At 59.9% G+C, this 57,671-nt stretch carries 50 protein-coding genes (2 of these 50 only partly in view); 24 read left to right on the top strand and 26 right to left on the bottom strand.

Features of this window, described 5'->3' with window-relative positions; genetic code table 11:
- The 4 genes in view from pcaG to pcaD are tightly spaced (at most 7 nt apart) and all read right to left on the bottom strand, a layout consistent with a single transcriptional unit that may run on beyond the window.
- A protein-coding gene (gene pcaG, locus CYG48_RS19425; RefSeq protein WP_118852183.1) for a protocatechuate 3,4-dioxygenase subunit alpha crosses the window boundary here: on the bottom strand, positions 1–334 show its 5' portion. The gene continues 284 nt to the left of window position 1, outside the view; only the first 334 of its 618 coding nucleotides appear in the window; the start codon lies at positions 332–334; the stop codon falls past the left edge of the window.
- Between the two features lie 2 nt (positions 335–336).
- The gene (gene pcaH, locus CYG48_RS19430) at positions 337–1,077 is read right to left on the bottom strand and encodes a protocatechuate 3,4-dioxygenase subunit beta (protein WP_118852184.1); all 741 of its coding nucleotides are present in this window, start codon (positions 1,075–1,077) and stop codon (positions 337–339) included.
- A complete protein-coding gene (gene pcaC, locus CYG48_RS19435; RefSeq protein ID WP_118852185.1) occupies positions 1,074–1,502 on the bottom strand; it encodes a 4-carboxymuconolactone decarboxylase in 429 nt (142 codons plus the stop codon). The genes pcaH and pcaC overlap by 4 nt, the downstream gene beginning before the upstream one ends.
- Positions 1,503–1,509: 7 nt before the next feature.
- The gene (pcaD, locus tag CYG48_RS19440; protein WP_118852186.1) at positions 1,510–2,301 is read right to left on the bottom strand and encodes a 3-oxoadipate enol-lactonase; all 792 of its coding nucleotides are present in this window, start codon (positions 2,299–2,301) and stop codon (positions 1,510–1,512) included.
- 90 nt (positions 2,302–2,391) lie between these two features.
- Between pcaD and pcaQ the strand changes: the two genes are divergently transcribed.
- On the top strand, positions 2,392–3,318 hold the full coding sequence (pcaQ, locus tag CYG48_RS19445) for a pca operon transcription factor PcaQ (protein ID WP_118852187.1): 927 nt from the start codon (positions 2,392–2,394) through the stop codon (positions 3,316–3,318).
- A 65-nt stretch (positions 3,319–3,383) separates the two neighbouring features.
- Positions 3,384–4,640: a glycerate kinase type-2 family protein gene (locus CYG48_RS19450; RefSeq protein WP_118852188.1), complete on the top strand. Its 1,257-nt coding sequence runs from the start codon at positions 3,384–3,386 to the stop codon at positions 4,638–4,640.
- Between the two features lie 17 nt (positions 4,641–4,657).
- Here CYG48_RS19450 and CYG48_RS19455 read toward each other — a convergent pair whose 3' ends face one another.
- From CYG48_RS19455 to CYG48_RS19470, 4 genes are all read right to left on the bottom strand, one after another.
- Entirely contained in the window at positions 4,658–5,563 is a 906-nt protein-coding gene (locus CYG48_RS19455; RefSeq protein ID WP_118852189.1) for a S1C family serine protease, read from the bottom strand.
- Positions 5,564–5,673: 110 nt separating this feature from the next.
- Positions 5,674–5,928, bottom strand: coding sequence for a hypothetical protein (locus CYG48_RS19460; protein WP_118852190.1), 255 nt, complete (start codon positions 5,926–5,928; stop codon positions 5,674–5,676).
- 114 nt (positions 5,929–6,042) lie between these two features.
- A complete protein-coding gene (locus tag CYG48_RS19465; RefSeq protein ID WP_118852191.1) occupies positions 6,043–6,573 on the bottom strand; it encodes a DUF992 domain-containing protein in 531 nt (176 codons plus the stop codon).
- A 170-nt stretch (positions 6,574–6,743) separates the two neighbouring features.
- The gene (locus CYG48_RS19470) at positions 6,744–7,868 is read right to left on the bottom strand and encodes an RHE_PE00001 family protein (RefSeq protein ID WP_118852192.1); all 1,125 of its coding nucleotides are present in this window, start codon (positions 7,866–7,868) and stop codon (positions 6,744–6,746) included.
- A 707-nt stretch (positions 7,869–8,575) separates the two neighbouring features.
- Between CYG48_RS19470 and repA the strand changes: the two genes are divergently transcribed.
- From repA to ligD (CYG48_RS19495), 5 genes are all read left to right on the top strand, one after another.
- The gene (gene repA / locus CYG48_RS19475; RefSeq protein WP_118852193.1) at positions 8,576–9,772 is read left to right on the top strand and encodes a plasmid partitioning protein RepA; all 1,197 of its coding nucleotides are present in this window, start codon (positions 8,576–8,578) and stop codon (positions 9,770–9,772) included.
- Positions 9,773–9,847: 75 nt separating this feature from the next.
- The gene (gene repB, locus CYG48_RS19480; RefSeq protein WP_118852194.1) at positions 9,848–10,825 is read left to right on the top strand and encodes a plasmid partitioning protein RepB; all 978 of its coding nucleotides are present in this window, start codon (positions 9,848–9,850) and stop codon (positions 10,823–10,825) included.
- A gap of 156 nt (positions 10,826–10,981) precedes the next feature.
- Positions 10,982–12,271, top strand: coding sequence for a plasmid replication protein RepC (gene repC, locus CYG48_RS19485; RefSeq protein ID WP_118852195.1), 1,290 nt, complete (start codon positions 10,982–10,984; stop codon positions 12,269–12,271).
- Between the two features lie 259 nt (positions 12,272–12,530).
- Positions 12,531–13,325, top strand: a complete 795-nt coding sequence (locus CYG48_RS19490; RefSeq protein WP_245450546.1) for a DUF2243 domain-containing protein — start codon at positions 12,531–12,533, stop codon at positions 13,323–13,325.
- 57 nt (positions 13,326–13,382) lie between these two features.
- Complete coding sequence (gene ligD / locus CYG48_RS19495; RefSeq protein WP_118852196.1) at positions 13,383–16,019, top strand: DNA ligase D; 2,637 nt, start codon at positions 13,383–13,385, stop codon at positions 16,017–16,019.
- Positions 16,020–16,021: 2 nt separating this feature from the next.
- On the opposite strand, the gene ligD (CYG48_RS19500) is transcribed toward ligD (CYG48_RS19495), so the two are convergent.
- The 3 genes from ligD (CYG48_RS19500) to ku (CYG48_RS19510) are packed head-to-tail and all read right to left on the bottom strand — an operon-like array spanning position 16,022 to position 18,777.
- Positions 16,022–17,059: a non-homologous end-joining DNA ligase gene (ligD, locus tag CYG48_RS19500; protein WP_118852197.1), complete on the bottom strand. Its 1,038-nt coding sequence runs from the start codon at positions 17,057–17,059 to the stop codon at positions 16,022–16,024.
- A 2-nt stretch (positions 17,060–17,061) separates the two neighbouring features.
- Positions 17,062–17,874 (bottom strand): non-homologous end joining protein Ku, encoded by an 813-nt coding sequence (gene ku / locus CYG48_RS19505; RefSeq protein WP_118852198.1) that lies wholly within the window; start codon positions 17,872–17,874, stop codon positions 17,062–17,064.
- Positions 17,875–17,886: 12 nt separating this feature from the next.
- On the bottom strand, positions 17,887–18,777 hold the full coding sequence (ku, locus tag CYG48_RS19510; RefSeq protein WP_118852199.1) for a non-homologous end joining protein Ku: 891 nt from the start codon (positions 18,775–18,777) through the stop codon (positions 17,887–17,889).
- Positions 18,778–19,107: 330 nt separating this feature from the next.
- On the opposite strand from ku (CYG48_RS19510), the gene CYG48_RS19515 reads away from it, so the two are divergent.
- From CYG48_RS19515 to CYG48_RS19545, 7 genes are read left to right on the top strand one after another with little or no spacing between them, the layout of a single operon-like run.
- Positions 19,108–19,875, top strand: coding sequence for a FadR/GntR family transcriptional regulator (locus tag CYG48_RS19515; RefSeq protein ID WP_118852860.1), 768 nt, complete (start codon positions 19,108–19,110; stop codon positions 19,873–19,875).
- A gap of 58 nt (positions 19,876–19,933) precedes the next feature.
- Positions 19,934–21,442: an ABC transporter substrate-binding protein gene (locus tag CYG48_RS19520; RefSeq protein WP_118852200.1), complete on the top strand. Its 1,509-nt coding sequence runs from the start codon at positions 19,934–19,936 to the stop codon at positions 21,440–21,442.
- 58 nt (positions 21,443–21,500) lie between these two features.
- Positions 21,501–22,448, top strand: a complete 948-nt coding sequence (locus tag CYG48_RS19525; RefSeq protein ID WP_118852201.1) for an ABC transporter permease — start codon at positions 21,501–21,503, stop codon at positions 22,446–22,448.
- Positions 22,445–23,317 carry an ABC transporter permease gene (locus CYG48_RS19530; RefSeq protein WP_118852202.1) on the top strand — a complete coding sequence of 291 codons (873 nt, stop codon included), beginning with the start codon at positions 22,445–22,447 and terminating at the stop codon, positions 23,315–23,317. The genes CYG48_RS19525 and CYG48_RS19530 overlap by 4 nt, the downstream gene beginning before the upstream one ends.
- Before the next feature lie 34 nt (positions 23,318–23,351).
- Entirely contained in the window at positions 23,352–25,136 is a 1,785-nt protein-coding gene (locus tag CYG48_RS19535) for a gamma-glutamyltransferase family protein (protein WP_118852861.1), read from the top strand.
- A gap of 3 nt (positions 25,137–25,139) precedes the next feature.
- Complete coding sequence (locus tag CYG48_RS19540) at positions 25,140–25,901, top strand: DUF1028 domain-containing protein (RefSeq protein ID WP_118852203.1); 762 nt, start codon at positions 25,140–25,142, stop codon at positions 25,899–25,901.
- A 14-nt stretch (positions 25,902–25,915) separates the two neighbouring features.
- A complete protein-coding gene (locus CYG48_RS19545; RefSeq protein ID WP_118852204.1) occupies positions 25,916–27,727 on the top strand; it encodes an ABC transporter ATP-binding protein in 1,812 nt (603 codons plus the stop codon).
- A 23-nt stretch (positions 27,728–27,750) separates the two neighbouring features.
- Here CYG48_RS19545 and CYG48_RS19550 read toward each other — a convergent pair whose 3' ends face one another.
- Positions 27,751–29,667 (bottom strand): FAD-binding monooxygenase, encoded by a 1,917-nt coding sequence (locus CYG48_RS19550; RefSeq protein WP_118852205.1) that lies wholly within the window; start codon positions 29,665–29,667, stop codon positions 27,751–27,753.
- Positions 29,668–29,770: 103 nt separating this feature from the next.
- Here CYG48_RS19550 and CYG48_RS19555 point away from each other — a divergent pair, with 103 nt between their 5' ends.
- From CYG48_RS19555 to CYG48_RS19585, 7 genes are all read left to right on the top strand, one after another.
- Positions 29,771–30,220, top strand: coding sequence for a MarR family winged helix-turn-helix transcriptional regulator (locus tag CYG48_RS19555; RefSeq protein ID WP_118852862.1), 450 nt, complete (start codon positions 29,771–29,773; stop codon positions 30,218–30,220).
- A gap of 97 nt (positions 30,221–30,317) precedes the next feature.
- On the top strand, positions 30,318–31,388 hold the full coding sequence (locus CYG48_RS19560) for an ABC transporter ATP-binding protein (protein ID WP_118852206.1): 1,071 nt from the start codon (positions 30,318–30,320) through the stop codon (positions 31,386–31,388).
- Positions 31,389–31,430: 42 nt separating this feature from the next.
- Entirely contained in the window at positions 31,431–32,669 is a 1,239-nt protein-coding gene (locus tag CYG48_RS19565) for an extracellular solute-binding protein (protein WP_118852207.1), read from the top strand.
- A gap of 58 nt (positions 32,670–32,727) precedes the next feature.
- Positions 32,728–33,648, top strand: coding sequence for a carbohydrate ABC transporter permease (locus tag CYG48_RS19570; RefSeq protein ID WP_118852208.1), 921 nt, complete (start codon positions 32,728–32,730; stop codon positions 33,646–33,648).
- Positions 33,645–34,505: a carbohydrate ABC transporter permease gene (locus CYG48_RS19575; RefSeq protein WP_118852209.1), complete on the top strand. Its 861-nt coding sequence runs from the start codon at positions 33,645–33,647 to the stop codon at positions 34,503–34,505. Before CYG48_RS19570 ends, CYG48_RS19575 begins: the two co-directional genes overlap by 4 nt.
- A 148-nt stretch (positions 34,506–34,653) precedes the next feature.
- Positions 34,654–36,048 carry an FAD-binding oxidoreductase gene (locus tag CYG48_RS19580; RefSeq protein ID WP_118852210.1) on the top strand — a complete coding sequence of 465 codons (1,395 nt, stop codon included), beginning with the start codon at positions 34,654–34,656 and terminating at the stop codon, positions 36,046–36,048.
- A 103-nt stretch (positions 36,049–36,151) separates the two neighbouring features.
- Positions 36,152–37,093 (top strand): nucleoside hydrolase, encoded by a 942-nt coding sequence (locus tag CYG48_RS19585; protein ID WP_118852211.1) that lies wholly within the window; start codon positions 36,152–36,154, stop codon positions 37,091–37,093.
- Positions 37,094–37,144: 51 nt separating this feature from the next.
- Here the strand turns inward: CYG48_RS19585 and CYG48_RS19590 are convergent, their stop codons facing one another.
- From CYG48_RS19590 to CYG48_RS19625, 8 genes are all read right to left on the bottom strand, one after another.
- Positions 37,145–38,074 (bottom strand): pseudouridine-5'-phosphate glycosidase, encoded by a 930-nt coding sequence (locus tag CYG48_RS19590; protein ID WP_118852212.1) that lies wholly within the window; start codon positions 38,072–38,074, stop codon positions 37,145–37,147.
- A gap of 31 nt (positions 38,075–38,105) precedes the next feature.
- A complete protein-coding gene (locus CYG48_RS19595) occupies positions 38,106–39,215 on the bottom strand; it encodes a PfkB family carbohydrate kinase (RefSeq protein ID WP_118852213.1) in 1,110 nt (369 codons plus the stop codon).
- 78 nt (positions 39,216–39,293) lie between these two features.
- Positions 39,294–39,614: an L-rhamnose mutarotase gene (rhaM, locus tag CYG48_RS19600; RefSeq protein WP_118852214.1), complete on the bottom strand. Its 321-nt coding sequence runs from the start codon at positions 39,612–39,614 to the stop codon at positions 39,294–39,296.
- Entirely contained in the window at positions 39,614–40,612 is a 999-nt protein-coding gene (locus tag CYG48_RS19605; protein ID WP_118852215.1) for an ABC transporter permease, read from the bottom strand. Before CYG48_RS19605 ends, rhaM begins: the two co-directional genes overlap by 1 nt.
- Positions 40,609–41,598 (bottom strand): ABC transporter permease, encoded by a 990-nt coding sequence (locus CYG48_RS19610; RefSeq protein WP_118852216.1) that lies wholly within the window; start codon positions 41,596–41,598, stop codon positions 40,609–40,611. Before CYG48_RS19610 ends, CYG48_RS19605 begins: the two co-directional genes overlap by 4 nt.
- Before the next feature lie 9 nt (positions 41,599–41,607).
- Entirely contained in the window at positions 41,608–43,077 is a 1,470-nt protein-coding gene (locus tag CYG48_RS19615) for a sugar ABC transporter ATP-binding protein (RefSeq protein WP_245450615.1), read from the bottom strand.
- 189 nt (positions 43,078–43,266) lie between these two features.
- Positions 43,267–44,262 (bottom strand): rhamnose ABC transporter substrate-binding protein, encoded by a 996-nt coding sequence (gene rhaS / locus CYG48_RS19620; protein ID WP_118852217.1) that lies wholly within the window; start codon positions 44,260–44,262, stop codon positions 43,267–43,269.
- Between the two features lie 47 nt (positions 44,263–44,309).
- The gene (locus tag CYG48_RS19625; protein ID WP_118852218.1) at positions 44,310–45,125 is read right to left on the bottom strand and encodes a DeoR/GlpR family DNA-binding transcription regulator; all 816 of its coding nucleotides are present in this window, start codon (positions 45,123–45,125) and stop codon (positions 44,310–44,312) included.
- Between the two features lie 201 nt (positions 45,126–45,326).
- Here CYG48_RS19625 and CYG48_RS19630 point away from each other — a divergent pair, with 201 nt between their 5' ends.
- Together CYG48_RS19630 and rhaI are read left to right on the top strand one after the other, a co-directional pair.
- Positions 45,327–47,423 (top strand): bifunctional rhamnulose-1-phosphate aldolase/short-chain dehydrogenase, encoded by a 2,097-nt coding sequence (locus CYG48_RS19630; RefSeq protein WP_118852219.1) that lies wholly within the window; start codon positions 45,327–45,329, stop codon positions 47,421–47,423.
- Positions 47,424–47,443: 20 nt separating this feature from the next.
- Positions 47,444–48,736: an L-rhamnose catabolism isomerase gene (gene rhaI / locus CYG48_RS19635; RefSeq protein ID WP_118852220.1), complete on the top strand. Its 1,293-nt coding sequence runs from the start codon at positions 47,444–47,446 to the stop codon at positions 48,734–48,736.
- A 55-nt stretch (positions 48,737–48,791) separates the two neighbouring features.
- Here rhaI and malQ read toward each other — a convergent pair whose 3' ends face one another.
- On the bottom strand, positions 48,792–50,672 hold the full coding sequence (malQ, locus tag CYG48_RS19640; protein WP_118852221.1) for a 4-alpha-glucanotransferase: 1,881 nt from the start codon (positions 50,670–50,672) through the stop codon (positions 48,792–48,794).
- Positions 50,673–50,763: 91 nt separating this feature from the next.
- Complete coding sequence (locus CYG48_RS19645; RefSeq protein ID WP_199925307.1) at positions 50,764–51,648, bottom strand: helix-turn-helix domain-containing protein; 885 nt, start codon at positions 51,646–51,648, stop codon at positions 50,764–50,766.
- A 269-nt stretch (positions 51,649–51,917) separates the two neighbouring features.
- On the opposite strand from CYG48_RS19645, the gene CYG48_RS19650 reads away from it, so the two are divergent.
- The gene (locus CYG48_RS19650; protein ID WP_118852223.1) at positions 51,918–53,369 is read left to right on the top strand and encodes an aldehyde dehydrogenase; all 1,452 of its coding nucleotides are present in this window, start codon (positions 51,918–51,920) and stop codon (positions 53,367–53,369) included.
- Positions 53,370–53,416: 47 nt separating this feature from the next.
- Here the strand turns inward: CYG48_RS19650 and CYG48_RS19655 are convergent, their stop codons facing one another.
- From CYG48_RS19655 to CYG48_RS19670, 4 genes are all read right to left on the bottom strand, one after another.
- Complete coding sequence (locus CYG48_RS19655) at positions 53,417–53,965, bottom strand: DUF1003 domain-containing protein (RefSeq protein WP_118852224.1); 549 nt, start codon at positions 53,963–53,965, stop codon at positions 53,417–53,419.
- Between the two features lie 92 nt (positions 53,966–54,057).
- The gene (locus CYG48_RS19660; protein ID WP_118852225.1) at positions 54,058–56,310 is read right to left on the bottom strand and encodes a xanthine dehydrogenase family protein molybdopterin-binding subunit; all 2,253 of its coding nucleotides are present in this window, start codon (positions 56,308–56,310) and stop codon (positions 54,058–54,060) included.
- 12 nt (positions 56,311–56,322) lie between these two features.
- Complete coding sequence (locus CYG48_RS19665; protein ID WP_118852226.1) at positions 56,323–57,339, bottom strand: FAD binding domain-containing protein; 1,017 nt, start codon at positions 57,337–57,339, stop codon at positions 56,323–56,325.
- Positions 57,336–57,671 carry the 3' portion of a (2Fe-2S)-binding protein gene (locus CYG48_RS19670; protein ID WP_118852227.1) on the bottom strand. The gene runs 189 nt beyond the window's last position, so the window shows 336 of its 525 coding nt (coding positions 190–525); its start codon lies beyond the right edge, outside the window; it ends in the stop codon at positions 57,336–57,338. Before CYG48_RS19670 ends, CYG48_RS19665 begins: the two co-directional genes overlap by 4 nt.

Here is a 57,671-nt window from a genome sequence, read left to right on the forward strand (position 1 = left end):
CGCCTGTCGCCATGTCACCCGGGCAGCGAGCCCAGCCAAAGAAGTTCGGATCGGCCTTGCCGCGTGTTTCCGACGGGCTGTTGTAGAAACCATCGGCATCGGCCTGCCAGATCTCGATCAGCGCGTCCTTCAATGGCGTCATGGTGCCATCGTAGACAAAACCGCGGATCGTGATGCGCTCGCCGCGTGTGTTCTCGTTGACCATCGGACCCGAACCCAGATCTTCTGGGTAGACGCCGGTGATGCCCGCAAAGTTGGGGGTGCATCCGATGTGGACATAAGGGCCTGCCGTCTGCGAAGCGGATTCCTTCAGGTAGTTGAGCGGCTGTACCATGATCAGTTCCCCTCCTTGCGGTTCTCGAAGAAGGTCGAGCGTCGACCACGCAAAATGATATCGAATTTGTAGGCGCGCATGTCGTGCGGAATCGTGTTCTGCATGTCGAGAGCCGCGATCAGCCCGTTGATGGCTTCCTGATCCGGAATCGTGTTGACGATCGGGCAGATCTTGATCATCGGATCGCCTTCGAAATACATCTGCGTCACGAGGCGCTGCGCAAATCCATGGCCGAAGACGGAGAAATGGATGTGCGCCGGGCGCCAGTCGTTGACGCCATTAGGCCAAGGATATGCCCCGGGCTTGATCGTCTTGAAGTAATAGCCACCGTTCTCGTCGGTGATGGTGCGGCCGAAGCCCCCGAAGTTCGGATCGAGCGGCGCCAGATACGTTTCCTTCTTGTGCCGATAGCGACCGCCGGCATTGGCCTGCCAGAATTCGACAAGCGCGCCGGGAACGCCGAGACCACGTTCATCCAGCACGCGACCGTGAACCAGAATACGTTCGCCGATCGCGGACTCGCCCGGCTGGGCATAGTTGACGATCAGGTCATTGTCGAACTCGCCCAGAATGTTGTGACCGAAGACCGGTCCGGTGATTTCAGTCTTCGTGCCTTCAAGCGAGATCAGGGCGCGCTGCGGCGACCGGAGAACGGAAGTCTTATATCCCGGCGTATATGCCGGCGGATGCCACAACCGGTCGCGCGCAAAGAAGGGTGTCGTTTCTGGGGGCGTGTTCTTCATTTCATCTCTCCCGCGGCTTGTCCGTCAGATCCTGTTTTGTCCATTTCGGCATATGTTGCCTTGGCAATCTTAAAAGCATGGTTGGCGGCTGGCACACCGGCGTAAATCGCCACATGCATGAGCGCCTCGCGAATGTCCTCGGGCGTCGCACCCGTGTTTGCCGTGGCGCGAATGTGCATGGCAACTTCATCATGATGGCCGAGTGCGGCAAGCAACGCGATCGTCACGATGGAGCGTTCGCGCTTGGTCCAGTTCGTGCGCGACCAAACCGTACCCCATGCGCCTTCAGTGATGAGCTCCTGGAATGGCTGGTCGAATGCCGTCTTGTTTGCCTCTGCACGGTCGACATGCGCATCGCCGAGTACCGAGCGGCGCGTTCTCATACCCTGCAGGAAACGTTCGGATGGAGCCGGATGATCTGCCATGGAAGCCTCAGTCGAGTTGGTCAATGAAGCCGCGGATCAACGCAGCATGAGCGGCGGGCGCTTCAACGCACGGAATATGCGCAGCGTCTTCGAGGATTTCGTATCGTGCGCCGGGAATAAGGTCTGCAAGAGACTTCACGAGCTCCGGGGGGGTGGAGCCGTCCTGCTGCCCAGCAATGCAAAGCACCGGGATGGCGATCTTCTTGGCGTCTTCGGTAAAATCAGCGTCACGTATCGCTGCACATGTCCCGCTGTAGCCGGTGGCTGGCTGGCGAACCAGCATGTTGCAATAGGCGCGATAGGCCGGGTTCTCCGGCTTCCGGAACGGCTCCGTAAACCAGCGCTCCATAATGGCGTCGAGGATGCTGCCGATCCCGTTCTGCTCGACCGCGGCTATACGATTGTTCCACGTCTCCGCATTGCCGATCTTGTGGGCCGTGTTTGAAAGGATCAGCGCCTTCACAAGATCCGGGCGTTTTGCATAAAGCCCCTGCCCAATCAGACCTCCGACGGACAGACCGCAGACGATGACCTGCGAAAGCCCGAGATGATCAAGCAATCCTGCCAGGTCTGCCACATGGTCAGCAATGGAATAGGGCGGATTGGCGAGGTCCGAGAGGCCGTGACCACGCTTGTCATAAGTCAGGACTGTGTAATGATCCGTCAGCTTCGGCAGTTCGTGATGCCAGATGCGGCTGTCCGTCCCGAGCGAGTTCACGAACACCAGAACCGGCCGCTGCTCATCCGCCCGCTGAAGACGATAGTGAATCAAAACGCCGTTGATGTGTACAAACTGCATCTAGCCTCTCCCTTCCTTCTTCATTGCATTCCTATAAAGTTAAGTAAAATGACATTTTAATGCCATTACATAACTCATTGGCTATCTGATATGATCGACACCCGCATCAAGTTTCGCCACCTGCATACATTCCTGGAAGTCGCGCGACAGAAAAGTGTCATGCGCGCGGCTGAGATCCTGAACGTCAGCCAACCTGCGGTGACGAAAACGATCCGCGAACTGGAAGAAGCTCTCGGCGTCACCGTTTTCGAGCGCGACGGACGTGGGATTCGTATTACTCGTTACGGCGAGGTGTTCTTGAAGCATGCGGGGGCGTCGCTTGCTGCGCTTCGCCAAGGCATAGATTCCGTTTCGCATGAGCTCTTCACCACCGCTCCGCCGGTTCAGGTTGGCGCGCTGCCAACCGTCTCAAACCGCATCATGCCACGCGCAATCACGTTGTTCCTAGCCGAAACGACGGGTGCCCGGGTCAAGATTGTCACCGGCGACAATGCGGTGCTGATGGAACAGCTGCGGCTGGGGGAGCTTGATCTTGTTGTTGGGCGGCTCGCGCCACCAGAGAAGATGACCGGCCTCTCGTTTGAACATCTTTATTCCGAGCAGATTGTTTTTGTGACGCGGACCCGCCATCCGCTGCTGGACCCCAGGCAATCCATCTTCGAGAGGCTGAAAGACTTCCCGGTGCTGATGCCGACGCGAAGCTCGATCATCCGACGATCCGTGGAGCAGTTCCTGATCGCCAATGGTGTCGCGAACCTTCCGGTCCAGGTGGAAACGGTGTCGGATGCTTTCGGCCGCGCCTTCGTGAGCTCCAGCGATGCCGTCTGGATCATCTCGGCGGGCGTGGTCGCGGAGGACATCAAGCACGGGCTCCTGGCAACACTGCCGATCGACACCAGCGAGACCAAGGGGCCGGTAGGGCTGACCATCGCGGCTGATGCCGTGCCGTCTGCCCCGCTCTCCATCCTCATGCAGACAATCCGGCAGGCAGCTATGGAAATCATGCCAAACAGCTGAGGCATAGCCGGTTGACGCTTCGCACGTGCCATGGAAGGTACCGCGTGCTGACAGGGGAGAAGCCAATGAAAGACCGGGAACTGCTCGAGGCGATGTTTGCGGAAGCCGTCAAGGCAGCCGAACCCATCAACGGCATCAAGAAGCATCTTCCGACCCCTCCCCCGAATGGACGCACCGTGGTCATTGGTGCCGGTAAGGGAGCCGCGCAAATGGCAGCGGCTCTGGAGCAGGTCTGGCCGGGCGACCTTTCCGGCGTTGTCGTGACCCGTTATGGTTATGGCTGTGCCACCCAATCAATTGAGATCATTGAAGCTGCCCACCCGGTGCCGGATGCCGCCGGTCTTGCTGCGTCGGAACGCTTGTTCGCAACCATCGCTGATCTGAAGGAAGACGATCTGGTGATTGCGCTGATCTGCGGCGGCGGCTCAGCGCTGCTGCCCGCTCCGCCTCAGGGGCTGACGCTCGACGACGAGATCAAGCTCAACGAGATCCTGCTCGCCTCAGGGGCACCGATTTCCGCCATGAATGTCGTGCGGAAACACCTTTCGAGGATCAAGGGCGGACGATTGGGCGCTGCGACGCGGGCCCGTGTCGTGAGCCTCATCGTATCCGACATCCCCGGAGACTACCCTGCATTCGTGGCCTCAGGCCCAACAGTTCCAGATCCCTCGACGCGGCACGATGCACTCGAAATCGTAGAACAGTACAAACTGCAGCTTCCGCCGCCGATGATGGAGTATCTCAAAACACCTGATGCCGATGCTCCCCATCCGGATGACGCCTGTTTCGCAGGTCATGAGCATTTCATCATTGCTTCCGCGGCAGTGTCGCTGGAAGCCGCAGCCGAGGTCGCGCGGCGTCAGGGCGTCACCCCTTATATTCTGTCGGACGCGATTGAAGGCGAAGCGCGCGACGTTGCCATGGTTCACGCGGCGATTGCTCGGGAAGTTTCACAGCGCAAAAGGCCCTTCGCCAAACCCGCGGTGCTGCTTTCTGGTGGAGAAACGACCGTCACCTTGCGCGCCAAGGGTGGCAAGGGAGGCCGAAATGGCGAATTTGCCCTCGCCCTTGCGCTGGCGATAGATGGAGAAACGATTTCAGCGCTTGCCGCCGATACCGATGGAATCGACGGATCAGAGAAAAACGCCGGCGCCTTTGTCGATGGCACGACCGCCCGCCGGCTACGCGCCACCCGGCTGAACGGTCGCCAGCTCCTAGCCGACAACAACAGCTATCACTGCTTTTCGGCCTTGGGAGATCTGTTCGTGACAGGTCCAACGGGAACGAATGTCAATGACTTCCGGGCGATCCTGATCCGCTAGGGCGAACGGCTGCCAAGCTACTGCAACTGCGGCTTGCGGAGGAAATCGTTACGGTCTGCCGACTTGATGCGCAGCCAAGCCTCGCGACCATCGCGCAGCACTCGCATCGGGATCTCGGCACCAGGAGCGCCGCTGTCCCAGATCTTGCGGTAGAAATCGGCCAGTCCATCGACTTCACCATCGCGGATCTCGGAGATCACATCGCCGCGTCGCAGGCCACCGCGCGCGGCGGGGCCGTTCTCGGTCACGCTCATCACGACGACCTCACCGTTCGTTTCAGCCGACATTGCGCCGAGCCACGGCCGAGGCGGACGCTTGAACTCGCCCTCGTGCAGCAAACCGTCGAGGATCGGCTTCACCAGGTTGATCGGGACGATCATGTTGATGTCCGCGATCTCACCGCCCTTGCTCATCTGCAGACGCAAGGACCCGATGCCGACAAGCTGGCCGCCATCATCGATCAGAGCCGCACCGCCCCAGGAGGGATGCGCCGGTGTGGTGAAGATTGCCTCGTCCAGCAGGTATTCCCAGTACCCGGCAAATTCCTGCTTGGCGACGATGTTGCCGCGCACATACTGGCCTTCGCCGTCGGCAACGACGATAGCATCACCGACATCGGCCAGATTGGAATCGCCGATCTCGATCGGCGGCAGGTCGAGCGGCGCCAGCGCCTGCACCAGGCCAAAGCCGCTCTCCTGATCGTAAACCAGGGGATGGGCAGGGACAACTTGTCCGTCGTGGCGGGTGAGCCAGACATCTTCGGCCTCGGTAATCAGGTAACCTATGGTAAGCACCAAGCCATTCTCGCGGATGACAACACCGGAACCCTCGCGACGGGTGCCAAGCGTATCCGCAGTGAAGGCATTGTCTGGAATGGATGCGCGAACGGCCACCAGCGACCGCATAACTTTTTCTAGGTCCATAGAAACATTCCCGAAGCAGTAGCCCCGCATCGGTCAAATGCGGGCTGTTATTAACTACTTAGGTAGGGACCGTTTCCGGCACTGCAAGCTTTGCGGCTCGAGCCGGCTGATCAGATATGCCCACCAGAAAGATGCGTACGGCGCTCAACGAGGCTTTCGCGCCAGTCTCCCGCAAAGCCGAAGGTCGGTGCCGCAATCTGATCAGCAAACCAGAACGAGCTCAAGTGCGAGGTGTTGGGTGCACAGTACCAGTGCGCCTTGCCGTCTTCATCAACGGCCCACCATCGTGCATGTGCAGGTGCCAGATCCCAATCCACCTCTATGGCTGCAACGGCAGCAGGTGTTGGTTTTTGTAAATCTTCCATGGCGGCCGCAACTTAAACCTCCGCCCTGAACATCTTCTGAAAAACCCGGTCATCCCGGGTTCAGGTTGGGCCTCCGCCGCCGGGGGCGGCGGCAAGAGGCCACAATTGTGACCGTCAGCCCGCAGGCGTCAACGTCACGGAGGTGCCGGTCGCTGCGACGTTCAGGCCAAGCTGCCCGGTGACGCTCACCGTCTGCAGGTGGATTGAGCCGGCGGTACCCCCAACGAGGATATTGGCGCCAACGCCTGCACCCACCGTCGCTTCTGCGGTGGCTCCTTGGTAAAGTCCGCCAAGCGAGCCTGGATGGTAACCGGCCGTCGGTGCGAACACTGCCCAGATTAGCCGCGAACGCGTCGTGAAGCCGAGGTCGACGCCCATCTTGCGAACGACGCCCGTGTAATAGTCGAGCGGCTCACTTCCGATCGTGCTCGTGAACACACAATCGGCTTCCTTGGCCGAGCCGATAACATAGCCGACCCCGCCACCGATCGAGCAGTCGAGATAGCCGATGCGGACGCCTCCGCGCGACCCCGACTCCTCATAAACCGGCGCCTGTTCGCGGCGGACGAGATCCGCGGACACGGCGACACCGGCACTCGTTAGCAATGATGACGTAGCAAGTGCTGCGGCAACGATCTTCTTCATCCCTGTACTCCTTGTGGTCATTTATCGCCCCCAAAAGGCACCACCAGATCCGTGGTGGAGCGTCGACAACGTCGCCGGTCCATTTTTGCTCCCTCAGGAGCGATCACGTTTCTTTCGCAGATATTGCGGTTTGTGACTTCAAGCCGGGCGGGTTGTCCCGCGGCAGAGGATCAGATTAGGCCCCAGGCGCGGAACCGGCCCCTTCCCGTCAGCTCACGCAGCCCGAGTTCTTCGATAATTCGCAATGCGGCGCGCGGCGTTACCTTCAGCGTCTCGGCGATCATAGTCGCAGACACCAGCGGTCGCTGGACGACGAGCTCGGCCAGTTCCGGAAGCTTGGAGGTCGATCGTTTGCCGATCAATCTCCGCTGCAGCATCTGACTTGCAAGGCTCAGGCGGTCGTGCTCCTTCAACCCCATCTCGCCTGTCGTCTGCAGCGCGCGTACGACAGCGAGCAGCCTGACGCCGCGATCTTTTGAGCGTCGTCGATCGACCGGGATCGACTTCAAGCCGACATTCAATGCGGCGAGATGCTGTCCAGAGGTCACGTTTTCCCGATGCAGAATGGCGGAGGCAAGAAGACGTCCAAGCCACGGCATGTTTTGGAGAACCTGGATCTCCTCCCAGGCATCCAGGGCGACCGCAGCCTGCAGCACCGGCGGCAGATGTTCGATCTCGCCGACCACCCTTTGCCATTCGTGCATCCGCGCCTCTTCGTCCCAATCCAGATCGTAGAGAAGCGGATCCTTTTCACGTGCCGGGCGCGGAACAGCATTTCCAATGTCGTCGAGCGCTGCAGCGGAGCGTGCGAGTAGGGCGTCGATCTCCGAGTAGTCGATCTCGAGGTCGTCCTGCCCTTGAAGAAAATCCTCTTCCTGGTCCTGCAATCCGGGCGGCGAACCGCCAAAATCCCCCTCAATCGAACCCGAAGGCATTGCTTGCGGTGATGTGCGCTTGGCGCGAAGGACGGAAAGGCCGTCTGAAGACAATGCCCATCCCGGCTTCTGCTGTGCGATCCGCCGGCGAGCCCGAAGCACATCTCGCGCAATGACGAGTTCATGGGTGGGCGAGCGAACATCGTGGCCGGTGTCGTGGAGGACGAGATCCTCGAGGTTGACCAACTCACCATCCACCCAAAGCGATGCGCAGGCATCGGCGAAGTCGAGCCGCTCAACGACACCGTTGGCGAGCGAAGACCGCGCCGTGCGCTCGTCGAAACGAACGAGCGCTATCTCGGCGCTTGAAACCGCCTTTAGCAGCGTCTGGTCAGTCAAATCGGGTATGGCGTAAGTCATTGAAGAATCGATACGCGATTCGTCAAACAGACGCTATCGGGCCGTTACGGTCCGTCACTGCGTATTGCGGTTGAATAGGCTTTAGGGGAGAGGAAGGGCCGCTAGGTCAGTCTTGCCGTGACTGTCGAGTTCTAATCGAGATCCTCTAACATCGCGTTAGCATGGAGGACGCTACAGAGGATTTTTTACCGACGCAAGCCCCCTTCAAGTTAGATCCACCACCTTAGTCGCGGGATCATTGGCGCGCCAAGAACTGTTGAAGACCCCGCCAGCAGCGCGTCAAAGCTAGCTGGGGGTCCGCGTTCAAGATCACGCGTTGAAACCTGCCCGGTGCCACGTTTCCTTATGTTGATTCTCGTAGCTTGCGCTCCGGCAGGCGGCGATTCTTCCGAAACCAGCCGCGGCTGTTTCCTCTGGCGCGCGCCATCTTTTGCAGCGGACGCCTGTACGGCAACGCCGGGGCTTTCCTCGCCCGTTTCCTTTAAGCAACCTAAACCCTCATTTTCATTGGGCAATCCATCATTGTTGACGGCCGTCAACGATCTATCCGCAGCATTGCCACTGGCTCAGCCCGCCGGCTTTTAGCGAGTGTTGGGGGCATTAACCTTCCGTTAACCCTATTCTCCTTGTCAGATAAAGAGAATCGCGGATAATGACGGCATATTGCCATTTAAGGCGCTTCTATCGACAGAATGGTCCAAGAGAGAATGAACGCGTTCAGCAACCTGCCGACGTTTGAGTTTGACGACAAGATCCTGATGCAGGGCGCAGAGATCTCGCGCAAGCTGGACCAACTGCGTCTGGAGAACTTTCCGCCGAATGCCCGCAAGACGCTTCGCCCATTCTCGGTCGCCGAAGTCGCCCACTATCTCGGCGTCACGCCCAGTAACCTAAAGCGTCTGTATCTCGAGGGTAAAGGTCCGATGCCGACAACGATGTCGGGCAATCGCAAATATTATACTGCCGAGCAGATGCAGGAGTTGCGCTTCTTCCTCGACAAAACGGGCAAGAGCGAAGCAAAGAAATATGTTCCACATCGCAAGCCTGGCGACAAACTCCAGGTGATCGCGGTCGTTAACTTCAAGGGTGGTTCGGGCAAGACAACGACGGCCGCGCATCTTGCGCAGCATCTGGCTCTGACAGGTCATCGTGTCCTGGCACTCGATCTCGACCCGCAGGCTTCCTTGTCTGCGCTGCACGGTTTCCAGCCGGAACTGGACCGAAATCCCTCACTCTACGACGCCATTCGTTACGACGGCGAACGCAAGTCGATCGAAGAGATCATTATCCCGACCAATTTCCCGGGGCTGGATATCATCCCAGCTAATCTTGAGCTTCAGGAATACGAATACGACACGCCGCTGGCGATGCAGTCCGGCACCGAAGGCAAGCGCTTCTTTACGCGTCTTGGCAAAGCGTTGGAGACAGTGGATAGCCGCTATGATGTGGTGATCGTTGATTGCCCGCCGCAGCTCGGTTACCTGACGCTGACAGCGCTCACCGCAGCAACGTCCGTACTTATCACGGTTCATCCGCAGATGCTCGACCTCATGTCGATGTCGCAGTTCCTGCTGATGCTTGGCAATATTACCAAGACGATCAAGAAGGCCGGAGCCAATGTCCAGATGGATTGGCTGCGTTACCTGATCACACGCTTTGAGCCGTCGGACGTGCCTCAGGTGCAAATGCTTGGCTTCATGCAGTCAATGCTTGCCGAGGAAATCCTGAAGAGCCCGATGGTGAAGACGACGGCGATTTCCGATGCCGGATTGACAAAGCGCACGCTCTACGAGCTCGACCGCTCCAACTTCACGCGCGAGACCTATGACCGTGCGATCGAGTGCATGGATGCCGTCAATTTCGAGATCCAGGGCCTGATCCACCGTGCATGGGGGCGGCTATGAACATGTTGACGCCCGTCAAAACCGTTGAATTTGCCATGAAGAACAAGCTTTTAGCGTCATTTGGAGGCGACTGAGATGGCTCGCAAGAACCCATTCTTGAGCGTCATGAACAACGAGCAGTCCGCCGCCGATAAACCGGCTTTGGACTATACGATCCGTGGGGCGTCCAAGTCGATCCTCAACTCGATCGGTGAAATCGCGGCGCGCGCCGACAAGCTCCTCGAGGGCGAAACAATCGTTGAACTTGATCCTGAGATTGTCGACGGATCCTTTGTCCGTGATCGCCTTGAAGAGGACGAGCAGGAATTCAACGAACTGGTCGAGGCGATCCGGGAGAGGGGGCAAGACAGCCCTATTCTTGTTCGCCCACATCCTGAAGCCGCTGGTCGCTACATGGTCGTCTTCGGCCATCGTCGTCTTCGTGCTGCTAAACAGCTTGGCCTAAAAGTGCGTGCGGTCGTAAAAGACCTGAAGGATGCCGATCATCTTCTCGCGCAGGGACAGGAGAATTCTGCTCGCGCAAGCCTCTCTTTTATCGAAAAGGCGATATTCGCCCACCAGATCGCACGCCGTCACCCGGATAATGACAACCGTCTCGTCATGTCGGCGCTGTCACTCGACAAGGCAACGCTTTCCAAGATGCTGTCCGTCGCGAGCCTTCCCCCAGAGATCATCAGCGCCGTCGGCGCCGCAAAGGGCGTTGGACGCGATCGCTGGTACGAGCTCAAGTCGCTTCTCGAAAAACCATCGAACCTCGACAAGGCGGCCCAATACATCGCTACGGATGAGTTCACGGTGAAGAGAGGAGACGAGCGCTTCAACAGCCTACTCGCCTGGATAAAAACCTCTTCCAAGGGAAGTAAGGCACCCGCTGCACGGACGCAGAAGTGGACCTCCTACGACAGATCACTGGCGGTCGATTCCAAGACCGACGGTCGTACCTACACGTTTGCTTTGAAGGCCAAGGAGGCGGTCGGTTTTGGAGAATTCCTCTCCGAGCGCCTGCCTGAGCTCTTCGAGGCGTATCGCGAGAAGACCCAACAAGGAGACTAAACCGCAAAAGAAAAAGGCCCCCAAACGACCAAGTCGTGGAAGCCTTCCTCCGATTTGTAGCAAGATCGAGAATCGCATTTCCACGAATCACAGTCAAGAGTCTTGAGCGTCATTTTGGCGGGTGGATTTCTTTTGCCTTTAAAAAGGTGAAGGAAAATGGAGAGTGGAAGTGTAACGACGCCGTTTGGGCGGCGGTCGATGACGCTTGCCATGTTGTCGAGGCAAGTCGCCTCGCAACAGATCGTGGCAAACAAATCAGTCGACAAATGGAAATTGTTTCGTAACCTCTGCATCGCAAAGCCTCGTCTGGGTGTAACAGACCGGGCGCTTGCGGTGTTGAACGCACTGCTGAGCTTTTATCCCAAGAATGAACTGGCGGAAGAGCATGGACTGGTCGTATTCCCGTCCAACGTCCAGCTGTCGATCCGTGCGCACGGCATGGCCGAGCAGACGATCCGGCGTCATCTTGCGGCATTAATCGCTGCTGGTCTGTTGATCCGCAAGGACAGCCCCAACGGAAAGCGTTACGCGCGCAAACGCAGGTCCGGGGAAATCGGCGAAGCCTATGGCTTTTCTCTCGCGCCCCTGCTTGCCCGGTCGGAAGAGTTGGAAAAACTCGCAGCGGATGTCGATGAAGAACGTCTGTGCCTGCAGCGGCTGCGGGAACGCCTCACGCTGTGCAGGCGCGATATCACCAAGTTCGTGACCGCTGCGGTTGATGAAGGCTGCGATGGGGACTGGCTCAACTTTCGCTTCCAGTTGTCAGCGGCTCTGGGACGTCTGCCACGCGTGCCTGACGTCAAACAGCTATCGGAAGCCGTCGCGGAATTGGAGCGCCTTCGCCAGGAAGTTTTCAACCAATTGGAGAGACAGCAAAATTTCGGGAAACAGAGCGGCAATCCCAATCAAACTGAGCGGCACATACAGAATACAGAATCCGAATCTATAAATGAAGAAGCGGTCGTCGTTTGCGCGAATGAAGAGCGAGCTTCGCAAGCCATGCCCAATCGAGATTTGAGCCGCTCATCGGCGTTTTTGTCCGAACGCCAAAGCGAGAGCACTCTTCCACCACTCTCGTTACCGCTCGTCCTGCAAGCCTGCCCTCGAATTACAGACTATGGTCCTCACGGTCGAGTGTCGAACTGGCAGGAGCTACTGTCGGCTTCCCATGTTGTGCAGTCGATGCTGGGGGTAAGCGCCAGTGCCTACAGAGACGCGTGTTCCGTTCTAGGTCTTCAACAGGCGTCAATACTGATCGCTTGCCTGCTGGAGCGTGCTGAGGAACTCATTTCTCCTGGAGGTTACCTGCGTGAACTCACACGCCGAGCCGCGCAGCAAAGGCTTGCGATCGTGCCTATGCTGCTAACTCTCCTGAAGACCAAGAGTCACGAGGCTCACCGGACGCATCAGATTTCAGTCAACAAGCCGATGCCGACGTTATGTTAGTGGTTAAAGATCCTGTTGACATCCACTTGCGACGGACGGGTTCCTCCAGCACTCGGGAGGATTGGAAGCTTGGTGAAACCAGGAGATGTTTCTGAACCAATCAACAGCTCTGCGTTGCTTGGCTGTTCGAGTTGTTCGCGGCGCTCTTGCTGCAATACCGGATGATCGGCGGTTGGGGGCGCGCGGCCCTCGATCAACGACCTCGCGTGAAACTATTTAATCCCTTTCTTGTTCACGCGGGAGAAGAGGGAGGTGAGACGTGCGTAATGCTGTGGAAGGTGGTGCCTATGCTGGTGATGAGAAGTCCACGGCCTGTGCCGGGTACATGCTCGGCTTTGCGTTTGGCGGCTTCTTTGACGGAATCCTATTGCATCAGATCTTGCAATGGCATCATCTGCTGAGTGGGCTTGAGCAGGTAGGGCAGGACATTCGGGCTCTGATCCTTACCGACGGGCTCTTCCATCTGCTGATGTATGTCGTTGCCATCGTCGGGCTTTGGCTCCTCTGGCGATCAAGGTCGAACTCGCATGCTACCACGGTCGGAGGAGGCGCACTCCTTAGCAGCGTGCTCATTGGTTTCGGTGGATGGCATGTCGTGGACGCCGTGTTGTCTCACTGGATCCTCGGCATCCACCGCATCCGCATGGATACGGAAAACCCACTTCTATGGGACCTGCTTTGGTTTGCGATTTTTGGCGTCGTTCCCCTGGTGGCGGGCCTTGCACGGCGCGCATCTAAACCCACGCCCGGCCGATTGTTGGTATCGCCAACTGCTTTGGCCTTCTCAGTCGTAATCGCCGGCCTGATATCGGCCTTTCCTCCGCAGCAGGAAGGACCCGTTACCGTTCTTTTCGCTCCGGGTGTCTCTCCGGTAAGAGCAATGACCGCGATCGGTAGCGTCAATGGCCAGGTCATCTGGACGGATACTTCGTCTCAAGTGTGGACCATCGTGCTGCCGGAAGGCCAGTCATCAAAGGCGCTCTATCGCCACGGAGCCTTGTTGGTCAGCGGTTCACTTCTGCCAGCCGGCTGTCTGGACTGGGTGCGGTTGTAGCAACTGGAACCAACCACCGGCCCATCGCATTCGGATCACAACCGGATCCGGAACACCATGACAAACAACCTCACCTCCTATCGCGCCAAGCGTGATTTCGAGAAGACAAGCGAACCAAGCGGCGAAACTGCGGTCAATCCGTCGAACCGCCGTCGCTTCGTCATTCAGAAGCATGATGCCACCCGGCTTCATTATGACCTCAGGCTGGAGCTCGATGGTGTCTTCAAATCTTGGGCGGTCACCAAAGGTCCTTCGCTCAACCCGCACGACAAGCGCCTCGCCGTGGAGGTAGAGGATCATCCGCTGGATTACGGTGACTTCGAAGGCACTATTCCGAAGGGCCAGTATGGCGGTGGCACCGTGATGTTGTGGGACCGCGGTTACTGGGAACCCGAAAGCCAGAGGTCACCGGAAGAAGCGCTGAAGAAGGGCGACTTCAAGTTCGTGCTAGAAGGCGACCGCCTGCATGGCAGCTTCGTGCTGGTCAGGATGCGCAATGACAGGGAGAGGAGCAAACGCACCAACTGGCTCCTTATCAAGCACCACGATGACTTTTCCGTGGAAGAGCATGGTGAAGCAATCCTTGAGGAGAACATGACGTCCGTCGCGTCCGGCCGCAGCATGGAGCAAATCGCCGGTGGCAAGGGGCGCAAGCCGAAGCCCTTCATGCTGAAGGCGGGTCAAGTGGAGGCGGACGCCGTCTGGGACAGCAAGACCGGGCTCGCGGCCGACCAACGAAAAACGAAGTCGGGTCCAAGTGCCAAAGCCAAGAAAAACAAATCCGTTGTCATTCCGGAGTTCGTCGCACCGCAATTGTGCCAGACTTCCAATCGGCCACCATCGGGCAAGAACTGGCTGCACGAGATCAAGTTCGATGGCTACCGTATCCAGATCCGGGTGGCGGATGGTGAGGTTACGCTGAAGACGCGCAAAAACCTGGACTGGACGAGCCGATATCCCGAAATCGCCGAGGCTGCGAGCGGTCTGCCAGACTGCCTGATTGATGGTGAAATCTGCGCCCTGGATTCAAGTGGCGCGCCTGATTTCGCTGCGTTGCAGGCTGCCCTATCTGAGAAAAAGACGAACGATCTGGTATTTTTCGCCTTCGACATCCTGTTCGATGGTGAGGAGGACCTGCGTCCTCTGCCGCTGACTGACAGAAAGCAACGCCTGCAGGCGATATTGGAGGATGTCGAGAACGCCACGCGTCTGCGATTTGTAGAGCATTTTGAGACCGGTGGTGATGCGGTTCTTCGCTCGGCCTGCAAGCTCTCGCTGGAAGGTATCGTTTCCAAGCAAGCGGACGCGCCTTATGTGTCAGGCCGAACGGAAACCTGGGTCAAGTCCAAATGCCGGGCCGGCCACGAGGTCGTCATCGGCGGTTACGCCACGACCAACGGCAAGTTCCGTTCGCTTCTGGTGGGTGTCTTCCGCGGTGACCACTTTGTTTATCTCGGACGGGTTGGAACCGGTTTTGGTGCGGCGAAGCTCAAAACCCTGGTGCCGAAGTTCGAAGCGATGCGAACGACAAAATCTCCTTTCACCGGGGCGGGGGCGCCAAAGAAGGCGAAGGAGATCGTCTGGGTAAAGCCTGAACTCGTCGCGGAGATCGAGTTCGCCGGCTGGACCGCGGACGGTCTTGTGCGGCAGGCTGCTTTCAAAGGCTTGCGGGAAGACAAACCCGCGATGGATGCCAAAACCGATGAGCCGGCACCGCTTGAAGACAAGGATGCCAAGGCCCCGAAACCGTCGAAACGAGCAGGTCGTCTAAAAAATGCAAAGGCGGAGGTTATGGGCGTCCTGATCTCAAACCCTGACAAGGCATTGTGGCCCGAAGCGGGAGACGGGAAGCCTGTTACCAAAGAAGAATTGGCCCAATATCACGAGGTTGTCGGCGAGTGGTTGATCAATCACATCAAGGGAAGGCCGTGCTCAATCATCCGTGCACCCGACGGAATTGGCGGGGAGCAGTTCTTCCAGCGGCACGCTATGCCGGGCACATCCAACCTGCTCGAACTGGTGAAGGTGTTTGGCGACAAGAAACCTTACCTGCAGGTCGATCGGGTCGAGGGCCTTGCCGCTATCGCTCAGATCGGCGGCGTCGAGCTGCATCCCTGGAATTGTGAACCGGGGCAGCCGGAAGTACCAGGCCGCCTCGTGTTCGACCTTGATCCCGCTCCGGACGTCGCATTCTATGATGTTGTTGCCGCAGCCCGTGAGATGCGGGATCGTCTCGATGAATTGGGGCTCGTCAGTTTCTGCAAGACGACGGGCGGCAAGGGCCTCCATGTCGTGACCCCGCTCAAGGTCAACAAAAGGAAGCCGCTCGCCTGGGCCGACGCAAAAGCCTTTGCGCATGACGTGTGCCAAGCCATGGCGCAGGACAGCCCGGACCGCTACCTCATCAAGATGACCAAGAGCCTGCGGAACGGGCGGATCTTCCTCGACTATCTGCGCAACGATCGTATGGCCACCGCCGTGGCGCCGCTTTCACCAAGAGCGCGTCCGGGAGCAACCGTGTCCATGCCGCTGACTTGGAGCCAGGTGAAAGCCGGACTGGATCCTAAACGGTTCACCATCAGGACAGTGCCGGCGCTGCTGGCCAAGACATCTGCCTGGCAAGACTATTGCGACGGCGAACGGCCTCTCGAGCAGGCGATCAAGAGGCTCGGAAAGGCAAGCAAGGCGGCCTAGTCCTATTCTGGAAGCTCGTAGACCGCCGCATCGTCCTGTGCTTCCCGAAGACCCTTGAACGAGGCATGCCGCAGGCTTCCGTCACCGGTCCAGCCGCGAAATTCGATCTCGGCAACAAGTGTCGGCTTCACGAACACCATGCGCTTGCCCTTCAGCGGAACCACTGGCTTTGTCGTCGCCCTCTCGTCGAGGGCGCTTCGCAAATTCTCGGCAGTCTGACGTGTAAAACCGGTGCCGACAGCACCGACATAGGCCCACTCACCGCCGCGTCTTGCTGCGAGGAGCAGGCTGCCAAGCCCACCGCGCGCAGATGTAGAGCGCTCATAGCCGATGATGGCAAAACTCTCGCTCTCGATGCACTTGATCTTCAGCCAGTCGCCCGTGCGACCGGATCGATAGGGGCGGTCTCGGTGCTTGGCAATGATGCCTTCCAGCCCAACCCTGCAGGCGTGGCTAAGAAGCGTATCAGCCGCGATCTCCATTTCTTGCGACAGCCTGATGTCGCCATCAAGCTCACGTGGAACTACATCCTCCAGCAAATGACGCCGCACCGATAGCTCGGTGTCACAGAGATCGTAACCGTCTAGGTATAGAAGGTCGAAGGCGTAGAAGATCGCTTCCACGGACGTTCTTTTCCCGCCACGGCCCCCGAGTGAACGCTGCAGCGCGGAGAAATCTGACCGACCTTGTTCGTCCAGAACCACCGCCTCGCCATCCAGGATCGCGCTGTTCACCCCAAGTGCCTTCGCTGCCGCAACGATGGTCGGGAAGCGGTGTGTCCAGTCGTGCCCGCCGCGGGTGAGAACGCGCACCGTGTCGCCTTCTATGTGCAGGGCAAGCCGGTAGCCGTCCCACTTCACCTCAAACAGCCAATCCGGCCCCTCAGGCACCGAAGGTTTTAGCAGCGCCAGGCACGGCTCGATGCGTTCCGGCATCGGATCAAAGGGCAGGTCAGGCTGGGCGTGATTGGCCTTACGCAGCGGGCGAGACCGAATGGCTGCTGGTTCTTCGCGAAGCAGGGACTGCTTGCTCCTGGTCACGGTCAGCGTTTCCCTGTGCGGGTTTCGGCCTCGACGGATTTGCGCAACGCATCCATGATATTGATGACATTGCCCGTTGCCGCGTCGGGTTTCGATTTCGAGTTTGTCTTGCCAGCCTTTTTCGCCGCGCGCTTCTTCAACTCGATCAGTTCGTGAAGCTTCTCCTGGATCGGGTCCTCCACCATCTTCGGGCTCCAGTGGACCGTCTGCTTCTTGATCAACTGCTGGATGAGCGGCATCATCGCTGCTTCAGCCGGCGCCTCATCAATGCTGTCAAAATAGACAGTCTCGTCACGCACCTCGTCGCCGTATCGAAGCGTCCACAACACGATGCCCTTGTCCCGCGGTTCAAGCATGATGGCGCGCTCACGCCGGGAAATGACCAGTCGCGATATGCCCACCATGTTCTCTGCGGCCATAGCGTCGCGGATCACCGAGAAAGCCTCTTCGCCGACCGGATCATCCGGGGCGAGGTAATAAGGCGTGTCGAGCCAGATCCATTCAATGTGGTCGCGCGGGGTGAAGACATTGATGTCGATTGTCTTGGTGCTCTCGAGAGCAACATTCTCCAACTCTTCGTCCTCCAGCAGAACGTAGTCGTTTTCGCCGCGCTGATAGCCTTTCACCTCGTCACCGTCATCGACCTCCTCGCCAGTAACGCTGTCGATGTAACGGCTCACCACCCGGTGCTTTGTCTTGCGGTTAAGCGTATGAAATCGAACCTTCTCGCTCTCGGACGTCGCCGGCGTCATCTGCACGGGGCAGGTGACGAGCGACAGCTTGAGGTATCCCTTCCAGTAGGGGCGGAGTGCCATGTCCGCCTCCTATCAACCGGCTCGGCGCTGCTGCGCGCTCGTCGTCTTGCTTCCCTTGGCCACTGCTGCGGTTTTGCCTCGTGCCGCGCCGCGGTTGCGGGTGGCGGGTGCAGGTTTTGGTCGGGCGGCAACAACGCCGGCGCTTTCCCGAAAGGCCTCCAACAGGTCGCTTGTTTTGGGCTTCGGCGCCGCCTTGCGCTTCGGCAGGGTCCGGCCTTCCAGCTTTGCCTTCACCAGTTCTGCAACAGCTTTCTCGTAGCGGTCGTCAAAGGCCCGGGTGTCAAATTCGCCCGCCTTGGTGTTGATGATGTGTTTGGCGAGTTCGAGCATCTCGCCTTCGATCTTCATGTCCGGGATGTCATCGAATGCCTTGGCTGACGAACGCACCTCGTAATCGAAGTTCAGCGTCGTCGCGATCAGTCCCTTGCCATGAGGACGGATCAGCACTGTACGCAACCTGCGAAACAGAACGGTCTTGGCAATTGCCGCCACCTTGGCCCTCTTCATCCCATCGCGGAGAAGCTTGTAGGCATCAGCGCCCATCTTGTCGGGCGCGAGGTAATAGGGTTTGTCGAAATAGACGTCGTCTACCTCGCTGCAGGGGATGAAGGCTTCAATGCTCAGCGTCTTGTCGCTGGAGGGAACTGTCGCGGCCACTTCCTCCGGTTCCAGAATGATGTACTGGCCATTCTCGATCTCATAGCCTTTCACCTGGTCCTCACGGCTGACCGTGCGACCGCTTTCGCTATCAACGAACTCCCGCTGGACACGGTTACCAGTGGTCCGGTTGAGCGTATTGAAGGTGATGCGGTCAGACGAGGAGGCCGCCGTATAGAGAGCTACGGGACATGCGACTTCTCCAAACTTGATGAAGCCCTTCCAATTCGCTCTCGGTGAGACCATTTACTCGCACTCCTGACACAACCAATGCGAGTCAATCGAATCAGTATCGCTATGGTTCCGAGTCGAAATGAATCTTAAATCAAACACTTAGCAGATCGATCCGGACCCGTTTTACGAGTCAGCATCAACATCCTGATTCAGCTAACGAATCAGCTTGGACGCATAATCTGGTGGCTTTTCCCATGTCGACCTGCTGCCTCACGGCGCACATTCAAGGCAGCGCGTAGGCGCTGCGCATTTCTTGAGCAGACGACACTTTTGCATAAGAAGTGACTTGACGAGGGCAAGAAAATGTCGTGACTGGGGACCAATTGGTAATTGGTTCACATAATGGTTCATTCTCCCGCCCTGCCGGAGCCGCCGCACGAGAACTCGTATTATGCCCTTGAGAAGCTGCGCGAGGTCGTCCGCTCGGAGACTTTTGCAGCACAAGGACGGCTTCCGACGGAACGGGCTCTCGCAGAGATGCTCAATGTCGGGCGGCGAGCTATCCGCCGTGCACTTGAGGTACTTGAATCCGAGGGGTTGATCTGGCGCCGGCAGGGTGCGGGGACTTTCTTGGGCGAGCGGCCGGATAGCTGGAGCGACCATGTCGATGCATTGATTGCCGGCACCGATATCATGGAAATCATGGAGGTCCGGCTGCGGATCGAGCCGCAGCTTGCACAGTTGGCGGCCATGCGTGCCAAGCCTGCGGAAGTGGACCGCATGCGAAAGCTTATTGAGAAAGCCGATGCGAGCATCGATGCCGATGCCAAGGAGCTCTGGGATGGTGCGCTCCACCGGCAGATCGCACAAAGTGCAGGCAACCAGCTCTTCCTGTCGATCTTCGACGTCGTCAACCGGATCCGACAGGATGATGCCTGGCAGGCGATCCGTGAACGTGCCCGCGGCGCGGGAACGGGGGCAGGGGAGTATCTTCGCCAACACAATGCTATTGTGGACGCCATCGCCGCAAAAGATCCAGCGAAAGCGGGTGAAGCGATGCGGCAGCATCTGCTGATGCTTCAAGCAAACCTGATCCGGGCAACGTCATCCGCCGATGGGGATCACGTGCACGAATTCAGCCAGGAGACTAGCCTGCGAACGGCATCTTAGGAGCTGTTTACCGGTGTTCAGATTGTAACCTTTACTAACACCAACCAGAGGATTGAACATGAGCAGACTTTCAACTCTAACCGCGGCATTGCTCGCCGGTGCCTTCATGGCATTCCCGGCAATGTCTTCTGAACTGCGCATCGGCATCAACGACGATGCGGACGTTCTGGACCCGGCGCAGTCGCGCTCCTTTGTCGGCCGTATCGTCTACACCGCGATGTGCGACAAGCTCGTCGACATCGACCAGGACATGAAGATCGTGCCGCAGCTCGCCACCGAGTGGGAATGGTCTGAAGGCGCAAAGGTCCTGACGATGAAGATCCGCGAAGGCGTCAAGTTCCACGATGGTGAGGACCTGGACGCTGCCGCCGTCGTTGCGACGATCGAACGCAACATGACGATGCCGGAATCGCGCCGCAAGAGCGAGCTGTCGTCGGTGGAAAAGGTCGAGGCAACCGGCCCGCTGGAAGTCAAGTTCACCCTGAAGTCCCCGGACGTCACGCTGCTCGCGCAGCTTTCTGACCGCGCCGGCATGATTGTCGCCCCGAAGGCCGCCAAGGAGCTCGGCGCCAACTTCGGCTCCAAGCCGGTTTGCGCAGGTCCGTTCAAGTTCGTCGAGCGCATCCAGCAGGACCGCATCGTGCTCGAGAAGTTCGCTGACTATTGGGACAAGGACAAGGTCCTTGTGGACAAGGTAACCTACCTGCCGATCCCGGACACCACGGTAAAGCTCGCCAACCTGCGTTCCGGTGATCTCGACATCGCCGAGCGTATTGCTGCATCCGATGCCGAGTCCGTCAAGAACGATCCGAGCCTCACCTATGCTGACGTCATCGGCCCGGGCAATATGGGCGTCTATGTCAACATCGGCAACGGTCCGCGTGCTGACAACCCGCTCGGCAAGGACAAGCGCCTGCGCCAGGCATTCTCGCTCGCGATCGACCGTGAAGCGATCAGCCAGATCGTCTTCGAAGGCACCGCTATGGCCGGCAACCAGCCCTATCCGCCGACCAGCCCATGGTACAACAAGGAAATCCCGGTTCCGGCACGCGACATCGAGAAAGCCAAGCAACTGATGAAGGAAGCTGGCTACGAGACGCTCGATGTTGAGCTGCAGCACGCTAACAACACCATGCAGACGCAGATGATGCAGGTCGTCCAGTCGATGGTTGCCGAGGCAGGCTTCAACGTCACGCTGAAGGCGACTGAGTTTGCAACGCTGCTTTCCGAGCAGACCGCTGGCAACTACCAGATGAGCCGTTCCGACTGGTCGGGCCGTGTCGATCCGGATGGCAACATCCACCAGTTCATGACCTGCAAGGCAGGCCTGAACGACATGAAGTATTGCAACCCGGAAGTCGACAAGCTTCTTGATGAAGCCCGCGCTTCGACCGACGACAAGGTCCGCAAGGAAAAGTACGACGCAGCAAGCGTCATCCTCGACGACGAGCTGCCGATCATTTACCTCGGCCACCAGCCTTACGCATACGGCGTCTCGAACAAGGTCGAAGGCTGGAAGCCTTCGCCGGATGGCATGATCCGCCTGCTCGGCGTTTCGAAGAAGTAAGCGTACCAGAGGCCGCGCGGCAGGTTCTGCGCGGCCTCACCAACAAGGGGGCGATGTCATGCCTGTCTACATCGGCAAGCGGCTGCTGGTCGCGATTCCGACTTTGCTGATCATCTCGATCTTCGTCTTTTCGCTGCAGAAGCTCCTGCCGGGCGATCCTGTTCTCGCCATGGCCGGTGAGGATCGTGATCCGGCAACCATCGAGATGTTGCGCGAAAAGTACCATCTGAACGAACCGGTGGTGACACAATATGTCCGCTGGGTCGGCGGCATCCTCGTCGGTGACTTTGGCGTATCGCTCCGAACCAACCAGCCGGTGCTGGAACTCATCGGGCAGAAGCTGCCGGTCACAGTCCAGCTCGCTGTAATGGCGATGATCTTTGCGCTCCTGATTGGTATCCCGACAGGCATCCTGGCGGCGGTCTACAAGAACCGGACGCTCGACTACATCTCCAACCTGATCGCCCTGTCAGGCTTGTCCGTACCGAACTTCTGGCTGGGCATCATGTTGATCCTGCTGGTGTCGGTGAACCTCGGCTGGCTGCCTGCATCCGGATATGAATCCATTTTCGTGGATCCGGTCCGGTCGATCAAGACCATGATCATGCCGGCCTTCGTCCTGTCGACGGCACTGGCTGCCCAGCTGATGCGTCACACCCGCTCAGCGATGCTCGGAGTATTGAGCTCCGACTATATCCGTACAGCGCGGGCCAAGGGTCTGTCGCCGCGACAGGTCATTCTCAGCCATAGCTTCCGTAACGCGCTGCTGCCGATCGTCACGCTCTCGGCGCTGCTGTTTGGCGAACTGCTCGCCGGCGCCGTATTGACCGAGCAGATCTTCACCATCCCAGGTTTTGGCAAGCTCACCGTCGATGCCGTCTTTACTCGCGACTACGCAGTCGTGCAGGGCATCGTCATGTGCACGGCAATCGGCTTCATCCTGATGAACCTGATTGCTGACGTGCTTTACGCACTCCTCAACCCGCGCCTGAGGGCAAGCCTATGACCGTCATCGAACAGACAGCCCCGATCCCTGAACCGCGGCAGAAGAGCCGCGCATGGCGCAAGATGCGCGCAAACCGCGGCTCGATGGCCGGATTGTTCATCATCGCTTTCTTTGCGGTGCTCGCCGTTGCCGCGCCGCTTCTGCCTATTCCCGATCCGGTCGCGACAAGCTGGTCGGCACTGCGCAAGGCGCCATCGGCAGCACACTGGCTTGGCACGGACGATCTCGGACGGGATATCATGTCGCGGATGATTTGGGGCGCTCGTGCATCTTTGATGGCTGGCGTCATTTCGGTCGCAATTGCCGTGGCGATCGGCGTCCCCTTCGGCCTTCTGTCCGGCTATTTCGGTGGTTGGATCGACCAGGCAATCCAGCGCATCACCGAGGCTCTTCTGGCGATGCCGTTCCTGATCACCGCCATTGCGCTCGCGGCCTTCCTCGGCCCAAGCCTGATGAATGCGATGATCGCGATCGGTCTTTCCGCCATGCCGATTTTCGTGCGGCTCACCCGCGGTCAGGTGCTGGCGGTGAAGACGGAAGACTATGTCGAAGGAGCGCGCTCCATCGGTCTCGGCCATTTCGACATCATGGCCCGCTACATCCTGCCGAACGTCTTCGCCCCGATCATCGTCCAGGCGACGCTGACTGTCGCGACGGCAATTATCGCGGAGGCCAGCCTTTCATTCCTGGGCCTCGGACAGCAGGCTCCTGCTCCAAGCTGGGGTTCAATGCTGAACGTCGCGAAAAACTTCCTCAGCCAAGCGCCCTGGATGGCCATGTGGCCGGGCCTCGCCATCTTCCTCGTCGTGATCGGATTTAACCTGCTCGGTGACGGGCTGCGGGATGCGCTCGACCCGCGCGAAGCCTGATTGCGAAACACTCTTTTACAAGGACTTTATCAGAATGACCGATTTCACCACGCGGCCTGAGATACTGGGCACCTTTGGCGTCGTTACGTCCACCCACTGGATTGCGTCCGCCGTCGGCATGGCCATCCTTGAAAAGGGTGGCAACGCTTTCGATGCCGCCGTTGCCACGGGTTTCGTGCTGCAGATCGTCGAGCCTCATCTTTGCGGCCCGGGCGGCGACATGCCGGCCGTGTTCTATTCGAAGAAGAAGGACAAGGTCGAAGTCATTTGCGCTCAGGGTCCGGCCCCGGCAGGTGCGACCATCGAACATTACACGGGGGAAGGCCTGAAGCTCATCCCGGGCGACGGTCTCCTCGCAACGGTCATTCCCGGCGCATTTGACGGTTGGATGCTTATGCTGCGCGACTACGGCACCATGAGCGTGCGCGAAGTTTTGGAGCCCGCCATTTACTACGCGGAGCAGGGGCATCCGGCGCTGCCGCGTGTCTCGGCAACCATCAAGGATCTCGCGGACTTTTTCCAGAAGGAATGGCCGACCTCCTATGAGACTTGGCTGCCGGGCGGTGTTGCGCCTGAACCTCACGGCAATTTCAAGAACCCGGTGCTGGCCGAAACTTGGAAGCGAATTGTTTCTGAGTCCGAAGCAAAGGCATCGCGCGAGGATCAGATCGAAGCCGCACGCGACGCTTTCTACAGGGGGTTCGTCGCAGAAGCGATCGACCGCTATTTGAAAACCGCTGAAGTCATGGATGCGAGCGGGACCAAGCACAAAGGCGTGCTGACGGCCGACGACATGGCGAATTGGCGCGCGACCGTAGAAGCTCCGCAAACTTACGACTACCTCGACTGGACGGTGGCGAAGACGCCGGCCTGGGGGCAGGGGCCAGTTCTCTTGCAATCGCTTGCCCTGCTGAAGGGTATCGACCTGAGCTCCATGGACCCGTCAGGTCCGGACTTCGTCCATGCCGTCGTGGAGGCCATGAAACTCGCCTACGCCGACCGCGAGGTCTATTACGGCGATCCGGAATTCGGGCAGATCCCAACGGAATACCTGCTATCGGATGCCTACAACAACGAGCGCCGCAAGCTGATCAGTGAAAACGCTTCGCTCGACCTGCGGCCGGGCGTGGTTCCCGGTTACGAGCGTCAGGTCGATGCAACGATGGCGATGCTTGCCGAAATGAGCGGCACGGGCGCGGTTTATGAACCGACGATGGCCCACCTGACGGAAAAGAAGGGCGATACGGTCCATATCGATGTCATCGACCGCTGGGGCAATATGGTGTCGACCACGCCGTCCGGCGGCTGGCTGCAGTCCTCGCCGATCGTGCCGGGACTAGGTTTCGCGCTGAACTCGCGCGCTCAGATGTTTTGGTTGAAAGAAGGCCTGCCGACCTCGCTGGCACCGGGCAAGCGTCCGCGCACGACGCTCACGCCGTCGCTCGCCCTGCATCAGGGCAAGCCGTCGATGGTGTTCGGCACGCCGGGCGGCGACCAGCAGGACCAGTGGCAACTGCCTTTCTTCCTGCGATATGTCCACCACGGCAAGAACCTTCAGGCCACGATCGACATGCCGCTGTTCCACACCTCGCACTTCCCGGGTTCGTTCTACCCGCGAACCAGCTCGCCGGGCGAGATCATGGTGGAAAGCAACATCGGAGAGGCATCGCTTGCCGAGCTGCGACGTCGCGGACACAAGGTCACCGTTGCCGACCCGTGGACGGTAGGTCGCCTGACGGCTGCAAAACGCGATGCCGATGGCTTGCTTCGTGCTGCTGCAACGCCACGGCTCATGCAAGCCTACGCGATCGGACGTTGATCCATGACTTGGTCGATTGTCGCGCGGGATCCTGAAACAGGGTACTTGGGTGTAGCGGTCGCCAGCCGGTTCTTTGCCGTCGGCTGCGCGGTGCCGCATATCAAGGGAAGGGTAGGGGCTGTTGCAACGCAGGCCTTCGTGAGCCCTCTTTATGGAACAGACGGTTTGAAGATGCTCGAAGAAGGGCTTGCCCCTGAAGAGGTCATCAGGACGTTGACCTTGCGCGATGACGGCCACCGTCAGCGCCAGATGCATCTCATCGATGCTTCTGGCCGAAACGCCGCCTTTACCGGCGAAATCTGCGTGCCGTGGGCCGGACACCTCGTCGACAACAATGTTTCGGTTGCCGGCAACATGCTCGTTGGGCCGCAGGTGATCGCGGAAACCCTGAAGGTTTACAATGAACGGGCTGCGTCTGGAGCCCCGCTCGCGGAACGGTTACTGGATGCGATGGATGCCGGCGAAGCCGCCGGTGGCGACAAGCGTGGACGCCAGTCCGCAGCGATTGTCATCTACCGAGACCAGGATTATCCGTGGCTGCGTATCCATGCGGACGATCACTCAGAACCGCTTGTCGAGCTGCGACGACTTTACGCCGTTGCGCAGGAACGTTTCCTACATGTGGCCGAGACCATGCCGACTCGGGAGAACCCCCACGGCATGACGGATCGGCGCGTCATCGATGAGCGGATCGCAGCTCTGGAAGCCGCCCGCCAAGAGCAGGGGCGTCCATCGGCGTCCTTTGCCACCCCGCCTAAGGCATGATGAGAGATGCTCCTATGAGTGATGCACCCATTCTTTCGGTAAAGAACCTGACCACGTCCTTCCTCGTTGACGGGCGTTGGAAAAGCGTCGTTCGTGGCGTCTCTTTCGATGTTCGTCAGGGGGAGACGGTCGCGATCGTCGGTGAATCGGGTTCGGGAAAAAGCGTAACCTCGCTGTCGATCATGCGGCTTCTTGCGCCTATGTCGAGCCGAATTGAAGGCGAGATCATCCTCAACGGGCGTGACCTGACCAAGCTCACCGACAAGCAGATGCGCGAGATCCGGGGCAACGAAGCCTCGATGATCTTCCAGGAGCCCATGACGTCGCTGAACCCGATCTTCACGATCGGGCGGCAGATCTCCGAGGTGCTGACGCGCCACAAGGGCATGTCCAAGACCGACGCCCGCGCGGAAACGGTCCGGCTTCTCGAAAAGGTGCGCATCCCGAACGCTTCGTCGCGCTTTGACGAATACCCGCATCAGTTCTCCGGCGGCATGCGCCAGCGCGTGATGATCGCGATGGCCCTGGCGTCGAAGCCGAAGTTGCTCATCGCCGACGAACCGACCACCGCGCTCGATGTGACGATCCAGGGGCAGATTCTCGATCTCATCAAGATTCTTCAGGAAGAGGAGGGGATGTCGGTCCTGTTCATTACCCATGACATGGGCGTGGTGGCCGAGATTGCTGATCGCACGATCGTCATGTTCCGTGGCGAGCAGGTGGAGACCGGCCCGACCGAAGACATCTTCAACCGGGGCCAACATCCGTATACGCGCGCGCTGCTTTCGGCCGTACCAAAGCTGGGTTCGATGCAGAACCACAAATGGCCGACCCGTTTCCCGATCGTCGACATGAAGACCGGCACGGCGGAAGAGCCGATCGAGATTTCCGGAACTGTGGTGGCGGAGAAGGCGCCGGTGCTCAAGGTCAAGAACCTGGTCACCCGCTTCCCGATCCATTCAGGGCTCTTGTCGCGCCAGACCGGTGCGGTTCATGCCGTGGAAGACATCTCCTTCGACCTGTTTCAGGGAGAGACCCTGTCGCTCGTCGGGGAGTCGGGCTGTGGCAAATCCACGACGGGCCGTTCGATCATGCGCCTTGTGCAGCCTACCAGCGGCGAAATCCTGCTGGACGGCCATGATGTACTGAAGCTGCAGCCCGCCGAACTGCGCAGCATGCGCAAGTCCGTGCAGATGATCTTCCAGGACCCGTTCTCCTCGCTCAATCCGCGCATGTCGGTGGGCACTGCGATCTCCGAGCCATTCATCAAGCATAAGCTTGGTACGGCGAAACAGGCCAAGGAAAAGACCGCCGACCTTCTCGAGAAGGTCGGGCTTTCCGCCGATATGGCAAGCCGCTACCCGCATGAGTTTTCCGGCGGTCAGCGTCAGCGCATTGCCATTGCTCGCGCTCTTGCGCTCGATCCCAAGGTGATCGTGGCCGATGAGAGCGTCTCGGCACTTGATGTGTCGATCAAGGCGCAGGTCTGCAACCTGCTTCTCGACCTGCAGCAGAGCCTCAACCTCGCCTTCCTGTTCATCTCGCACGACATGGCCGTCGTGGAACGTGTCAGCCACCGCGTTGCGGTGATGTACCTTGGCGAAATTGTCGAGATCGGGCCGCGGGCTGCCGTCTTCGAGAACCCGCAGCATCCCTATACAAAGAAGCTGATGTCAGCCGTCCCTGTGCCTGATCCAGCACGTCGCGGCATTCGCCGCGGGATCACCAACGACGAACTTAGGAGCCCGGTTCGTAAACTGGACTACCGGCCGCCCGTCCGGCAGTACCGGCAGGTTTCTGAAGGACATCTGGTCCAGGTCGCTTGAGCTTTAGCTCCATTTGAGATCGGTCAGGCGACCGATCTAATGAAGCCGCCGAAGAAGGCGCTTAGCCGCTGATGGGCGTCCATCGGCAATACAGTCGCGACATACTGGTCCGGTCGGACAACCACGATGCACCCGGCAGCGCGATCGATACCGCGCATCGCAAAGATGTCCTTGCCGCCCTTGTAGTCCGGGCAGAAGACCTTTTCGTAGTCGCGCAAGCCGTAGCGGCCCTTCGGCGGAAGCAGGAGAGGCGGTACATCCTCGACCTTCAGGTCGCGGTGGGGTTGCTGCAGGACGGCCCGCACATCGACGACTGAATCTGGGTCGTTGCCGTCTTTGGTGAACTTCTTAAGCGGCGACGAGGGGTCGCCGGAGAGAAAAGCGATCGTCGCTTGAAGCGCAGAGCCGGCCACGAAAGGTCCTTCCGCCCCCGCAAACAGGAAGAGGCGCCAGCGTCCGTCTGCCTTTATGGTATGGCCAAGCTGCATTGGCTTGCCATCCGATAACCTGATCACGGGCGCCGAGTGGAAGCGCATCCCGATCGAAAAACCTAGCGCCAGATACTGATATTCTCCGTCCTCCGTCAGAACGGAGGGTTGGTAACGGGTCGCGGTGCCGGCGGTATAACGGCCATGGCGCACGAAATAATCCTGTGTCTTTGCGGGGTCGACGGACCCTGCGGATGAGGCGCTGAGCATGCGTGCCCATTCGCGGTCGAATTCGATCAACTCCTTGGCGATAGCCTGGCGCTCAGTCGAATAGGTCGCCAGAAGCGAAGGCTCGCTCTGCCCCTTGAGGACCGATGCCAGTTTCCAGCCGAGATTGAAACTGTCCTGCATGGAAACGTTCATGCCCTGCCCAGCCTTCGGGCTATGCGTGTGGCAGGCGTCGCCGGCAATAAAGACACGCGGGATTAGGGTCTCGGCCTGATCTTGTGGCACATCATCAAATCGGTCGCACAACCGCTGGCCGATCTCGTAGACCGACCACCAGGCAACCTCCTTCACATCAAGGCTATAGGGCTTGAGAATACGCTGCGCGGCGGCGATCAGGTAGTCGGCATTGATGTCCAGGTTACCAGCGCGTTGCCCTTCGCTCAGCTTGTCCAGTTCGACATAGATGCGAACCAGATATCCGCCTTCCCGCGGGATGAGTACGATGCTGCCTTCGCCAGCAGACTGGATCAGCGCCTTCAGCCGGATATCCGGGAAATCAGTGACCGCCAGCACGTCCATGACGCCCCAGGCATGGTTGGCGGAATCGCCATGCAACGTCTGACCGATCGACTTGCGCACCTTGCTGCGGGCACCATCGCAACCAACGACATACCGGGCTCGCACGATTTCCGTTTCGCTGCCGGCCTCGCCGCACCGCTGGAGGGTCACCGTGACCGGATGGCTGCCCGCGCTCTCCGATCTGTCGATCGTCAGGTCATGGAGCTGCCGATTGTAGTGTGGCTCAAGCTGGGTTTTCGACTTGCGCATCACGTCGAGGAAGAAGTCGTGCACTCGCGCCTGGTTGAGGATGACGTGAGGGAATTCGGACAAACCATCTTCGGTGTCGTAGATCCGGCCGCTTCGCGTGATCGTGCCCGGCACGGCTTCGTTCGGTCTCCAGAAGGAGGTCTCATTGACCCAGTAGGACTCCTTGAGCACCCGTTCTGCAAAGCCGAAGGCCTCGAACATCTCCATCGTCCGGCAGGCGATACCGTCCGCCTGGCCGCGCAGAAGCGGGCCGGGTTTCTGGTCAACGATGCAGGTTTTGATGTCCGGGAAAGCGGAAAGCTGCGCCGCGAGTGTCAGGCCTGCCGGTCCGCACCCGACGATCAGCACATCGACCTCCGTCGGAAGCGGGCCTTGCGTTCCCGTCGATACCGTGCGGGCGTTCGGGTCCAGGATTTCCGGGTCCCCCGGCTGGTACCCATCAAGATGAAACTGCATATGACCTTCTCCTCTAGATTGATCAGCATACTGAAGATCATTATACTGTCAATTCGCAGCGTGCCGGACGGAGGTTCAGGTGAAGGTGAAGTCGAATGATGAGATGCCGGGACACCTGGCGCGCCGCTTCCAGCAGATCGCGACGGCGGTCTTCCTGTCAGAAACAACAGCGGCCGGTTACGATCTGACGCCGGTTCAATACGCTGCACTGTCGGCGATCAAGCTTCACCCCGAAATCGACCAGATCACACTCGCCGGGCTCATCGCATACGACCGCACGACAATCACCGGCGTCGTTGACCGTTTGGTGGAGAAGGGATTGATCATCCGCACTGCGAGCAGCCGCGACCGGCGTTCGCGCGAACTTACGCTGACCGCTCGGGGTGAGGAGGTGCTTGCAGGTGTCACGCCCGCCGTGGAAGCTGCGCAACAGATGATGTTGCGTGGGCTGAGTCAGACTGAAGCCGCGCAACTCATGCGACTGCTGCGCAAGGTCATTGACGACGCGAACGACCTAAGCCGCGCCCCCTACAAGCCTCTCCCTTCGCGATAGAATAGAAAATTCCGCCGCGAATTGACAGCTTGGAATAATCGAATAGGGTCTCTGTAGACACCCCTCATGCAGACTGGGGCCGATCAGGGATTTGCACATGGCTCAGTTGACTTTGAGCGGGATCAAGAAGGGGTTCGGCCCGGTCGAGGTGCTTCATGGCATAGATCTCGAAATCAAGGACAAGGAATTCATCGTATTCGTCGGCCCCTCGGGGTGCGGAAAGTCCACGCTGCTGAGGCTGATCGCGGGTCTCGATACGATCAGCGCCGGCGAGTTCCGCATGAACGGTCGGCGCATGAACGAGATCGCACCGTCGCGCCGCGGCATCGCCATGGTGTTCCAGTCCTACGCGCTTTACCCGCACATGGACGTCTACGAAAACATGGCTTTCGGCGTTCGCCTGATGGGTCTGGACAAGGCCGAAATCGAACGACGTATCGCAGACGCCGCGCAGATGTTGAGGCTGGGGGAGTTGCTGAAGCGCAAGCCGCGCGAGCTTTCAGGCGGACAGCGCCAGCGCGTGGCGATCGGGCGGGCGCTTGTGCGCAAGCCGCAGTTGCTCCTGCTGGATGAACCGCTTTCCAACCTTGATGCGGCACTACGCTCGGATGTTCGGCTCGAGATCGCCAAGCTGCACCGCGACATCCAGGGGACAACGATCTACGTGACCCATGACCAGGTCGAGGCGATGACGCTCGCCGATCGGATCGTGGTCATGAACAACGGCCGTGTGGAGCAGTTCGGCAGCCCCCGGGAGCTGTACGAGCGTCCTGCCAACACCTTCGTGGCCGCCTTCATTGGCTCGCCCCGCATGGCTCTCCTGGACGTCGAGCGCCAGGGGAACAGGCTCGGTCTTCCGGGCTCAGGGTCACTGTCGTTGACGCGGCTTCCGCAGATTGACGAACGGGAGCTCGTCCTGGGCGTTCGCCCGGACTCGCTGACCATCACGACGGATCTGGCTGCCGAAGGCTTCAAGGGAAGCGTGATCTACACCGAGTATCTCGGCGACAACACCTTTATCTATGTGCGCCTGGGCAACGGCACCCTGGTCAGCATACGCACCGCAGACGCTGTCGAGCTCGCGCCCGATACGCCCGTCGTCGTGCAGGTTTTGCCGGATGCCGCGCATTATTTCAGCCGGTCGACCAGGGAGAGGTTGGCGGCCTGAACGGGAATTGTCTCCCGATAAAATGAGAGAGGAAGGAACACGATGAAGAAGTTGATTTTGAGCGGCATCGTGGCGCTCAGCGCGCTGGGAGTGAGCATGCCGGCCTGGGCCCAGGAGCTCAGCTTCTGGAGCTGGCGCCAGGAAGACAAGGCCCAGTACGAAAAGTTCATCAAGGCGTTCGAAGAAAAGAACCCTGGCGTCACGGTGAAATTCGAAACTTTCGAAGCCACCAACTACAACACCATCCTCTCAACGGCACTTGCCGGTGGATCGGGGCCAGATGTCCTGTTTGCCCGCGCCTATGGCGGCCTGGAAAACGTCGCCAATGCTGGTTACCTGCTGCCGCTCGACAAGTCCAACGTGCCGGCGCTTGAGAACTTCGCTCCCGCCGCGATTGCCGCCGAGACCATGCGCTCCACCAAGGTAACCTATGCGGTGCCCTTTGCCAGCCAGACGATGCTTGTCATCTACAACAAGGACATCTTCGACGCGAACGGCCTGAAGGAGCCTGAAACATGGGATGAACTCGTGCAGGCGTCGGAGAAGCTGAAGGGCGCGGGCATCATGCCATTCGGCAACGGTACGGCGACCGCTTGGCAGAACGAGGTGATGGTCGGCGGCATCGCATCGACGCTGATGGGCCGCGGCTTCTACGACGACCTGATGGCCGGAAAGGCTGATTTCACCGATAAGCGTTATGTCGAAGCGCTGACCAAGCTCAAGGAGATCACCAAGTATTTCCCGGATGGCTTCATCGGCCTCGATTATGCATCGTCGCAGCAGCTCTTTGCATCCGGCATGGCCGGCATGTTCGTCGGCGGTTCCTATGAACTGGCGAACTTCAAGAAGCAGAACCCGGACATCAAGATGGGCATCTTCGCCATGCCCGGCATGAAGGCGGACGATGAGAAGCTGGTCGCGCAGTATTTCGATGGTGGTTATGCGGTCAACGCCAAGACGCCACACAAGGAAGCCGCGCTGAAGTTCGTCAACTTCCTGGCGAGCCAGGAGTTCGGCCAGATGTTCGCCGACGAGCTGAACAACATCTCGGCTGTTCCCGGCGTAAGCTTCAAGGATCCGCTGTTGGCGGAGGTTGCCGAACTCAACAAGAACTCGATCCCCTACATCATGCTGGTGCACTTCCGCTTCGGCGAACCGTCGGGCTCGGTTCTGTTGCAGGGCGAGATCCAGAAGCTCCTGAGCGAGAAGGCGACGCCGGAAGAAGTCGGCAAGAACCTGACGACCGGTCTTGCTGCCTGGTACGAACCCTTCAAGAAATGACGCAGGCGGTGGCGGTCGGAACGCGATCGCCACCCTTCCCAAACCCGAAGAGTTCTTGATGCACGGATCACCCCTGCTGGCGCGGCGACTTTGGATAACGGCGCTGATCGTGCCGCCACTGGCTTTTGTCGCCCTGTTCGTCGTTTATCCGATCATTTCCGCCTTTGCTTATGCCTTCTTCCAGTGGCATGGCCTGGCGCGGGGCGAATTCGTCGGTTTTGCGAATTTCTACAAGGTTCTGTTCACCCAGCCCTATGCCGATTGGACGGTGAACGCCTTCCTCAACAACGTCCTCGTCTTCTTCGCCCTGATGGTGCTGCAGAACGGGGTCGGCTTCCTTCTTGCATATTTCCTGTGGCGCGAACTTCCAGGTGCTGCCTTCCACCGCGTCGCGGTGTTCCTGCCGGTCGTGCTGTCGACGATCATCGTCGGCTTTCTGTGGAAGCTCTTCCTGCACCCGCTGTTCGGCGTCGTAAACATATCACTGCGAGGCACCGGCCTTGGGTCGCTTGCGCAGCCCTGGCTCGGTCAGGAGGGAACGGCGCTCTGGGCGCTCATCATCGCCAATGCCTGGCACATGGTGGGGTTCCCCACCCTCGTATTTCTCGCAGGCATGCAGCGCATCCCGGGCGAAATCCTCGATGCGGTGCGGATGGAAACGGAAAGCGAGTGGGTGAAGATCAGCAAGATCGTCTGGCCGCTGGTTGCGCCCAGTGCGACGATTGTCTTCACGCTGCTTTTCGTCGGCAGCTTCAATTGGTTTGAACTGCCTTACATCATGGCCGGTGTCGACGGTTCGCCACACAAGGCAACGGATGTGCTCGGTCTGTATTTCTACCGCACCGCCTTTGGAGACCAATCCGGTTCCGGCCAGGACTTCGGCGCCGGTAGCGCCCTTGCGGTCTTGATCTTCATGTTCATCGCGGTGGTCGCGGGCTTCATCACCTTCCGGCTGCGGGCCCGAGAGATCCAGATATGAGCACCGCCGAGACCTACTACGATCGGAAAGGCCTGCTGCAGACGCTCGGCCGTGACGGACTGATCCAGATCATCCTGATCCTCAACACGATCGTGATGCTCGGGCCGCTGGTGATCATGTTCTTTGCGGCGTTCAAGACGAACGCGCAGATCTTCCAGTCGCCGTTCTCTTTCCCGGACTTCACGAATGTCACGAATATCGTGAAGATCTGGACGCAGACGAACTTCCTTCGTTACCTCCTGAACTCGGTCATCGTCACTGGATCCTCCATCGTCATCATCCTGACGCTCGGTACAATGGCAGCCTATGCCATCGCGCGTTACCGCTTTCGCGGTTCAGGCTTCGTGTTGATGTTCTTCGTGGCTGGGCTGACCTTGCCCCTGAAGCTTGCGATTATCCCTCTCTTCATCCTTATGCGCGACCTCGGCATCCTGAACACGCAGTTGTCGCTTATCGTCATCTACGTGGCGATGGGCCTGCCGACGACCGTCTTCATCATGACTGGCTTTATCCGGACGCTGCCGAACGAACTGGAAGACGCAGCGCGAATGGATGGGGCCAGCGAGCCGCGTATCATGTGGTCGGTCATGTTGCCGCTGGTGCGTCCAGCGCTGGTGATCTCGGGCATCCAGAACCTGGTGCCGATCTGGAACGACTTCTTCTTCCCCCTGATCTTCATCCAGAAAGACAACCTCAAGACCCTGCCGCAGGGCCTGACCACCTTCATGGGAGAGTATACGACGGACTGGGGCGTGCTCTTCGCCGGTCTGATGCTGTCGTCTGCGCCGGTGATCATCATCTACATCATCCTGTCACGCCAGTTCATCAACGGCATGACGGCGGGCGCAGTCAAATAGACGGCTTGCGGACGAGATCTAAACTCGGCAAAGAGTAGCGCCATCACGGTCGGCGGTCCCTCCCATCCAATGCAGCTCCACAACCGGTTCAGCACGTTTCGGGTTTGGCCGCGGTCAGGGAATTGCATTGTCGATAAGAGGTCAACAGATGGATCAGCTTCTTCCGGACCCAGCGCGGTCCTTGCTTGCGCAATTGCAGGAGAAGCTTGATCCTGCTGCGATCGTGCTCGATCCCTCGCTTCTCGATGCCTATGCCGCCGACGCGACGGACCGTGGTGCGGTGCCGCTGGCGGTCCTTCGCCCCAAGACGACCGAAGAGATCTCCACCATCCTGCGTCTGGCAAACGATCTGCGGCAACCGATCGTCGTGCAGGGCGGCCGCACCGGTCTGTCCGGTGCCTCCCGGCCGCAGGCGGGTGAAATATCGCTATCGCTTGAGCGGATGAACGGGGTGGAGGCGATCGATCGGGCGGCACAGACCATGATTGCTGGCGCCGGAACCCCAATGCAGACCATTCAGCAGGCAGCCGAAGAGGCCAATCTCTATTTCGGCGTGGATATTGGCGCTCGCGGTTCTGCTACAGTCGGCGGCAATATCGGCACCAATGCCGGCGGCATCCGGGTGTTGCGATATGGCATGTACCGCGCGCAGGTGCTGGGCGTGGAAGCTGTTCTCGCAGACGGGACCATCGTATCGTCCCTAAAGGGGCTGGCGAAGGACAACTCCGGCTACGACCTTTCACCGCTTTTTATCGGCACCGAGGGCACGATTGGCGTCGTCACCCGCGCCTGCCTGAAGCTGCATCCGAAGCCGAAGATCGAGCGCAACGCATTTGTGGCGCTGCCGTCGCTCGCTGCCGCACGGGAACTGCTGGCAAGGCTACGGGTGGAGCTTTCCGGCTTGCTCTCCGCCTTCGAGGTTATCTTCCCGAATGCCTACGAGAAGACCGTGCATTTCATGGGCATCCGACCTCCGGTTGAAATCGGCGCCGGGATGTATGCGATGATCGAGATCCAGGGTCAGTCTCCCGACCAGGATAACGAGCGCTTCGAAGCCTCCCTTGCGCAGGCGCTGGAGGATTGCCTGGCTACCGATGTTGTGCTCTCTAATTCCCTGCGCGATGCCGCAGCGTTTTGGGCCATCCGTGATGGCATCAACGACTTTCTGGATAGCGCCCACGTCCATACCAGCTTTGACATCTCCGTCCCGCTCCGGCGGATGGAGGAGTTCCTGGATGCCGTGAAGGGACCGATTGATGCGGTCGACCCGCAAAACCAGACCTATATCTTCGGGCACATGGGCGATGGAAACCTGCACTACTGCATGTCGACCATTGCCTATACGGCCGTGGCAGACATCATCTTTCGGGGCATTGCTAACGTCGGTGGCGGTGTGACTGCCGAACACGGCGTTGGCACGGACAAGAAACACTATCTCTCCTATGTCCGCAGCGCCGCCGAAATCGACGCGATGCGCCGGCTGAAACGGGCCTATGACCCGAACGGTATCCTCAATCCCGGCCGTGTCTTCGACCCGGCCTGATAAGCGACAGGCGCAAAGTCCCGCACTGGACTCTGCGCTCGTAGCTGGGGTAGGGATCAGCCCCACCACCAGCGCATTGCAGACATCACATAGAGTAAGCCTCATGGTAGAAAAGATCATCATCGACACAGATCCGGGCCAGGATGATGCCTTGGCGATCCTTCTTGCGCTGGCTAGCCCGGAGCTTGAGGTGCTCGGCATCGTCGCGGCGGCCGGCAATGTGCCGCTGTCGTTGACCACCGTGAATATCCGCAAGGTCTGTGAACTCGCCGGGCGCTCCGACGTGAAGGTCTTTGCCGGCTGCAGCCAGCCGATGGCGGGTCCGCTGGTGACGGCGGAGTACGTCCATGGCGCAACTGGCATGGACGGCGCGGACCTGCCCGACCCGACGATGCGGCTACAGGAGCAGCACGGCGTAGACTTCATCATCGACACCCTGATGCGGGAACCTGCCGGAACGGTGACGGTCTGCACCCTTGGCCCAATGACCAACCTCGGGCAGGCCATCACCAAGGCGCCCGAGATCGCTACCCGCATCAAGCGGGTGGTCCTGATGGGCGGCGGTTGTTTCGAAGGGGGCAACATCACCCCGGCCGCAGAGTTCAACATTTACGTTGATCCAGAGGCCGCTGCCGTTGTGTTCGCTTCCGGTGCGCCCATCGTCGTCATGCCGCTTGATGTCACCCACAAGACCCTGACGACGCGTCCGCGGGTCGAAGCCTTTAAGGCGATCGGAGGGCAACTGGCTGAAGTGCTTGTCGGCTGGCTCGACTATTTCGAGCGCTTCGATGTTGCCAAATACGGCAGTGACGGCGGCCCGCTGCACGACCCGAACGTGATCGCTTACCTCTTGAAGCCGGAGCTTTATTCCGGCCGCCATTGCAACGTGGAGATCGAGGTCAACTCGCCGCTCACCCGGGGCATGACCGTCACGGACTGGTGGGGCGTGACCGACAGGCCGAAGAACGCGACCTTCATACGTGATGTGGACGCCGATGGTTTCTACGGACTTCTGACAGAACGTCTGTCGCGTCTTCGCCGCTAATGGTTCAGAGCGAGCCGACGGGTCGGCTCGCTCGATTTCTTTCGGTCGTGATCAGCGGTCGGATTTCTTCATCGCGGCGTAGGCCACCGCCATCTGTGCAGCCAAACGGGCGTTATTTTTCACCAGTTCGATATTGGCCTTGAGGCTTTCGCCATTTGAAAGCTCGTTGATGCGCGCCAGCAGGAAGGGCGTCAGCTCCTTGCGGCCGATGCCTTTTTCATCAGCCTCGCGGACTGCATCAGCAATCGTGCCGTCGATGAACTCATGCGTCAGAGCCGCAGATTCAGGGATCGGGTTGGCGATCATCAAACCGGTGCCGGTGCCAAGCTTGTGGTGCAGGTGCATGGCCTGCGCGATCTCTTCCGGCGTGTCGAGGCGGTGGTCGGCCTTGTAGCCACTCTCGCGCGTGAAGAAGGCGGGAAAGTCTTCGGTGCCGTAAGCGATCACCGGCACCCGCTGCGTTTCCAGATATTCGAGCGTCTTGGCGATATCGAGGATCGACTTCACGCCGGCGCAGACGACGGCGGTCTTGGTGCGGCCGAGTTCCGTCAGGTCCGCAGAGATATCGAATGTCTGTTCAGCGCCGCGGTGTACGCCACCGACGCCGCCGGTTGCAAAAATGTCGATGCCCGCAAGATCGGCAAGCAGCATCGTGGCGGAAACCGTCGTACCCGCCGACTGCTTCTTGACCATCGCGACGGCAATGTCGCGACCGGACGCCTTCACGACGTTCTTGGCTTGCGCCAGTTCGTCCAGTTCATGGCGCTCGAGGCCGACGCGCAGTTCACCATTGATGACCGCAATGGTCGCCGGCACGGCGCCATTTTCACGAATGACGGCTTCGACGCCCAGCGCGGTCTCCAGGTTTGCCGGATAGGGCATCCCGTGGGTGATGATCGTTGATTCCAGAGCGACAACAGGGCTGCCGCTTGCAACGGCATCGGCAACTTCGCGGCTCAGCTTGGGTTTCAGAAGGGTCATCTGCCTATTCCTTGATGTTGTTGCGGCCCAGTCAGCCGACGAGACGGTGCATATTGGCCTGCAGGAAGTGTTCGGAAAGTTCGGTATGGACGCTGCCGTGACTTTCGGTGGTGAGCGTGCCGAGGAGGGAGCCTGTGCGGGCGGCCTGATAGATGTCGTCCCCTTGGAGGATGCGGTGGAGCGTCCCGGCGATCATGGCGTCACCCGCGCCGGTCATGTCCACCGGTGTGGCTTGAACGGCGGGGAAGCTTCGCACGCCCTCCTTGCCGGCAACAGCGATACCGCGAGCCCCGACCGTGACGACCGCCTCTTCAGCGCCTGCCGCTTGCAATGCCAAGGCCGCTTCTTCCGGGTCAGTGATCGCATCGCCCGCGCCACGCCGCAAGACGGCATTGGCCTCGTCGATGTTCATGAACAGAAGGTCGATACCGCTCAGATTCTCGGGGAGGCGGGTAGCCTTCGGTGTCGACACGGCGTCGATGGCCAGTTTGAAGCGCGAGCTCTTGCGTTTCGCGATGATGGCGGCAAGCGTCTCGGCAGGCGGATTCGTATCACTGAAGACCCAGTTCGCGGCGGCGAGGTGCGGCCAGATGCGGTCAAAATGCGCCGGCAGCAGAAGGTCGAAGATGCCCATGTCGGCGATGCCGAGCACGAGGTCACCCCTCATGTCGAGGATCGCTACATATTCGGCGGTGGACCGGTCCTTGGAGGTGACAACCTGGCTTACATCGATGCCGCGGTCGCGCATGTATTTCAGCAGCGCGTGCCCGCCATCATCGTCACCAACAATTGAAACGAAGCTCGTCGTGGTGCCAAGCAGGGCGAGGTTCTCGGCGACGTTGCGCGCCACGCCACCCATCGAACGGACGCTGTCTGCGGGATTGGACGTCTCGAATACAATATCCGCTTTGGCGCGATATTTCCGGTCCAGCACCGCGCCGCCAATGCACACCGCTCGGGCATCCGTCGGCACGACGTAGCCTCGGCCAAGGATGTAGCCCTTCTGCATGAGTTGCACGATATGAGCCGCAACCGTCGATCGGGCTACATTCAGTTGGTCAGCAATCTCCTGCTGACCCGCAAAGGGATTGTCTCTGATGATCGCGAGGACGGCAGCCTCTTGAGGAGAAAGGTCTTCCAATGACGGGCACTCTTTGAACTGCCACCGTCATGGACAACATTTGTTTTGATGTCAACAAATGTTGTAAGTTGTGGCCGCTTAAGGTAGATGAAAGACGGGCACAAGATCCTTGGCTACTGGGGAGCCATCCGGGTTGGTCTCCATGATGTCGCCCATATGCGCCCACCACTTCTTCATCACCGGGTGCTCTGGCAGGCTCCCCATGCCGTGGTCAGCGGGCCGGCTCAGGATGGCGAACAGTATGTTGGACTCCGGATCGAGGTAGATCGAATAGTCGCTGACGCCGGCGCCGTGGAGCAGATCCACCAGTTCCGGCCAGATTTCATCATGTCGCCTGCGATACTCCGCCTCCATGCCAGGATTGAGCTTCATCTTGAAAGCGTATTTCTCTGTGGCCATCAACGCATCTCCCGGATACGGCGGACAATGATCGGCACGGCGATCGTGATGATCAGCAGCAGGCCGACAAAAATGGACATCACGATCCCCGGCACGTTGAGAAGCCCAAGGCCGAAGGTCACGAGCCCCATGACGAAGGCGGCGATAACCACGCCACCAATCGTGCCCGCGCCGCCCAGGATGGAGACGCCGCCAAGCACCACCATGGTGACGACTTCGAGCTCCCAGCCTTGCGCAATTGACGGGCGCGTCGACCCGAGACGAGAGGTGAGGCAGACGGCTGCGACACCGGACATCAGGCCCGTGAGCAGGAAGAGAATGAACTTCACGCGCTCGACCGGGATGCCGGAAAACCGTGCAGCGAACTCGTTATTGCCGATAACGAAGACCTGGCGGCCGAAGTTGGTGGCATGCAGCAGTATCGCGAAGAGGACGGCCAGCACCCCGAACAGGACAAACTCGAAGGAGAGCACCCAGGCGACATAACCCTGCCCGAAGAAGGCGAAGCTTTCAGGGTACTTGCCATAGGCCTGGTCACCCAGCACGATATAGGAGATGCCGCGGAAGAGGCTCATCGTGCCGATGGTGACCACGATCGAGGGGAGCCTCAGGCCTGAGACGAGCAGCCCGTTCACCGCGCCGCAGCCCAGACCGACACCCAGACCGATCGCCACAAGGCCTGGGGTGCCGATGCCGATCTGAGCGGCTGCACCCATGGCCGTCGATGCCAGCGCGATGATCGCTGCAACGGACAGGTCGATCTCGCCGGAGATCACCAGCATCGCCATCGCGAAAGCGATCATGGCTTTCTCAGTGAAATTGAACGTTGCGTCTGACAAGTTCCAGGCGTTCAGGAAGTATGGGGAGGCGAGTGCGTTGAAGATGAAGATCAGCACCGCCACGCCGAACAGCAGAACCTCCCAGCTGGCAAGAAGACGAGAGGTTCTGTTTCCGAGCCGATCGGGAATGACGCGTTTGGTGGAAACCGCTTCGTTCATGGGGACACCTCCGGTGCCGCTCGGTCACGTAGAATGATGCGGCCGACCTTGCGTTCGGCACGCGCATTGAAGACGACTGCGAGTACGATCACGACGCCGGAGATCGCCATCTGCGCGAATGGCGAGATGCCGATAACCGGGAGCGCGTTCTTGATGATACCGAGGAAAAGAGCGCCAAGCAGGGCGCCCGCAACAGAGCCGACGCCCCCGGCAATCGATATGCCCCCGATGACGCAAGCGGCTACAGTATCCAGCTCGAAGCCGATGGCCACGTCGACATAGGCGACGGCGTAGCGGGAAACCCAAAGGTAACCGCACAGCCCCGCCAGCGCTCCCGAGAGCATGAAGGCGAAGAACCGTGTCTTGCCGGTGTCGATCCCAGCATAAACGGCCGCCGTCGGATTGCCGCCAGAGGCGTAAGCCGCGCGGCCGAAGGGCAGCCGTGTCATCACGAACCAGGCGCCGACCACGATGATGATCGCAACCCAGGACAGGATGGGCAGGCCAAGCACCGGCAAGCGCGGAGCGTTGAGGAAGGATTGTGTCATCTGGTGCGCGTTCACCCAGCCACCGCCTGAAAGCACGAAGGCCATGCCGCGATAGATCGTGAGGGTCCCGAGCGTGACGACGATCGGCGGAATCTGCAGCGCCCAGATAAGGTAGCCGTTGATCGCACCCAGGAAGGCGCCGATGCCGATCGCCATGACGATGAGCAGAGCTAGCGGTACGTCCGGGTAAGCAGCATTGGTCATCGCAACGGCCATGCCGGTAAAGGCGAGGTTGGCTGCGACTGAGAGGTCAATCGATTTTGTCAGGATCACGGTCATCTGGCCGAGCGCCAGGATGATCAGGATCGACGTGTCGTTGAAGATGTTGGCGAGATTGCCCGGCGCGGCAAAACCGGGTGCCCGGGTGGCGAAGCCTGCAATCATGATCGCGATGATCATGACAAGCAGGGATTCCCTGTTTCTGAGCAGCTTTTTCATGATGTGGCCTCACGCATTGCCGGTCGCCGCTCGCACAAGTGTTTCCGCCGTCGCCTGCTCGCGCCCGAACATGCCGGCGATCAGGCCTTCGCGCATCACCATCACCCGATCGGACATGCCGAGGATCTCCGGAAGCTCGGAGGACACCATGATGATCGACAAGCCTTCTGAGGCGAGCTCACTGATGAACCCGTGAACCGCCGCCTTCGAGCCGATGTCGATGCCTTTGGTCGGCTCATCGAGAATGATGACCTTCGGCTGGGTGGCCAGCCATTTGCCGATCACCACCTTCTGCTGATTGCCGCCGGAAAGCGTGCCGACAGGCACGGAAAGCGCAGCCGCGCGCAGATCAAGCCGCTCGGCGTATCTTCGCGAGAGCGCCAGCTCGTTTGCAGCCTTCAGGAAGCCGCCGCGCGAGGTGCGGGAAAGCGAGGGAAGCGACATGTTCTGGAAGATCGGCATCGGCAGTGCCAGTCCGTGGCGACCACGCTCCTCAGGGACATACACGATGCCGGCGCGAATCGCGTCTCCCGACGAGCTGATCTGAAGCGGCCTGCCTTCGAGCGTGAGGGTGCCGCCGGAGGGACGTGTGACCCCGAAGAGTGCCTGGCAAAGCTCCGAACGGCCTGCGCCGATCAGGCCGTAGATGCCGAGAATTTCGCCCCGGCGAAGCTCGAAGGAAATGTTATGGAATTCCGTCGGATGCGAAAAACCTTGTACCTGGAGCACCGGCGCCCCGATCTCGACCTTGGTCTTCGGGAAAACATCCTTGACGTCGCGCCCGACCATCAGCCGGACAATCTCGTGCTGGCTCGTGTCCCGCAGCTTTCCATGGCCGACCGCGCGTCCGTCACGGAACACGACGAAGTTCTCTGCGATCTCATAGACCTCGTCAAACTTGTGGCTGATGAACAGGATCGCCTTGCCTTGGCGCTTCAAGCCCTCGATGATGCGGAAGAGGTCGTCGATTTCCTTGCGGGAAAGGGCGGCGGTTGGTTCATCCATGATGACGATGCGCGCTTCCACCGACAATGCCCGGGCAATCGCCACGAGATGCCGCTGGGCGATCGAGAGATCGCGCAGGCGGATTGTCGGGTCGATGTCGCTTTCGAGCGCCCGCAGCAGGTCCCGCGACCGCTTGTTGATCGCGCTCCAGTCGATCATGCCAAACCGTGTGCGAGGCGCATGGCCGATAAAGATGTTCTCGGCGACGGTGAGGTCGTCGAAGAGCACGGTTTCCTGGTGAATAGCGGTCACACCGGCATCAATGGCCGCCTGGGCGGCACTGAAGACGACCGGCTGCCCGTCAACCAGGATTTCGCCCTCGTTGGGGCGGTAGATGCCGGTCAGGATCTTCACCAGAGTCGATTTGCCGGCGCCGTTTTCACCGATGAGCGCCGTGACTTGGCCCGGGTAGAGCTTGATATCTACCTGATCCAGCGCCTTAACCCCGGGGAAGATCTGGCTGATACCGCGCATCTCCAGGAGCGGCGCAGTTTCGACCAGCGGTGCCGGGCGAGGAGGGCTATCCTGGACTTGGGTAACGCCGTTCATCATGCGTGGCCGTTGTTCTCGCTGCCGCAACTTCAGACGTTCTTCTCCCCTCGGGGAGAAGGTGCCGGTAGGCGGATGAGGGGTCTCCACCGCCTACCGTCGACAATGTGCCGATCAGAAGATCTTTGAGAACTGGTCGATGTTCTCAGCGTTGTAGACGAAGGGATCCGCCATGGCTGCTTCGCCATCGTCGCCGATCTTGATCGTACCCATGCGGCCTGCCTGAATCTCGGATCCCGGCTTGCCATCCGCATCACCCTTCACGAGGTGGTAGGCGATCTGGGTGGCAGAGTAACCGAGATCAATCGGGTTCCAGATCGCGAACTCCTTCGTCGCGCCCGACTTGATGGCGCCGGCCATTTCGGAAGGTAGGCCAAGCCCGGTCACGTAGACCTTTCCGATCATGCCGGCATCCTTCACAGCTTGCGAGGCAGCCAGAACGCCAACGGTGGTCGGTGCGACAATGACTTTGACGTTTGGCTGCGACTTCAGGAGCCCCTGAGCCTCGCGGTAAGACTTGTCGGCCAGATCGTCACCATAGACGGTCGTGGCGAGGTTGAGGCCGGGGAAATCATTCAATTGCTTCTTCATCTCGGCAATCCAAGTGTTCTGGTTCGTCGAGGTGGTGGTGGCGGAAAGAATGGCGAAGTCACCCTGGCCACCTTCCAGATGGTTCTTGGCAAGCGTCAGGCACATCTTGCCGATCAACTCGTTCGACGACGGGTTGAGGTGCATGATGCGGCCTTCCTTGGCGACTGCGGAGTCCCAGGAGATCACCTTGATGCCGCGCTGCGCGGCTTTCTTCAGTGCCGGGATGACGGCGTCCGGGTCGTTGGCAGAGATAGCAATCGCATCCACGCCCTGCGCGATCAGCGAATTGATCACCTCGATCTGGCCTTCCGCGGTTGTCGTGGTCGGGCCGGTATAGATGATCTCGACCCCGCCGAGTTCCTTGGCGGCTTCCTCCGCCCCCTTGTTGGCCGCTTCGAAGAAGCCGTTGCCGAGCGATTTCACGACCAGTGCGATTTTCATGTCAGCGGCGCTGGCAGCATTGGCCATGGCGGCGACTGCCAGTGCCACGCCGATCATCAGTTTCCTTGCAAGTTTCATGTTCAGTCCTCCCGTTGACGTTACCTTCCTCCCGCCGGTCGCGCTCCTCATGCGACAGACGTGAATTCCTCCTTGTCGGTGCCCGCTGCCGCCGCCTTGGCAATCAGCAACTTGGCGCCTGCGTCCTCGATCATCTTCGCTGCCTGGTCCTCGATTCCCGGATCGGTGATGATCGTCGTCACCCGATCGAGCGGGCAAAGGATGAGGCTCGACCGGCGGCTGAATTTCGATGAATCCGCCATCACGATCAGTTCTTCCGCTTGGCTCATCAGCTTCTGCTCGCTCTGGATCACCAGCGCATCCGCTTCCATCACGCCCAGCGGCCCGATCCCTTGCGCGCCGATGAACATGCGGCGTGCGTAGAAATTGCGGATCGCATCATTGTCGAACGGCGACAGGATCAGACTCTGCTCGCGGTAGATGGCACCGCCGGGCACCGTCACGGTGCTCTTGGAATGCTTCACCAGGTGTTCGGCGATGGCGAAGGAATTGGTCATCACCTGCAGCCGCCGCGCAGACATGTAATGCACCATCTGGAAGGTCGTGGTGCCCCCATTGATGATGATCGAGTCACCGTCGCCGCAGAGTTCGACCGCACAACGGGCAATCGCGCGCTTCTTGTCGATGTTGACGGATTCGGAAACGCGGAACGGACGTGCGGCAAGGTTACCCAGTGTCGGTGGATGCATGGCTTCTGCGCCACCGCGAACCCGGCGAAGTTTCCCCTGGATATGCAAAGAGGCGATGTCGCGCCGTATCGTTGCCTCGGACGCCTCTGTCAGTTCGGCGATATCCTGGACCGTGACAACCGCCTTCTCCTGGATGGCGCTCAAGATGATCCGATGGCGCTCGCGCTCGTGCATATGCATCCTCCTGAGGCTCATCATGTTCCGTTTTCTGCGGCTGTCAATCATAATCAATCAAGGTCAACTCTGACGCGCTGCAACATGAACGATAATGATCGTTTGTGATTGACAGCTGGCGCGATGCGGCGTGATAACTGCGGCCACGGTAGATGACGTGTGATGCGTCATCAGGAGCCGGAACAGCTTGGGAGGAATGCGATGACGGGCCAAACCCGGCTTCTCGAAAACCGTTGGGATGATGCCTTTGCTGCGACGCTCGATGAGCCTGGCAAGCTGCTCTATCGCTCCAACCTCCTCGGTGCAGACAAGCGCATCACCAACTATGGCGGCGGCAATACGTCGGCCAAGGTCATCGAGACCGATCCGCTCACGGGCGAGCAGGTGCGCGTGCTGTGGGTGAAGGGATCCGGGGGCGATGTCGGCACGATCAAGCTCGACGGCTTCGCGACCCTCTATCTCGATAAGCTGGAAGCGTTGAAAGGTATCTACAAGGGTGTCGATGACGAAGACCGGATGGTCGGCTTCCTGCCGCACTGCACCTTCAACCTCAACCCGCGCGCCGCATCCATCGATACGCCACTGCACGGTTTCGTGCCGTTCGCGCATGTGGACCACATGCACCCGGACGCGATCATAGCGATTGCTGCTTCCAAGAAGTCGCGGGAGCTGACGCAGCAAATCTTCGGCAACGAGATCGGCTGGCTGCCATGGCGGCGGCCGGGGTTCCAGCTGGGGCTTGATCTTGAAGCTTTCGTCAAGGCCAATCCCAATGCCAAGGGCGTTGTGCTGGAAAGCCACGGGTTGTTCACGTGGGCGGATGACGCAAAGGATTGTTATGAGCTGACGCTCGATATCATCAACAAGGCGATCGAGTGGTTTGCTCGCGAGACCGAGGGCAAGACGATCTTTGGCGGCGCGGTGGTCGAAAGCTTGCCGCAGGCGGAACGGCGCGCCATCGCCGCGCGCCTGATGCCGGAAATCCGCGGGCGCATCGGTCATGTGGAGCGAAAGCTCGGCCATTTCGATGATCAGGATGCCGTGCTCGAATTCGTCAACTCGAAGAACCTGAAGCCGCTCGGCGCACTCGGCACTTCTTGCCCCGACCACTTCCTGCGCACCAAGATTCGGCCGCTAATCCTCGATTTTGATCCTGCCAAGCCGGATGTTGATGCCGTGATCGCAGCGCTTGACCAGGCGCTGGAAGCGTATCGCGCGGACTACAGCCGCTATTACGAAAGCTGCAAGCACGGCAACTCGCCCAAGATGCGTGATCCGAACCCGGTCATATTCCTGGTGCCGGGCGTTGGAATGCTCTCCTTTGCACGCGACAAGGCAACGGCGCGCATCGCTGGCGAATTCTATGTCAACGCCATCAATGTCATGCGTGGTGCGTCGACCGTCTCGGAATACCAGGGGCTGCCGGAACAGGAGGCTTTCGACATCGAGTACTGGCTGCTCGAGGAAGCAAAGCTCCAGCGCATGCCGAAGCTTAAGAGTCTCGCCGGCCGCGTGGCATTCGTGACGGGCGGCGCCGGCGGCATCGGTCGGGCCACCGCAGCGCGGTTGATGGGCGAGGGGGCCTGTGTCGTGCTGGCCGATATCGACGGTGCGGCGCTGGAGGAAACGAAGACGGGGTTCGAAAAAAGCTTTGGCAGGGATGTCGTGCGTGGCGTACTGCTCGATGTAACGAACGAGGAAGGCGTCACCAACGCTTTCCGCGAAGCCTGCATTGAATTCGGCGGCATCGACATCCTTGTGTCCAATGCAGGCATCGCTTCGTCTGCTCCGGTTGAGGAAACGAGCCTCGATATGTGGAACCGGAACATCGATATCCTGGCGACTGGTTACTTTCTGGTGTCTCGCGAGGCATTTCGGCTGTTTCGCCGCCAGAAGCTCGGCGGAAACGTCGTCTTCGTCGCCTCGAAGAACGGGCTCGCTTCCTCGCCCGGCGCGTCCGCTTACTGCACGGCAAAGGCTGCCGAAATCCATCTCGCCCGTTGCCTGGCATTGGAAGGTGCGGAGGCAGGAATTCGGGTCAACACCGTCAATCCAGATGCCGTGTTGCGGGGCTCCAAGATCTGGAACGGCGAATGGCGCGAGCAGCGCGCCGCGTCCTCCAAGATCGAGGTAAGCGAGCTTGAGGAACATTACCGAAAACGGTCGCTGCTGAAGCTCAACGTGCTTCCGGAGGACATCGCCGAAACCGTCTACTTCCTGGCGTCGGATGCATCGGCGAAATCGACGGGCAACATCATCAACGTGGATGCCGGCAACGCACAGAGCTTTACGCGGTAAGGCGCTTTTGGGAGGAGCACATGTCTGAAATGAAGATCGCCGCGGATGTAATTGCCGCGGAAAACGGAGCCTGTGCGCAGGCGCTCGACGCCGATTATGCGGCGCTTGGCGAGACGCTTGCTCGGCGCGGGATCGAGATCGATAACATTACGGACAAGGTGTCGGAGTTCTCTGTCGCCGTACCGTCCTGGGGCGTCGGCACCGGCGGCACCCGCTTCGCACGTTTCCCTGGAGGCGGCGAGCCGCGCGGAATTTTCGACAAGCTCGATGACTGCGCTGTCATTCATCAGCTGACGCGAACGACCCCTACAGTTTCGCTTCACATCCCATGGGACAAGGCAGACCCGAAGGAATTGAAGGCGAAGGGGGAGGCGCTTGGCCTCGGCTTCGACGCGATGAACTCAAACACCTTCTCGGATACAGTCGGGCAATCGCAGTCGTACAAATACGGCTCTCTCAGCCACACGGACGCAGCCACCCGGGCCCAGGCAATCGAGCACAATCTTGAATGCATCGAGATCGGCAAGGCGATCGGCTCGAAAGCGCTGACCGTATGGATCGGCGACGGCTCGAACTTTCCGGGCCAGAGCCACTTCACGCGACAGTTCGAACGGTATCTCGCGTCCATGGCGGAGATTTACAAGGCGCTGCCGGATGACTGGCGCCTGTTCTCCGAGCACAAGATGTACGAGCCGGCATTCTATTCGACCGTGGTTCAGGACTGGGGCACCAACTACCTGATCGCCAACACGCTTGGTCCGAAAGCCTTCTGCCTCGTTGATCTCGGACATCACGCGCCGAACACCAATATCGAGATGATCGTCGCCCGGCTCATCCAGTTCGGCAAGCTCGGTGGCTTCCACTTCAATGACTCGAAATATGGCGACGACGATCTCGATGCCGGGGCGATCGACCCTTACCGGTTGTTCCTCGTGTTCAATGAACTGGTCGATGCAGAACATCGAGGCGTGGATGGCTTCCACCCGGCGCACATGATCGACCAGAGCCATAACGTCACAGACCCGATCGAAAGTCTGATGGCGAGCGCCAACGAGATCCGCCGCGCTTATGCCCAGGCGTTGCTGGTCGACCGAGCAGCCCTTGACGGATACCAAGACGAGAACGACGCGCTGATGGCGACGGAAACGCTCAAACGCGCCTACCGGACAGATGTAGAGCCGATCCTGGCGCAAGCCCGACGCCGTGCCGGTGGCGCGATCGATCCCATTGCCACCTACCGTGCCAGCGGCTACCGCAAGAAGGTGACGATGGAGCGGCCCGCATCTGTGAGCGGTGGCGGCGGCATCGTCTGAGGAGCAGCAACAGCGATGCTGGGCTGAAAACCAGTCTCCGGTTAGTCCGCCTAGATCAACCTTTCTCTCCGGCCCGCGTGATCTCGCGGTTCTGCGCCTCGGCGACCCGCCGGAACAGGCTCATCTCACCCAGTGCCTCGAGCGAGACTTTCAGCTTCAGTCGCCAATTCGGGTATTCATCGACTGTGCCGGGTACGTTGGTTGATCGGCTCTCGCCCACCATATCCGCGAGCCTCACGGCGACCAGCATGCTCCGCGTTTGCAGGAGAAACCGGTGAGCCGCCACCAGAAGCTCGTCTGTCATTTCCGGCCAACGGTCGAGATTGGCTTTACTTGAGGGCATGAGTTCCGCCTTCGCCAAGGCCTGGAGCAGTGTCAGTTTACGTTCCGCGCGCTCTTCACGAAGACGAACCGCGGCTTCGGCATCGAACAGCCCGACCTCTTCGGCAAGCTCTATGTCGGCACCGCGCCACCAGCCTTTCAGCGGCGGCAGGTCATGGGTCGAGAGACACCCTAGCGACAATGCAAGAGGCGCGTCCGCGGCCGGTTGTTCTTCCGCCAGATCTTCGAAATAAAGAACCCGGTAACCCAGCACACCAGCTTTCTGCAGCGCGGGACGGAAACCATCCGGTACATTGCCGAGATCTTCTCCGATTACGACCGTCTGGCGCTCTTGCGAAACTTTCGCCAGCGATGTGATCATCTGCGTGAAGGGGTAGCGGAGATATCCGCCTGCCGAGGCTTCCTGGTCTTGCGGGATCAGGAAGAGCTGCCACAGGGTCATCGCGTGGTCGAGGCGCAGCGCGCCTGCAAACCGGGCGGAGCTGTCGATCAGCCGGCCATAGTGTGATGTGTTGGGATCGAGAAGATGCTGCGGATGCAGCGGCACCAGACCCCAGTCCTGCCCCTTGGAGCTGAAGGCGTCCGGCGGTGCGCCAACCTTCATCGACGGCAGAACCAGGCCGGGCGTTGACCAGGTTGACGAACCATCAGGCACTTCACCGACAGCGAAATCAAGGTAAAGCCCAAGCTCTAGGCCGGCCCTCTTTGCAAAATCTGCCGCTTCCTGCATCTGACGCGATGCCAGCCATTGCAGCCAGGCATAAAATTCGATGTCATCGCCGTGCTCTGCAGCATGACGTTCGACAGCCGGTGCGTGCCGGTCCCGATACTCTTCCGGCCAATCGCGCCAACCGCTGCCGTGCCCACGCTTCACCATCGCAGACGACAGGCTCTCGAACAGACAGTGGCCGAGGAGCGCATCACCTTTCTCGCTCTTGAACTGCTCAAAGTCGTTGCGCGAGAATTCTTGCCATTCCTCCATCTTCCAGTCGTCCCAGAGCTTTCGAAGAGCCAAGAGCTTGAGCCTTGCAACAGCGGGATAATCGACTGTTTCTGAGGACCGCAGCCGCGCCAGTTCCGCCCGGTCAACGAGATCCTCTCGAAACCCTGGAAGCTGGTCGACGGCGATATGCAGCGGGTTGAAGAACAGGCGGCTGGATGGGGAATAGGGACTGTCGCGCTGCGGATCAGACAGGAAAAGCGCGTGCAACGGGCTGAGCCCGATGAAGTTCGCGCCGACCGAGGCCGCAATGCGGCTCAGGGTCTTGATGTCCTCGAAGTCACCGATGCCCCAGTTACGCTCGGACAGGATCTCATAGATCTGGACGGAAATGCCCCAGGCGCCATCCCTCTGCAGCCATTCGGGGAGATAACATTTGACACCGTCCGGAACGTCGAGCGCCGGTTGCGGCCAGCGCTTGTCGGCGGTGGGATCAGGCTCCTGTTCGATACCCAGCGCCTTCAGGATTTCCCGGCGCGTGGCATCCGGGATTTCCTTTGTTTCACCCTGAAGGTCCTCGTAAGCTTTCGTCACCCCCAGCTTCTCGGCCCAGTCTTCGACCTTCGGGCGATCTATCTTCTGTTGTTCGGGCATCGGCTTGTCCTACGGCTTTGAATTTCCGTGGCAATCAACAAGCTTTCGTTCCCGAAGTTCCTCAAGCGTCCATCTTCCTGCGCCGGTTCGGCTAAGGCCAGGCCGCGTAGCTATCCTGCGCGGCACCTCGTCGGTCTACCGCTTGCTGCCGATACTGTCTCGGTGACATCCCCATCAGCCGCTTGAAGAACCGGCTGAAATAGGCCGCATCGCGAAAGCCAAGAAGCTCGGCAATCTCCCCAGTCTGCATGGCAGAAGAGTGGAGCAGACGGGCGGCTTCCGTCAGCATCCGCGCATGGACAAGTTCCATCGGTGACCGTCCGGTGGCGCGGCGAATCGCCGTGTTGAGGCGGTCCGAGGTGACACCCAGCGCGGACGCATATTGCGGCACGCCCCAGTGGTTGCGGACGTGAAGTTCAACGAGATGCACGAAACCACGCACGATCATCCGCGGCGAGGGTTGGCCCGGATGCTGGACCGGATCAGACATACGCCAGATCTTCAGGAGCAGGAGTGCGATGTAGTGTTGAACGGCTTCACGGCTGCCCGCTTCGTCGCCTTTCAGTTCGCCCTCGATCGAACCCAGCAGGTTCAGCATCTGCCGCGCGTCTGCTGCTGCCGATCGACTGATGAGAAGCCGGGAGATGGCCTCGCGAACCTGCGTCGACACAGCGCCCGCCGGCAAGGCCTGACCAAGGATGACATCCGGAGCAGCCAGCATCCCGCCTTCCGATCCCGCCTCCAGACTGATCGCCCCTTCCGTTGCCGGCGACCATACAACGACCGGGCCCTCTAGTGCGGAGTGCCGACCGTTCGCGGTGATGCTTCCGCTCCCGGAAAGGATGATGAACAGGTAGTCGAGGTTTTTCCGCAGCGTCCAGATCAACGGATGGAGGCTGCTACCGAACAGGCGGGCCTCCATTGCCGATGCCGTTGGCGGCGCGAACGTGATCGCAGATTGGACAGGTTCTCTCAAACGGCGCCTCCTTCGCAAAAGTACAAATTTCTCCGCTGAAAGTCTATTGTGTCCGCGTGGTGCTCCCCTAACCTGTGCCCGCTTGCCGAGGCGGATGTTTACAAACCGGCAAGCTCGAATCCGTAGGAGCGGACCGCAAGGGAGGACCATCACGACCATGAAAAGCGAAGACCGATCCTGACGGCACAGCACCCGTCCGAAGCTTTGCCAGCCGCGCCGTACGATGCGCCTCGCACGGCGCCACCAATCAATACAATGAGGAGATGCCCATGACGGTACTTGGATTGAAGATCGACAACCGCGAAATCGACGCCGCTGACGGTCGTACATTCGAACGCCTCAACCCGATCACAGGCGAAGTGGCGTCGACCGTCGCTGCCGCATCAGTGGAGGATGCCCGCAAGGCTGCCAATGCCGCAGCCAAGGCCTTTCCCGCCTGGGCCGCCACAAGCCCGGGCCAACGCCGCAAGATCCTCAATGCCGCTGCCGACAAGCTGCAGGAAAAGGCGCCGGAATTCGTCGCCGCCATGGCAGGCGAAACCGGCGCTACGGCCGGCTGGGCGATGTTCAACGTCACGCTTGCTTCCGACATGCTGCGGGAGGCCGCCGCAATGACGACGCAGATCACGGGCGAAGTGATCCCGTCGAACCGTCCGGGCAGCCTCGCCATGGCGGTGCGCCAGCCTGCGGGCGTGGTGCTCTCCATGGCGCCTTGGAACGCACCGGTGATCCTGGGGGTCCGTTCGATCGCAATGCCGCTCGCCTGCGGCAATACCATTGTGATGAAGACATCCGAAATTTGCCCACACACACACCGACTGATCGTGGACGCGCTTCATGATGCCGGTCTGCCGGAAGGTGTGCTGAACGCCATTTCGAACGCGCCGGAAGACGCCGGCCCGATCGTGGAGGCGCTGATCGCGCATCCGTCCGTGCGGCGCATCAACTTCACCGGCTCGACCCGCGTTGGCCGCATCATTGCGGAAACCGCCGCTCGTCACTTGAAGCCGGCGCTTCTGGAACTCGGGGGCAAGGCACCGTTCATCGTTCTCGATGATGCTGATATCGATGAAGCTGTCGCGGCCGCAGCCTTCGGCGCCTACATGAACCAAGGCCAGATCTGCATGTCGACGGAACGTCTGGTTGTCGATGACAAGATAGCCGACCAGTTCGTGGAAGCCATGACGGCGAAGGTGAAGACCCTCAAGGCTGGCGACCCGCGCCGGAGTGATGCGCCGCTTGGTTCGCTCGTTGATCTGCGTGCGGCGCAGCGCATCGAGGCACTCGTGCGCGACGCTGTATCAAAGGGCGCGGTACTGGCAGCAGGCGGACGTGTTGAAGGCACCATCATGGATGCAACTCTGCTCGACCGTGTGACGCCGGCGATGCGCATCTATGGCGAGGAAAGCTTCGGCCCGGTCGCTTCAGTCGTGCGTGTTGGCTCGATTGATGAGGCTGTAAGGATCGCCAACGATACGGAATATGGTCTCTCGGCCGCAGTGTTCGGTCGCGACGTCAACCGTGCGATGAGCGTGGCGCGGCGGATCGAAAGCGGTATCTGCCACATCAACGGCCCCACCGTCCACGACGAGGCGCAGATGCCGTTCGGTGGCACCAAGGATTCGGGTTACGGACGCTTCGGCGGCAAGGCCGGTATCGCGGAGTTCACCGAGTTGCGCTGGATCACCGTCCAGGACGGCCACCTCCACTACCCGATCTAAGAACGAAAAAGGCGATGCAGCCCGCAGCGGCTGCATCGCCTTCCAAGTCAGTTCTCCGACTCCGATTCAATACGATCGAGCACCGCCTCGGGCGCGACATCCTTCTTCAATTCGTGGACTTCGTGATCGGCATCCGTTGAGACGTCGAGCTTCTTGGCGATCGCCTCGACCATGGCGATGAGCCGCGTCGTCTCATGCTCATTGAGCAGGTTTACCTGCAGGTCCAGGTCCGCTCGCATGTCATCCTCGGCAGCCATGCGGTTCTGGTTGATCAGCACGAAGGTCGACAGGAAGATCGCCTCCACCGAGGCTTCCATCGCCAGGATCACCAATGACGGGTCCCATGGCTCGATGATGGGGATCCATCCGAGGTTCACGATGATCCAGGTGCTATAGAGGACGAGGTGGATGTAGACGAACGCCATCGATCCGGCGAAGCGGCTAATCGCCGCCGCAGCCCGTTCCTGCAGCGACGCTGACTTCTGCGCCTCTTTGCGCCGCTGCATGACGGCATCGATGTTACGCGCAAGAGCAGGCGTCAAGCCGTCTGCCGCTGGATTGGTCGGGCTGCCGACCGGAGTTTTCGCTGTTGCCATGGAGGGATCAACACCATCATCTATCTATCGAGCGGCCGCCGCTGATCATCACGAACATCCGGCGGCGCGGCAGGTTCCTCATCCAGTCAAAGTCAGTGTCGATCAGGTTCGGCGAGGAGCTTGTCGATCGTCATCGGGAAGTGACGGATCCGCTTGCCCGTGGCGTGGAAGATCGCGTTCGAAACCGCAGCGGCAACGCCCACGATGCCGATTTCACCCAGCCCCTTCACACCGATCGGGCTCACCTTGTCGTCGTCTTCCTTCACGAAGATCACCTCGAGATCCTCGATATCGGCGTGAGCCGGCACATGATATTCCGCAAGGTTGTGGTTCATTACGCGCCCGGTGCGGTGGTCGACCATGCCTTCTTCATGCAAGGCCATGCCGACGCCCATAACCACGCCGCCGAGGATCTGGCTGCGCGCCGTCTTCGGGTTCAGGATCCGGCCGGCTGCCACCGCTGTGACAACGCGGGTGACGCGCGGAATCAACAGTTCCTCGTCCACCTTTACTTCAACGAATACGGCCGAATGCGTATAGGCTGAAAACTTCTTCATTGTCGCCGGGTCCGGCGCCACCTTGCCATGCTCCTCCACTTCCGAAACGCCGGCAGCTTCCATGATGTCAGCGAATGCGACGCCGACCTGATGATTGGCCTGCAGCACAAGCCGCCCCTCGGCGATCTCGACCTGGTCTTCTGAAGCATCGGCCAGCGGAGAGTTCGGCATGGACTGCGCGTGCTTCAACAGCGTTGCGACGACGGCTCTAGCAGCAACCTGAACGGCCGATCCGGACGAGGCGGCGGTCCATGATCCGCCTTCGACGCTCGTCTTTGGAAGGCTGGAGTCGCCGATGCGGACAGTGACGGCCTGGGGCGAGACGCCGAACGCTTCGGCAGCAACCTGGTTGAGGATAGTGTAGGTGCCGGTGCCGATATCGGATGCGGCGGCCGAAACGACCACCTTGCCGTCGGATGACAGGCTGACCTTTGCTTCCGCCTCGGAAAGCTGGGCTTCCCAGAACCCGGTCGCCATGCCCCAGCCAACAAGTTCATTGCCATCTTTCATCGAGCGCGGTTCGTGGCTCCGGTTCGCCCAGCCGAAGCTCTCTGCTGCTTCACGATAACAGGCGTGCAGAGCCTTGGATGTCAGTTCCTTGTCCTGGTTCTGGTCTACATGGATGAAGTTGCGGATGCGCAGCTCCAAGGGATCTATCCCGACCTCGTAGGCGAGTTCATCCATCGCCGTCTCCAGTGCGGTCACCCCGGACGCTGCACCTGGCGCACGCATATCGCCGGGCGTCGAGCGGTCGAGCTTGGCAATTTCATAGGAGATCTTCACGTTGTCGCACTTGTAGGCCATCCCCGACCAGTTGGCGACGTTCTCCTGGTAATCCTCGTAACGCGAGGTGCCGCCGAGGGCGTGGTGCATGATCGATTGCAGGTTGCCTTCGGCATCGGCCGCCAGTGAAACCTTCTGCAGGCAGACCGGCCGCCAGGTCAGGTAGAACATCTCGCGCCTGCTCATCTCGGCCTTGACCGAACGCCTCAGGTCGAGGCTCGCCATCACCGCCAGGAAGAGCTGGTATTTGGGGCGCAGACCCTGTCCGAAGGCACCGCCGACGAACTTGTTTTGCACGACCACGTTCTCAGGCTTCAGGCCGAAGACATTGCAGACGTAGTCATGTGAGTTCTGAGGGCCTTGCGTCTTGTCGTGGATCGTCAGGCGGCCGTCTTTTTCCCAAAGCACCGTCGAGCCAAACAGCTCCATCGGATTGTGGTGCTCTCCTTCCATGTAATACTCAAAGGCGATCTTGTGGGGCGCCTGCGCGAAGGCGCCTTCCGCATCCCCGCGGGGCTTCGGCGGCATGAACTCCTTCATGCGCGGTACGGGCGGCTCGTAGCTGTTCGCCTGCTCCTGGAGAAGATCGGTATGAGGATCGTACGCGGCGTAACGGACGCGGATCAGTTCCGCCGCATCACGTGCGGCCTCGAAGTTCTCGGCGACGACGAAGGCGATCGGCTGACCGTCGAACTGGACATGGTCGTCCTCGAGCGGCCGCATCGTGTAGCCCGGAAGGGCGACTTCGTCCTTCCACTTTGACTCGCGCTTCGCCACCGTCGGACGGTTCTTGTAGGTATAGACCTTCACCACGCCCGGAAAACGTTCAGCCTCGGAGACATCGATGTCGGTGATGCGACCCGTGGCGATGGTTGCTGGCAGGACACGGCCGAACAGCATGTCCGTTGCAAAGTGTTCTGCGGCATAGCGGGCTTTGCCGGATACCTTCAATGGACCGTCGATACGTGCAAGCGGAAGCCCGACCACCTTGGATTCGTTCAGCATGATCTTGGCTCCTTATTGTATCGCCTTGACGACTTGGTCCTGCGGGCGGCCAGCGGCAGCCTGCTTGAGCGCGCGAATGATCGCCTTCTCGGCGAGCGGGATCTTGAAGTCATTGTGACCCTGTCCCTCAGCACCTGACAGCAGGCGGTCGGCGATCTGCATGAACGTCGCCTCATTGGCCTCCCGACCTGCAAACTCGGCCTCCGCGAGCGCGTCCCTCCACGGCTTGTGAGCCACACCGCCGAGAGCGATGCGCAGGTCGACGATCTGTCCTTCCGCGACTTCCATGGCGGCTGCAACCGACGCGAGCGCGAAGGCATAGGAGAGGCGGTCGCGCAGCTTCAGGTAGGTGTAGTTTCGGTTGAAGTGGTTCCTCGCAATCCGCAGGGCTATCACCATCTCGCCAGCCTGAAGCATGTTGTCCCGTTCAGGATGCTCGCCCGGCAGACGATGGAAATCGGCAAAATCAATATCCCGATTCCCGTCCGGCCCTTCCACTTCGACAGTCGCCCCCAACGCGGCCAGGGCGACGCACATGTCCGACGGATGCACCGCGATGCATTTGTCGCTCGCGCCGAGAATGGCGTGGATGCGGTTGACCCCACCAATCGCCGAACATCCGGTGCCGGGCTCGCGCTTGTTGCAGGGGGTCGACGGGTCATAGAAATAATAACAGCGGGTTCGCTGCAGCAGGTTGCCGCCGGTGGTGGCAGCATTGCGCAGTTGTGGTGAGGCGCCTGCCAGGATCGCGCTCGACAGTAGCGGGAACCGCTCCTTCACCCGCTCGTCGTAGGCAAGCGCCGAGTTGCTCACAAGGGCGCCGATCCGCAGACCCCCATCGGGAAGCTCTTCGATGTCCTTGAGCGGCAGGCGATTGATGTCGATGATCGCGCCGGGGCGCGCCACGTCATACTTCATCAGGTCGATAAGGTTGGTCCCACCGGCAAGCAGCTGTGCATCGGGATTGGCAGCCAGAGCAACAACGGCGTCATGGACCGTCTCGGCGCGGGTATAATCGAAGCGTCTCATTCGGCAGCCTCCTTGTACGGCTGTGCCCCTTCCGCGCCCAGCACCTCTTCGATCGCATCTGCAATGTTGCTGTAGGCGCCGCAACGACAGAGATTGCCGCTCATTAATTCGCGGATATCGGCGCGCGAACGGGCGCGTCCTTCCTTCACCAGTCCGACAGCCGAACAGATCTGCCCGGGCGTGCAATAGCCGCATTGAAAGGCGTCGTGCTCAACGAACGCCTTCTGCATCGGATGCAGGTTATCAGGCGTCCCGAGGCCTTCGATCGTGGTGACTTCGGCACCGTCCAGAGAGACTGCGAGCTTGAGACAGGAGTTGACGCGCTCGCCGTT

The sequence above is a fragment of the Neorhizobium sp. SOG26 genome, from assembly GCF_003491345.1.
GTDB classification, from domain to species: Bacteria; Pseudomonadota; Alphaproteobacteria; order Rhizobiales; family Rhizobiaceae; genus Neorhizobium; species Neorhizobium turbinariae.

Excerpts from the sequence above, each read along its gene's own strand:
- pcaH (WP_118852184.1), bottom strand. The coding sequence starts at position 1,077 with ATGAAGAACACGCCCCCAGAAACGACACCCTTCTTTGCGCGCGACCGG.
- pcaC (WP_118852185.1), bottom strand. The coding sequence starts at position 1,502 with ATGGCAGATCATCCGGCTCCATCCGAACGTTTCCTGCAGGGTATGAGA.
- pcaD (WP_118852186.1), bottom strand. The coding sequence starts at position 2,301 with ATGCAGTTTGTACACATCAACGGCGTTTTGATTCACTATCGTCTTCAG.
- pcaQ (WP_118852187.1), top strand. The coding sequence starts at position 2,392 with ATGATCGACACCCGCATCAAGTTTCGCCACCTGCATACATTCCTGGAA.
- CYG48_RS19450 (WP_118852188.1), top strand. The coding sequence starts at position 3,384 with ATGAAAGACCGGGAACTGCTCGAGGCGATGTTTGCGGAAGCCGTCAAG.
- CYG48_RS19455 (WP_118852189.1), bottom strand. The coding sequence starts at position 5,563 with ATGGACCTAGAAAAAGTTATGCGGTCGCTGGTGGCCGTTCGCGCATCC.
- CYG48_RS19460 (WP_118852190.1), bottom strand. The coding sequence starts at position 5,928 with ATGGAAGATTTACAAAAACCAACACCTGCTGCCGTTGCAGCCATAGAG.
- CYG48_RS19465 (WP_118852191.1), bottom strand. The coding sequence starts at position 6,573 with ATGAAGAAGATCGTTGCCGCAGCACTTGCTACGTCATCATTGCTAACG.
- CYG48_RS19470 (WP_118852192.1), bottom strand. The coding sequence starts at position 7,868 with ATGACTTACGCCATACCCGATTTGACTGACCAGACGCTGCTAAAGGCG.
- repA (WP_118852193.1), top strand. The coding sequence starts at position 8,576 with ATGAACGCGTTCAGCAACCTGCCGACGTTTGAGTTTGACGACAAGATC.
- repB (WP_118852194.1), top strand. The coding sequence starts at position 9,848 with ATGGCTCGCAAGAACCCATTCTTGAGCGTCATGAACAACGAGCAGTCC.
- repC (WP_118852195.1), top strand. The coding sequence starts at position 10,982 with ATGGAGAGTGGAAGTGTAACGACGCCGTTTGGGCGGCGGTCGATGACG.
- ligD (WP_118852196.1), top strand. The coding sequence starts at position 13,383 with ATGACAAACAACCTCACCTCCTATCGCGCCAAGCGTGATTTCGAGAAG.
- ku (WP_118852198.1), bottom strand. The coding sequence starts at position 17,874 with ATGGCACTCCGCCCCTACTGGAAGGGATACCTCAAGCTGTCGCTCGTC.
- ku (WP_118852199.1), bottom strand. The coding sequence starts at position 18,777 with ATGGTCTCACCGAGAGCGAATTGGAAGGGCTTCATCAAGTTTGGAGAA.
- CYG48_RS19515 (WP_118852860.1), top strand. The coding sequence starts at position 19,108 with ATGGTTCATTCTCCCGCCCTGCCGGAGCCGCCGCACGAGAACTCGTAT.
- CYG48_RS19520 (WP_118852200.1), top strand. The coding sequence starts at position 19,934 with ATGAGCAGACTTTCAACTCTAACCGCGGCATTGCTCGCCGGTGCCTTC.
- CYG48_RS19525 (WP_118852201.1), top strand. The coding sequence starts at position 21,501 with ATGCCTGTCTACATCGGCAAGCGGCTGCTGGTCGCGATTCCGACTTTG.
- CYG48_RS19530 (WP_118852202.1), top strand. The coding sequence starts at position 22,445 with ATGACCGTCATCGAACAGACAGCCCCGATCCCTGAACCGCGGCAGAAG.
- CYG48_RS19535 (WP_118852861.1), top strand. The coding sequence starts at position 23,352 with ATGACCGATTTCACCACGCGGCCTGAGATACTGGGCACCTTTGGCGTC.
- CYG48_RS19540 (WP_118852203.1), top strand. The coding sequence starts at position 25,140 with ATGACTTGGTCGATTGTCGCGCGGGATCCTGAAACAGGGTACTTGGGT.
- CYG48_RS19545 (WP_118852204.1), top strand. The coding sequence starts at position 25,916 with ATGAGTGATGCACCCATTCTTTCGGTAAAGAACCTGACCACGTCCTTC.
- CYG48_RS19550 (WP_118852205.1), bottom strand. The coding sequence starts at position 29,667 with ATGCAGTTTCATCTTGATGGGTACCAGCCGGGGGACCCGGAAATCCTG.
- CYG48_RS19555 (WP_118852862.1), top strand. The coding sequence starts at position 29,771 with ATGCCGGGACACCTGGCGCGCCGCTTCCAGCAGATCGCGACGGCGGTC.
- CYG48_RS19560 (WP_118852206.1), top strand. The coding sequence starts at position 30,318 with ATGGCTCAGTTGACTTTGAGCGGGATCAAGAAGGGGTTCGGCCCGGTC.
- CYG48_RS19565 (WP_118852207.1), top strand. The coding sequence starts at position 31,431 with ATGAAGAAGTTGATTTTGAGCGGCATCGTGGCGCTCAGCGCGCTGGGA.
- CYG48_RS19570 (WP_118852208.1), top strand. The coding sequence starts at position 32,728 with ATGCACGGATCACCCCTGCTGGCGCGGCGACTTTGGATAACGGCGCTG.
- CYG48_RS19575 (WP_118852209.1), top strand. The coding sequence starts at position 33,645 with ATGAGCACCGCCGAGACCTACTACGATCGGAAAGGCCTGCTGCAGACG.
- CYG48_RS19580 (WP_118852210.1), top strand. The coding sequence starts at position 34,654 with ATGGATCAGCTTCTTCCGGACCCAGCGCGGTCCTTGCTTGCGCAATTG.
- CYG48_RS19585 (WP_118852211.1), top strand. The coding sequence starts at position 36,152 with ATGGTAGAAAAGATCATCATCGACACAGATCCGGGCCAGGATGATGCC.
- CYG48_RS19590 (WP_118852212.1), bottom strand. The coding sequence starts at position 38,074 with ATGACCCTTCTGAAACCCAAGCTGAGCCGCGAAGTTGCCGATGCCGTT.
- rhaM (WP_118852214.1), bottom strand. The coding sequence starts at position 39,614 with ATGGCCACAGAGAAATACGCTTTCAAGATGAAGCTCAATCCTGGCATG.
- CYG48_RS19605 (WP_118852215.1), bottom strand. The coding sequence starts at position 40,612 with ATGAACGAAGCGGTTTCCACCAAACGCGTCATTCCCGATCGGCTCGGA.
- CYG48_RS19610 (WP_118852216.1), bottom strand. The coding sequence starts at position 41,598 with ATGAAAAAGCTGCTCAGAAACAGGGAATCCCTGCTTGTCATGATCATC.
- CYG48_RS19615 (WP_245450615.1), bottom strand. The coding sequence starts at position 43,077 with ATGCGCGGTATCAGCCAGATCTTCCCCGGGGTTAAGGCGCTGGATCAG.
- rhaS (WP_118852217.1), bottom strand. The coding sequence starts at position 44,262 with ATGAAACTTGCAAGGAAACTGATGATCGGCGTGGCACTGGCAGTCGCC.
- CYG48_RS19625 (WP_118852218.1), bottom strand. The coding sequence starts at position 45,125 with ATGCACGAGCGCGAGCGCCATCGGATCATCTTGAGCGCCATCCAGGAG.
- CYG48_RS19630 (WP_118852219.1), top strand. The coding sequence starts at position 45,327 with ATGACGGGCCAAACCCGGCTTCTCGAAAACCGTTGGGATGATGCCTTT.
- rhaI (WP_118852220.1), top strand. The coding sequence starts at position 47,444 with ATGTCTGAAATGAAGATCGCCGCGGATGTAATTGCCGCGGAAAACGGA.
- malQ (WP_118852221.1), bottom strand. The coding sequence starts at position 50,672 with ATGCCCGAACAACAGAAGATAGATCGCCCGAAGGTCGAAGACTGGGCC.
- CYG48_RS19650 (WP_118852223.1), top strand. The coding sequence starts at position 51,918 with ATGACGGTACTTGGATTGAAGATCGACAACCGCGAAATCGACGCCGCT.
- CYG48_RS19655 (WP_118852224.1), bottom strand. The coding sequence starts at position 53,965 with ATGGCAACAGCGAAAACTCCGGTCGGCAGCCCGACCAATCCAGCGGCA.
- CYG48_RS19660 (WP_118852225.1), bottom strand. The coding sequence starts at position 56,310 with ATGCTGAACGAATCCAAGGTGGTCGGGCTTCCGCTTGCACGTATCGAC.
- CYG48_RS19665 (WP_118852226.1), bottom strand. The coding sequence starts at position 57,339 with ATGAGACGCTTCGATTATACCCGCGCCGAGACGGTCCATGACGCCGTT.